35 protein-coding genes and 1 tRNA gene (1 of these 36 running past the window's edge) are annotated in these 44,298 nt (G+C 50.2%); 11 read left to right on the forward strand and 25 right to left on the reverse strand.

The window, feature by feature from the left end; translation table 11 throughout:
* The 4 genes from CJD38_RS17405 to CJD38_RS17420 form a co-directional block, all read right to left on the reverse strand.
* Positions 1 to 661 carry the 5' portion of an HvfC family RiPP maturation protein gene (locus CJD38_RS17405; protein WP_107941654.1) on the reverse strand. It extends 113 nt beyond the left edge of the window, so only the first 661 of its 774 coding nucleotides appear in the window; its start codon is at positions 659 to 661; its stop codon lies off the left edge, out of view.
* Positions 654 to 1,505: an HvfB family MNIO-type RiPP peptide maturase gene (locus tag CJD38_RS17410; protein WP_107941655.1), complete on the reverse strand. Its 852-nt coding sequence runs from the start codon at positions 1,503 to 1,505 to the stop codon at positions 654 to 656. The genes CJD38_RS17405 and CJD38_RS17410 overlap by 8 nt, the downstream gene beginning before the upstream one ends.
* 42 nt (positions 1,506 to 1,547) lie before the next feature.
* The gene (locus CJD38_RS17415; RefSeq protein ID WP_107941656.1) at positions 1,548 to 1,892 is read right to left on the reverse strand and encodes an HvfA family oxazolone/thioamide-modified RiPP metallophore; all 345 of its coding nucleotides are present in this window, start codon (positions 1,890 to 1,892) and stop codon (positions 1,548 to 1,550) included.
* 67 nt (positions 1,893 to 1,959) lie between these two features.
* Positions 1,960 to 2,556: an HvfX family Cu-binding RiPP maturation protein gene (locus tag CJD38_RS17420; RefSeq protein WP_107941702.1), complete on the reverse strand. Its 597-nt coding sequence runs from the start codon at positions 2,554 to 2,556 to the stop codon at positions 1,960 to 1,962.
* A 77-nt stretch (positions 2,557 to 2,633) separates the two neighbouring features.
* Between CJD38_RS17420 and CJD38_RS17425 the strand changes: the two genes are divergently transcribed.
* Complete coding sequence (locus tag CJD38_RS17425) at positions 2,634 to 3,476, forward strand: AraC family transcriptional regulator (RefSeq protein WP_107941657.1); 843 nt, start codon at positions 2,634 to 2,636, stop codon at positions 3,474 to 3,476.
* Between the two features lie 42 nt (positions 3,477 to 3,518).
* On the opposite strand, the gene CJD38_RS17430 is transcribed toward CJD38_RS17425, so the two are convergent.
* On the reverse strand, positions 3,519 to 3,833 hold the full coding sequence (locus CJD38_RS17430; RefSeq protein ID WP_107941658.1) for an HvfA family oxazolone/thioamide-modified RiPP metallophore: 315 nt from the start codon (positions 3,831 to 3,833) through the stop codon (positions 3,519 to 3,521).
* Between the two features lie 192 nt (positions 3,834 to 4,025).
* On the opposite strand from CJD38_RS17430, the gene CJD38_RS17435 reads away from it, so the two are divergent.
* Positions 4,026 to 4,102: transfer RNA gene (locus tag CJD38_RS17435), tRNA-Ile, on the forward strand.
* Between the two features lie 265 nt (positions 4,103 to 4,367).
* Here the strand turns inward: CJD38_RS17435 and CJD38_RS17440 are convergent.
* The 9 genes from CJD38_RS17440 to CJD38_RS17480 all read right to left on the reverse strand — a co-directional run bounded on the left by CJD38_RS17440 (position 4,368) and on the right by CJD38_RS17480 (position 12,338).
* Positions 4,368 to 5,477 carry a UvrD-helicase domain-containing protein gene (locus CJD38_RS17440; protein WP_107941659.1) on the reverse strand — a complete coding sequence of 370 codons (1,110 nt, stop codon included), beginning with the start codon at positions 5,475 to 5,477 and terminating at the stop codon, positions 4,368 to 4,370.
* A 1-nt stretch (position 5,478) separates the two neighbouring features.
* Positions 5,479 to 7,104, reverse strand: coding sequence for an ATP-dependent nuclease (locus tag CJD38_RS17445; protein ID WP_107941660.1), 1,626 nt, complete (start codon positions 7,102 to 7,104; stop codon positions 5,479 to 5,481).
* A gap of 158 nt (positions 7,105 to 7,262) precedes the next feature.
* On the reverse strand, positions 7,263 to 7,844 hold the full coding sequence (locus CJD38_RS17450) for a hypothetical protein (RefSeq protein ID WP_107941661.1): 582 nt from the start codon (positions 7,842 to 7,844) through the stop codon (positions 7,263 to 7,265).
* Positions 7,841 to 9,493, reverse strand: coding sequence for a recombinase family protein (locus CJD38_RS17455; protein ID WP_107941662.1), 1,653 nt, complete (start codon positions 9,491 to 9,493; stop codon positions 7,841 to 7,843). Before CJD38_RS17455 ends, CJD38_RS17450 begins: the two co-directional genes overlap by 4 nt.
* On the reverse strand, positions 9,490 to 9,930 hold the full coding sequence (locus CJD38_RS17460) for a DUF2924 domain-containing protein (RefSeq protein ID WP_107941663.1): 441 nt from the start codon (positions 9,928 to 9,930) through the stop codon (positions 9,490 to 9,492). The genes CJD38_RS17455 and CJD38_RS17460 overlap by 4 nt, the downstream gene beginning before the upstream one ends.
* Complete coding sequence (locus CJD38_RS17465; protein WP_107941664.1) at positions 9,920 to 10,351, reverse strand: DUF2924 domain-containing protein; 432 nt, start codon at positions 10,349 to 10,351, stop codon at positions 9,920 to 9,922. Before CJD38_RS17465 ends, CJD38_RS17460 begins: the two co-directional genes overlap by 11 nt.
* Positions 10,348 to 10,794: a DUF3489 domain-containing protein gene (locus tag CJD38_RS17470; RefSeq protein WP_107941665.1), complete on the reverse strand. Its 447-nt coding sequence runs from the start codon at positions 10,792 to 10,794 to the stop codon at positions 10,348 to 10,350. Before CJD38_RS17470 ends, CJD38_RS17465 begins: the two co-directional genes overlap by 4 nt.
* Positions 10,795 to 11,139: 345 nt before the next feature.
* Entirely contained in the window at positions 11,140 to 11,709 is a 570-nt protein-coding gene (locus tag CJD38_RS17475) for a Swt1 family HEPN domain-containing protein (protein ID WP_107941666.1), read from the reverse strand.
* Complete coding sequence (locus CJD38_RS17480) at positions 11,706 to 12,338, reverse strand: DUF5343 domain-containing protein (protein WP_146166014.1); 633 nt, start codon at positions 12,336 to 12,338, stop codon at positions 11,706 to 11,708. The genes CJD38_RS17475 and CJD38_RS17480 overlap by 4 nt, the downstream gene beginning before the upstream one ends.
* 291 nt (positions 12,339 to 12,629) lie before the next feature.
* Here CJD38_RS17480 and CJD38_RS17485 point away from each other — a divergent pair, with 291 nt between their 5' ends.
* Genes CJD38_RS17485 through CJD38_RS17500 form a run of 4 tightly spaced genes read left to right on the forward strand, consistent with a single transcriptional unit; the run spans position 12,630 to position 19,262 of the window.
* Positions 12,630 to 14,057, forward strand: a complete 1,428-nt coding sequence (locus CJD38_RS17485; RefSeq protein WP_146166015.1) for a Wadjet anti-phage system protein JetA family protein — start codon at positions 12,630 to 12,632, stop codon at positions 14,055 to 14,057.
* Complete coding sequence (locus CJD38_RS17490; RefSeq protein ID WP_107941669.1) at positions 14,057 to 14,707, forward strand: DUF4194 domain-containing protein; 651 nt, start codon at positions 14,057 to 14,059, stop codon at positions 14,705 to 14,707. Before CJD38_RS17485 ends, CJD38_RS17490 begins: the two co-directional genes overlap by 1 nt.
* Positions 14,707 to 18,078 (forward strand): SbcC/MukB-like Walker B domain-containing protein, encoded by a 3,372-nt coding sequence (locus CJD38_RS17495; protein ID WP_107941670.1) that lies wholly within the window; start codon positions 14,707 to 14,709, stop codon positions 18,076 to 18,078. Before CJD38_RS17490 ends, CJD38_RS17495 begins: the two co-directional genes overlap by 1 nt.
* Entirely contained in the window at positions 18,075 to 19,262 is a 1,188-nt protein-coding gene (locus CJD38_RS17500; RefSeq protein ID WP_107941671.1) for a Wadjet anti-phage system protein JetD domain-containing protein, read from the forward strand. The genes CJD38_RS17495 and CJD38_RS17500 overlap by 4 nt, the downstream gene beginning before the upstream one ends.
* 60 nt (positions 19,263 to 19,322) lie before the next feature.
* On the opposite strand, the gene CJD38_RS17505 is transcribed toward CJD38_RS17500, so the two are convergent.
* From CJD38_RS17505 to CJD38_RS17530, 3 genes are all read right to left on the reverse strand, one after another.
* Positions 19,323 to 19,907: a PIN domain-containing protein gene (locus tag CJD38_RS17505; RefSeq protein WP_107941672.1), complete on the reverse strand. Its 585-nt coding sequence runs from the start codon at positions 19,905 to 19,907 to the stop codon at positions 19,323 to 19,325.
* Between the two features lie 717 nt (positions 19,908 to 20,624).
* Complete coding sequence (locus CJD38_RS17520; RefSeq protein ID WP_107941675.1) at positions 20,625 to 22,574, reverse strand: alpha/beta hydrolase family protein; 1,950 nt, start codon at positions 22,572 to 22,574, stop codon at positions 20,625 to 20,627.
* Between the two features lie 731 nt (positions 22,575 to 23,305).
* Positions 23,306 to 25,006 carry a phospholipase D-like domain-containing protein gene (locus tag CJD38_RS17530; RefSeq protein WP_206363064.1) on the reverse strand — a complete coding sequence of 567 codons (1,701 nt, stop codon included), beginning with the start codon at positions 25,004 to 25,006 and terminating at the stop codon, positions 23,306 to 23,308.
* Between the two features lie 623 nt (positions 25,007 to 25,629).
* On the opposite strand from CJD38_RS17530, the gene CJD38_RS17535 reads away from it, so the two are divergent.
* Complete coding sequence (locus CJD38_RS17535) at positions 25,630 to 27,612, forward strand: serine hydrolase domain-containing protein (protein WP_146166016.1); 1,983 nt, start codon at positions 25,630 to 25,632, stop codon at positions 27,610 to 27,612.
* A 195-nt stretch (positions 27,613 to 27,807) separates the two neighbouring features.
* Here the strand turns inward: CJD38_RS17535 and CJD38_RS17540 are convergent, their stop codons facing one another.
* The 6 genes from CJD38_RS17540 to CJD38_RS17570 all read right to left on the reverse strand — a co-directional run bounded on the left by CJD38_RS17540 (position 27,808) and on the right by CJD38_RS17570 (position 39,691).
* On the reverse strand, positions 27,808 to 28,137 hold the full coding sequence (locus tag CJD38_RS17540) for a hypothetical protein (RefSeq protein ID WP_107941679.1): 330 nt from the start codon (positions 28,135 to 28,137) through the stop codon (positions 27,808 to 27,810).
* A 1-nt stretch (position 28,138) separates the two neighbouring features.
* Positions 28,139 to 31,981 carry an RHS repeat-associated core domain-containing protein gene (locus CJD38_RS17545; protein ID WP_161554281.1) on the reverse strand — a complete coding sequence of 1,281 codons (3,843 nt, stop codon included), beginning with the start codon at positions 31,979 to 31,981 and terminating at the stop codon, positions 28,139 to 28,141.
* Positions 31,982 to 33,323: 1,342 nt separating this feature from the next.
* A complete protein-coding gene (locus CJD38_RS17555) occupies positions 33,324 to 33,674 on the reverse strand; it encodes a DUF4288 domain-containing protein (RefSeq protein ID WP_107941682.1) in 351 nt (116 codons plus the stop codon).
* Positions 33,671 to 37,885, reverse strand: a complete 4,215-nt coding sequence (locus tag CJD38_RS17560; protein ID WP_107941683.1) for an RHS repeat-associated core domain-containing protein — start codon at positions 37,883 to 37,885, stop codon at positions 33,671 to 33,673. Before CJD38_RS17560 ends, CJD38_RS17555 begins: the two co-directional genes overlap by 4 nt.
* Before the next feature lie 299 nt (positions 37,886 to 38,184).
* Positions 38,185 to 38,952, reverse strand: coding sequence for a hypothetical protein (locus tag CJD38_RS17565; protein WP_107941684.1), 768 nt, complete (start codon positions 38,950 to 38,952; stop codon positions 38,185 to 38,187).
* 40 nt (positions 38,953 to 38,992) lie between these two features.
* Positions 38,993 to 39,691, reverse strand: a complete 699-nt coding sequence (locus CJD38_RS17570; protein WP_107941685.1) for a DUF6998 domain-containing protein — start codon at positions 39,689 to 39,691, stop codon at positions 38,993 to 38,995.
* A gap of 201 nt (positions 39,692 to 39,892) precedes the next feature.
* Here CJD38_RS17570 and CJD38_RS18965 point away from each other — a divergent pair, with 201 nt between their 5' ends.
* The 4 genes from CJD38_RS18965 (at position 39,893) to CJD38_RS17590 (ending at position 42,570) form a co-directional block, all read left to right on the forward strand.
* Entirely contained in the window at positions 39,893 to 40,147 is a 255-nt protein-coding gene (locus CJD38_RS18965; protein WP_206363065.1) for a helix-turn-helix domain-containing protein, read from the forward strand.
* A gap of 25 nt (positions 40,148 to 40,172) precedes the next feature.
* Complete coding sequence (locus CJD38_RS17580; RefSeq protein WP_107941686.1) at positions 40,173 to 40,802, forward strand: hypothetical protein; 630 nt, start codon at positions 40,173 to 40,175, stop codon at positions 40,800 to 40,802.
* A gap of 75 nt (positions 40,803 to 40,877) precedes the next feature.
* Positions 40,878 to 42,188: a site-specific DNA-methyltransferase gene (locus CJD38_RS17585; RefSeq protein WP_107941704.1), complete on the forward strand. Its 1,311-nt coding sequence runs from the start codon at positions 40,878 to 40,880 to the stop codon at positions 42,186 to 42,188.
* Complete coding sequence (locus tag CJD38_RS17590; protein ID WP_107941687.1) at positions 42,181 to 42,570, forward strand: DUF5681 domain-containing protein; 390 nt, start codon at positions 42,181 to 42,183, stop codon at positions 42,568 to 42,570. The genes CJD38_RS17585 and CJD38_RS17590 overlap by 8 nt, the downstream gene beginning before the upstream one ends.
* A 658-nt stretch (positions 42,571 to 43,228) precedes the next feature.
* Here CJD38_RS17590 and CJD38_RS17595 read toward each other — a convergent pair.
* Both CJD38_RS17595 and CJD38_RS17600 read right to left on the reverse strand, forming a co-directional pair.
* Positions 43,229 to 43,669, reverse strand: a complete 441-nt coding sequence (locus tag CJD38_RS17595; protein ID WP_146166017.1) for a hypothetical protein — start codon at positions 43,667 to 43,669, stop codon at positions 43,229 to 43,231.
* A 28-nt stretch (positions 43,670 to 43,697) separates the two neighbouring features.
* The coding region (locus CJD38_RS17600) for an RHS repeat-associated core domain-containing protein (protein ID WP_276307809.1) at positions 43,698 to 44,298 on the reverse strand (601 nt) is incomplete at its 5' end.

Raw genomic sequence — 44,298 nt, forward strand, 5'->3', positions numbered from 1 at the left:
TCAGCAGCTGCGTGCCGCTAGAGGTCACATCTTCTTCCAACAACTGCATCAATCGCGCCGTGACCGCGTTGATTTCCATAAACCGCACATCGTCCTGACGATTGCGATTGACGATGAGATAAGTCGGCTGCTCGCTGGGCGCTTCGGGAATTGAGTCGGGCCCGATGCGATGCACAGGCCATTCGTAAGACAGCGTCCATGCCAGCGGCGAGACCAAGGGCCTGCCTGCCATGACATCACCGTTTGGATTCGCCAGCTCAGGCGTCAGCGTTAACTCAGAAACTGACAACTCCAACTCCACCCATTCGTAATGGCACAACTCACGAAGAAACGGCGGATCATCTGCATGCTCGCCACGGCCATTTTCAAGAAAGCTCAAAAACTCTGCCGCGACGCGATGGAACAAAGGATCGTGACATTCATGTCGCGCATAAAAATCTCGCACGCGCGCATGCCAAACGTCATCCGCAGAAATTTTTCGCAGAACCGGGAAAGCATTGGCGAGAAAGTCTTCGACGTTGTTGTAGAACAGATCGCGATAAATTTGCGTGCGGCGATCTTCAACATCAGACGGCGCCGGGTTATGCGCCGGATTGCGTAGATGCGCGGCGAATTGGTATTGCGCCTGTTGAAAGCGAGGCAGCGTTGCGTGCTTATCCATGCGCAGCGAGCAAACGTTTTTGATGTCGCGCCTGCATAGCATTGATGTGGCGCACTTCCACCATCAACTCATCGAGCGGGGGAATATTGAAGTCGCGCTCCAACAGCGTCGGGATCACGCCAAACTTTTCATAAGCACGATCAAGCAAGGCCCACACCGGATCAATCACATCAGAACCGTGTGTATCAACGCGCAGATCCTCTGCTTCGTCGTAATGACCCGCCACATGGATATAGCGCACGCGCTCGCCGGGCAGGCCATCGAGAAACTTCACCGGGTCGTAGCGGTGATTAATGCTGTTGACGTAAATATTATTTACATCCAGCAACAAATCGCAGTCGGATCGCTCCAGCACTGCGCGAATAAATTCGAGTTCGCCCATCTCCTGCGCCGGGGCGGCGTAGTAGCTGGCGTTTTCTAAAGCGATGCGTCGTTCCAAAATATCTTGTACGCGTTGTACGCGCTTGGCGACGTAATCAACGGCTTCTTCCGTAAACGGAATCGGCATTAAATCGTACAGGTGTCCATCGTCCGAGCAGTAAGTGAGATGCTCGGTGTAGTCGCGGATGCCGTGAAGATCGAGAAACTTCTTCAGGCGCCGGACAAAATCTTCATCGAGTGGCGCAGGGCTGCCAATCGAAAGTGAGAGTCCGTGTGTGACAAACGGAAAGCGCTCAGTAAATGAGCGAAATGTTTTGGCGTAGCTGCCGCCAATATCCATCCAATTTTCTGGCGTGGCTTCAAGAAAGCCGATCTCGCCGCGCGTAGCATCTGCAAGCGGGCCCGTGAGGGCCCGCCGCAGACCTAAGCCTGCACCTTGCACCGCTGTTGTGACATTGCCCATGGGAGGATTATGCCGTTGTAGCGATGCAGCTGCAGTGATCAATTACTTCTTGTTGGCGCCGCACTTGCCTTCGCCACACTTGCCGTCAGCTTTCTTGCCGTCAGCGCCTTTCTTCTCGCCGCACTTGCCGTCAGCTTTCTTGGCTTCAGCGCCTTTCTTTTCGCCACACTTGTGTTCACCGGCTTTCTTTTCGCCGCACTTGGCTTCGCCAGCTTTCTTCTCGCCACACTTAGCTTCGCCAGCTTTGGCGTCGTCAGCGGCAGCAACCATGTAGCCGCTGCTCATTGCGCTGGTCTGAAAAACGGAAGCATTAGCGACTGCGCCGGTGAGCGCAAAAGCGGCGCCGAGAGCAATGATGAGTGGCTTGCGGTTGTGGATGGTCTGCATGTGTATTCTCCTAGATATAAGGCCCTGAATGGACCGTTGGGTTAAACCTTGCGTAGGGCAATACGCCCTAGGCCTGGGATTGGATGCGTCGTTGAATCCAATAATCGACGCTGACATAGCGGCCGGCACCCGTGAAAAACAGTGACAGCAGCATGATTAAATAAGTTGCAGCGAACTCGATACCGTTGTTGAGGATCACCAGAGAGCCATGATCCGTCAGACGATCATAGTCACCGTGCTCCATCAGAATTTCTTTGATCTCTTGCAGACGATCAATTGCGCTCATCGTGCGCTCTGTAGCAAATGGGCCCATACCTTCAGATATCGCCAGCCAGCCATTCGGTAAATGCACCGTCACAATCGCAACGAGCATCGTGAACATCAGCGGCAACGCGATCCAACGCACGCCCAAGCCCAGTACCAGAGCTGCAGCGCCCAATAATTCTGCGCTGGTTGCGAGCCCTGCCATTAATGTTGGAAACGGCAAGCCAAGTCCGTACATCGCATCGCCGAACCATTGAACCGTGTCCGGAAAATGCATCGCCTTGTTCATACCGGCAACAAAGAAGATTGGCGCGAGATACAAACGCAGCGCCAAGGGCGCCAGAAAATCCAACTGGCGCGTCGCGTCTAAGTAGCCTTGCATCTTGAGCAGGAGTTTCATGGCGTTTCCGTGTTTTTCCATGGGGTGAATGTTAGGCTTTGACGATCATCTCAACTGCGTGTCCGCGTCCGGTTTTTATGCTCGAGAGTACGGAAGACCGAATCCTAGACGCTGCGCTGACGGCCTACCAGCTGCATGCCAAGGTCACTGATAACGCTACCTATTGTGACCACTGGCAAGAAGCCGAAGCAGCCGTTAAAGCCTGCATTTTTCATTTGATCGGTGAAGGCCAGTGCGTACTCAAGATGCCCGGCCTTGATGGGCCACAAACCTTGATCGCCGGCGATTTGGTGGTGTTTCCACACGGCGCCGCGCACCATCTCAGCGGCGATGGCTACACCACGATGCTCTGCGGCCAGTTCGATTTCATCATCGGCCCCAAGAATCCGATTCTCGACGCCTTGCCTGACTGCGTCATTGTGCGCGCAAGCGAAGCGGGCACTGCATTTCAACGCATCGCACAAATCATGTGCGAAGAAGCACGCAGCAGCAGCTTTGGCAGCCGCGCAGTGCTCGATAAGTTGGCGGACTCTTTATTCGTGATGACCGTGCGTCATCATCTCAGCACCACCACTCACCGCCGCGGCCTGCTGGCGGCGTTGGCCGATCCAAAATTGCGTCGCGCCCTTTCTGTGATGCATTTGAATCCCGGACAAGATTGGACCGTAGCTGAACTCGCCACAGAAGCCTGCATGTCGCGCACAGCATTCTCAGAATTATTCAGCGCCGTATTAGGCACCAGCCCGATTAACTACCTCACGCAGTGGCGCATGATGGAAGCGCTGAAGCTTGTGCAAGATTCCAGCTTGTCGATGCTCGCGATTGCAGAGAAATTTGGTTATCAAACCGAAGCTGCATTCCGTCGGAGTTTTAAACGCATACACGGCCACGGCCCCGGACATTTCCGTCGCGCCAAATAAAAAAAGCCCCGGCAATGCCGAGGCTCTTTCAAAACATTCCGCTTACTTCTTCTTAAGCTGGCCGCACTTGCCTTCACCGCATTTGCCTTCGCCACACTTATGTTCTGCATTCTTGTCAGCAGCCTTACCCTTCGCAGGTTTCTGCTCACCACACTTCAGCTCGTGAGATTTCTTATCTGACTTCGGTGCTGGCGTCGCAGGCGCAGCAGCATCCGCAGGTGCGGCATCCGCCGCTGCCACCATATAACCCGTGCCGAGATCAGCAGTCTGAAACGTCGAGGCCTGCGCCGTTGCACCGCTCAAAGCAAAAGCCGCGCCGAGCACAACCGCTAAAGGCTTCTTCGAAATCGTGTTCATCGCCAACACTCCATATTGATAGAGACCGCAAGAAAATAACATTTTGTATATGAACATTGATTGAACAATGACATTGGCGGTGTTTTTATTTATCCAACATTAGTTAATTTCGTAGCCAAATTATGCCCGCGCACGTCAACGCTCTATATACTTCGCCACCCAAGAGCACCGCGCGTGCGGAAAACACTCACCGGGCCTGTAGCTCAGTTGGTTAGAGCAGGGGACTCATAATCCCTTGGTCCTCGGTTCAAGTCCGAGCGGGCCCACCAATCAGTCTTTATGCACTCCCAATGAGTGCATAAAGCGCACTTAAAGCCCGTAACTACGGGCTTTTTTGTTATCCGTTGGTCCCGAGAAAGGCAATTTCAGTAAGTTTTACAACTTCTAGCCTCAGCGCTCTCTATCTCTGCATCGCGAGGACCAACCAAAGGCCCAGAAGCGTCAATCGTGAGCGCTCGCAGATTTCGCCTTCGGAGAATATTAAAGGCCGAAATGTGGATTTAATTTTTATAGCCTAACTAGGGCACCGTAGGTCTAGCTTTTGGCGTGCCAATCACATGTCCATGACTGCAGCTCGGCGATGTTGAACTTGTTGTCAATCACAATAGCCGCACTCGCCCTTGCGCGAGTAAGAGCCACGTAGAATTTCGCACGGGTCTCCGACGTAAGTTCCACTTCCCGGTTTCCCAACCAGTCAACGAAGTCATTCGTTGGGTAGATCAGCACCCTTTCAAACGCAAGCCCTTTCGACTCGCCGAAATTCATCGCTGCGACTGCATCGGAAACTGCCGTTTTTTTTGAATGGCGCAACTGCATCGGCGCAAATACTCGAAGGTATGCTTCGACGTCTCGCTTCCTAACAAGGAAAATGCCGTCATGATCTGTAGTTTTTGTATTAGACGATTTGCCACTCGAAAATTTCGGAAAAAGCGCATCCGACAGCTCGCAAAGCGCCGGATTGCATCGATGATTAACAGATAGCGATATCTCGTCAATTGCAGTATCCAGTCGGGCCGCAGCCAATTCTCGAAAGTAGTCGACAATTCCGGATTTTTTGAATTTTTTGTACTTTGGGGAATCACTGGTCGAATACGTGCCTTGGCGAGGATCACCAACTAGCATCACTTTTAGTGCTGATTCCATAAAAAGCTCAATAAGCTCGAGATCGTACCCCGCCAAGTCCTGAACTTCGTCGATATAAATTTCATCGAAGATGGCGGCAATACGCTTTACCACTCTCCCGGACGAGAGAGCGTCACACTTCACAGCGAACTTTGAAATCTTGTCGCGGTATATTTGATTGTGTTGGTTAAGGTAGTGCCGAATATCCGTCTCTTTAACGTAATGAGCCGATATACCCTGATTAAAATGCAACCCCTCGATACGCGCATCAGTTATACAGCCCTGATACGGGCGAACAGAATGCTGGAGTAAAAAAGTTAGCCATCCGGATACCGTTACATTTGACGGTACAAATCCATTCTTTTCCAGAAATTTCTTTTCTATCTCCGCCTTGTTTGTCTCGGTATAGGTCAAAATAATGACCTTTGAATTCGGGTTTGATAGCGCTGCGTTGACTAGGAGCGTGGTTTTTCCAGATCCCGCAGCTGCAATAATAATTCTGTTCTTCTCTGCGTCGACCATTTTACTGATCGATTGCGGAAGTGATGTACGCAGGGAAATTGGCGGCCAAAAGAGAATTGAAAATCTTTAAAGCGCAATCCGTTTTGTTTGCGCGCATATACTTCAAGAGCTTCGCTTCCTCGTTGAATTTTGTTCCGAGAATTTCCCCCATCAAAACGCATCCATTTACGGAGAGCATTCTCGGCTCAAGCGTATTGAAATTAAAACCCTCACCATCAAGCTCTCGGCGATCATCCACTGTTTCTTCGAAGCAAATGCGGATATGTTTCTTTTCATTCGCACCCAGATAGTTCTCATACTTTTTCTTTAGTGCCGCGACATCGCCATCGTTGTCCGTAACTACGACAACGGTTTTCTTCAGCTTCTCAGCAATTGCCAAGAATCGAAGAAAGCTTGTTCCAACGGATATCACGTCAACACCAACCGCTATCGGCAATTTCCCGTGTTTATTTTGGTACGCTTTCTGAACAATGAGCTCATCGGAATCCCCCTCAACTAGTATTGCGCTCTTACATAGCAAAAGTCGCAGAGTGTCGTATCCAGCAAGTTTCTGAAAAAACGAGGCAGTATCGGGATCGAGCTCACTCAATCGAGCTGTCCTTCCATTGTGAAGCATTATTAGATTCGAAAGGTTCGCTTTATTCGCGACAAAGCTACTATGCGTCGTCATAATGATCTGCTTGTCGACGTTCGTGGAAGACATCATATCGATGAGCTGATTTAAACGTGAATGAGACAAGTGATTTTCTGGCTCCTCCACGAGTAGGACATTCGCGTTCTGCGCTTTCTTGTGCGATAGAGCAATAGCAATCTTAGCCAGCGACTGTTCGCCTTTCCCAATAAAATGAAATGGGATCTGATCAATACAAGTAATGAGATTTGATTCCCATGCACTACGCGCTGCCAGATCAATAGCCAGAGAAATTTCTCTTCCAGCAAGCAGATCGTTTGCTTTGTTTATTTTTTTATTGACTTCACCAACCTCATCGTTCCGTCGAAAGTCGTCAGCCATCTCGCGATGAACTTTAGCAAGGGCTACGCGCTCCTTATCATCTAGAAAGTCGCGAACAATGCGTGACACATAAGCGTCAGATCCATTCTGATTGCGCGCACCTGCGGAATCGATGAACGCCGCCGACAACGAAATTCCTCGTATCGTCAGCGGCTTTCGTGCAAATGACTCAACCACGATTTCGTAGTATTCAATCGGGAGGCCCGTCACGCCACTCTTAACAAACTCGCTGTATACACCACGATACTGCTCATCAAAGCGAGCCGAGAATTTGATACCGGCCGCGTCCTGATCTCGCAGAGAATTCCCGTTGCCTTTATATTCTGCGATGCCGTCCCCACCGAAATAAATTTCGATAAGAAGCTCTGGTGGGCCGCTCGTCGGATCAGCAATATATGTCTCTACAACATTACGGTTGAATACGTGCTCAGAAAGATCGTTTCGCAAGAAGCGTCCGTGAAAAACGCCTGAGAGAGCTAGGTTAATCGCCTCCAGGATAGTCGACTTTCCAGAATCGTTATCGCCGACTACGACGTTAACGCCTTTATTGAACTCCAACACAAAATTTCCGTGGAAACATTTGAAGTTTTTGATTATTAATTTTGCGATATGCATAAGGCGTATTTATGTGAAATTTATCACTTATGAAATGACTGAATCATCTCGACTTTGACGCAGGGCCAGCGCGATAGACTCAAAAAGAAAATTGCGTCGACATCCAGCATGGCAGCTATTAAACCCAAGCTTAACGCGCTGCCAGCTTGACACAGTGCCTATGTACTCGCTTGCTCATGGACTCGGGCGACGAGCATTTTCTCAAGCTCTTGCAATTCTTCGAACAAATGTTCCGCTTGAGCATTTGCCTCCTGCGATACTTGGTCAGGACCGACAGCGTCAAACTTACCTTCCGCAGCCCGGCCTATGGTGCGAGCTAAAAGATCCCTCGCCTTCTCAGATAGCGCTGCCCCATGCGTCGCCAAAAAATTCTCCAGCTTCTTTTCTATAGGCCCGAACTCGAGCGCTATATCGTCACATGCCTCATGCCAATCCATATCTGGATGTGAGTAGCGCGGCTGAATCGCTCTGATGAGCGCGACCAGGGCTGAAGCCGCCTCATATTCCTTTTGAAAAATAAATTCCGACTTCTTGAGTGCCGTTCTGAATCGTTCGGCGTCCAAAAGAAAATTATTGCGTAAGCCTTCGAGAGCGGAATCATGCTTTGCCTTCTCCTGATGCAGCAACCGATCAGCCCACACCTTGCCGAGCCAACTTGAGAAACCAAATAAAATTGCTACGGCTCCGCCGAGGGCTGTCAACATCACCCCGGCAATCTTCACAATGTCATCAAAATTCAAAGTAATATCTCCAAGTCCCTACGGCCGAAGTTCAGCGCCAATATCTCACGCTGATCTAGCCAACTCAAAGGCAGATTTTCAATCCTTAGAATCTTCTTCGCTGTTGTGTCGGCTGTCTGCTTGCCCGCCAAGAGATCGGCGACGATATCAGGCGCCAGGAATGCGAGTGGCATAGCTCGGCCGACATTGCTGTTATCCACATCTTCTGTCTTGGAAAACTCAGCCGCAGTCATCGGTTTCTCCGAAAACATCTGATCCCAGAACCTCATACTCAAGCTGAGTGCCTTAAAGATCTGTGGATCAGTTTGAGCCCGCGCTATCGTCGATCCTTCCATTACGATTCTTCTTTCGACGCCGCGCCGCTTCATCGCTATTTCCACTGCCTTCTCGATTTTCAGTGGCGCCTTAGTCGGAAGATTAATACTGACCTTAATGCGGTTTATATTGATCTGCACATGCTCGATCCATTCCAGTCGATCTCTCATTCCAGCAAGTTCGATTTGATTCCGTAGATCTCTAATTCCGTGCGCATCTAAACCTGATTTAATTGCTGCGGCGCCTATCGCGGCTTGATCACTGATTGCGGCCAAAACGATTTCATCGACTCGTCTTTCTATTTCCAAGGCCGGCAGCCTCCAGGGCTGCATCGATCGTTCATTGGATTGATCATTATCACGATCATCTTCATGCGTGACGTAGTAGCGATACCTGCGCCCTTTCTTGCTTGAGTGAATCGGCGTGAGCATGCGATTCGATTCATCAAAGATCTTTCCCATGAGTGGGCTGTCTTCAGTCTTCCTGCGCGGCTTACCTCTGCACTTCCGACTAATTTCTAGCTTCTCTTGAGCAGCCTTCCAAATCGCCTTGTCAATGATCGCATCGTGCTGTCCCTGGTATCGCTCTTTCTTGTGAGGAATAACTCCGATGTAGATCGGATTTCTGAGAATGGTATGCAGCGCTCCACGACTGACTGGATCGTTTGACGGCTTGCCGTGTGGCCTTGAGGTGATGCCTTTCTTCTGGAGGGCGATTGCCAACTCTCTGACACTGGAACACTGCAGGTAGTCATTGAAGATGGTTCTGACGACTTCAGCATCTTCAGGAACAACAATGAGCTTTCGATCTTCTACCTTGTATCCTCGCGGCAATCCTCCGCCCATCCACATGCCCTTCTTCTTGGAGGCTGCGACTTTGTCTCTGATGCGCTCTCCTGTGACCTCTCGCTCAAACTGAGCAAATGACAGAAGCACGTTCAGGGTTAGACGCCCCATGGATGAGGTAGTGTTGAACTGCTGCGTCACAGCTACAAATGACACGCCCTGTCTATCAAAGACTTCGACCATCTTTGAGAAGTCGTGGAGCGATCGGGTTAAGCGATCCACCTTATAGACCACAACGACATCGACAGCTTTGGATTCAATATCCGCCAGAAGTCTTTGCAGCGCTGGTCGCTGCATCGTTCCACCAGAGATGCCACCATCGTCATAAGCCGTGGGGATTAGCGTCCATCCTTCTCCGCGCTGGCTCTTAATAAAGGCCTCACAGGATTCTCTTTGGGCTTGCAGAGAATTGAAGTCCATATCGAGGCCTTCATCTGTGGATTTACGGGTATAGACGGCACAGCGTTTTACAGAACGCTCATCCGTCATTGCGCTTTACTCTTTAACCCAAAGAACAGAGGGCCTGAGCGCTTCTGACCTGTGATCTGGAATGTGACTTCCGTTAAAGAGCGATAGGCCTTGCCCTGATACTCGACACGATCTTCGTGAACCGTGACGTTATGCTGTTGCCCTCTCCACTCCCGGATAAGAAGCGTTCCGGGTGATGCCTTGCGAAGAGGAGCGACGGCCTTGCCATTGAGAAGCATCTTTCGGATATCAGGCTTGAGTCCTCCATAAACCTGTTCCTGCATGCGATAGGCCGTGGCCAGTGCCAGGATGAAGTTGGAGAGACGAAGCGGTGGGGATCGGCCATAGGCCCTGCTGAACTCATTCACCAGATCTGCACGACTCATATGGATCAGGCTATTGAGTTTTGCATTGAGCTTTTCAGGATCGCGCTTGAACTCCGCCACATTAATGCCCATGGCCGGACTCCTTGATTCCCTGATTGAAGAATTCCGATACAGAACTCTTCCCACCCGTAATAGCCTCTACCGCTTTCTGTAGTGAGCTATAGAATTCGCCGCGATATGCGGCGCCATCTTCTAAAACGGTCACCTCATGAATAGCGCCCTTCCACTGACCGAGAAGAATCGTGTTGCGACTACTTTCAATCACCAGTGATGTGATGGCTTCAGCAGCAGTGAGCGCCTGATACATCCGGGATCGCAAGCGAGCAGTAAGTTGCTGCTGCAATCGATAGCCAATCGATACTCGAAGAAATTCATCGCCACCATCTTTCGCTGCGTCCTTGCCGTGCAGGCGCTGATACTGATGCTCTAGCGCTAAGCGATCTAGCTTTGGCAGATTGATCAGCTGACGTTCGATACTAGCCGCGCCCTTCATGATGCAATCCGGTAAATCGCACAGCCATCCTTCATCGTGAGATCAACTTTCAGACCCTGTCGCTTACGTAGAGTCCCTGAGATCAAGCCTCGGATCGAATGGGATTGCCATCCGGTGGCTTCGACAAGTGCAGGAATATCGCAACCAGTCGGTTGACGCAGCAGACGGATAATCAGGGCTTGCTTGGATTCAGCCTTCGCCTCGCCCAGTGACAATTGCCCTAGTTGGGCCCAGACAGTTTTGATAGCGATCTTACGATCGGCAAATCGCTTGATTGGATTAACGCCCAGCAGAGCGTTATGGATCGCTAGTAAACGTACGACGGGAAATCGCTTAGGGTCGAGTTCACTCGATCGTCCAATCAGGACAGATTCAGGGGGAATCTCATTTGGGGCATCAGCACAAACAGTAACGCGATGGTCGGTGAAAAGGTAGCAGCGCATGTGAGCTCTCAGTGAAGGCGAGTATTTCGCCTGCACACATGGACGCTCTTGTTGCGATGGAAGGCCAGTCTCTCCAGGATCTTTCGATGTTGCACAGCGACAATCAGGCCACCACTAACTGTCTTCTTTGTACCAATAACGAACGTTCAGGGCTTTCGGCTAATGCAACTAGTACAGCGCTTACAGACGAAAGAACTCTCGATTTACCGAATTGAACCACATACGCAATTACTCAACTGAGTGATACGCTGGCATGTCGTCTCTCAAAAAAGTAAATCGCAGACCCTGACCGGTCGCTATGGACTAATAGCAGCCCGCCCCACCCACGATAACTGCAGGTTGTCGTTATGGTGCAACCATCCGAAACCAGTCGCGCATCACCTGCCTTATGCGGCCGAGCTCTTCGTCTGGAATCGGAGTCATATGCGCAACGGCATTCCGCAAGTGCGTTAATACTCTTGCCTGCTGAATCAGGCTTTTGTCACGAATGACATCAACAAAATGGGGCTTCCAGCAAACGTCAATTACGCGCAGTAATTGCGGGTAAGTCATTAGTGCCGATTTGTCACGTGTACCGAGCGCCATCCAGCTTTTTGTGTCTTCCGCAACTTCCAAGGATTCAACTTCCGTCCGTACATCGGACGGAAGCTTGTCCCACCATGGAACAGCAGGGTCTTGAGACAGTACATCAATAATAATGTCCTTCAGATATCTTTCGAAGACAAAGAAAAGCTTGAACGCCTCTGCCGCTTGGATTGCACCGTGAACCGTATCGGGAACAACCTCTGAAAGGTCGAAAGTGTCCGAGACAAGAAGTTGCTGCGCTGGCACAAGATCAGCGCGATGCGATAAATGCCTTTCGGCACCCTGACCAAGCAAAAGGAAAAGTGCCAACTTGGAATCGTCTAAACTCACGACAATGATTTACGAAGCGCATTAAAGATATTGAGATAAGTCTCTTCCGTCGCATTTGATGGGAGATGAACTTGGATGTTGTAGTGAAACTCTGGTCGAATTCCAGATCTCTTGTCGTTCTTCTGAGAGTCGATCTTTTCTCGCTCCCCGGACTTGTCGCCAACTATTTCCTCGTGATCTTTATGTTCTGGCTTCGCATCATCAAAACTGTTGACGCCAGCGACTTCAACCAACGTACGAAATGTTCCTGCGGTCCGACGAGTCACCTCCTCATCAGAACCCGCCACCTGCGCGATGAGCCCTTTCAGTTCATCACCTGTAGCTTTATGAGCACTCTCATTTGCCGCAAATAAAGGGGCAAATGCACGCCCGATCCCGAGAGCCAGAGTCTGTCCAGCGCGCTGCGAGTTCTTAAGCAACGCGTAGTCAGCAGTTGGTTTCCCGGATTGATCTACCAGACCAAGTGCTTTCAGAAGCGGTATGAGCGGTCGATCGCCGCCACTCTTCAGACCAAGTGTCTCTGCAAGATACGCCTGCGTAAATGAATCAGGAACCTTCGCCGATGCGATCTTCTCAAAGAGCACTTTGATTTTCCCGTAATTGGGAACATAAGGAAGGGCTGATGGCATATGCGTCTCTGTTAGTAGTGACAATTTAATCTGGGCGACGGCCAATCTGAGCTAACCAAACGCGAGGTCGCTAGGGCCTCCCTTTGGATTTGTTCTGCTGTGACTGAGCCTCATGCACTGTCCCTTAACTAGGGCGAAAACGCTATTAGCCAATTGGCTAATAGCTAGAATGCTTACCTATGCCAAGGTTAATCTGGCGCGCCTAGCGACTGCTCCGCAATGCGAGGTGCCCTTCTCCCTACCCTCGATAATTGCATGTTGCTACTATGAATAGACAGACAGCAGATAACATTGTCCAAGCCCTTCTTCGACCGCTTCCCGGGTGATCCCGATCTCCTCAGGCCCTTAGTGGGGCCGAATCGTCGTCGCGCGTGGGATCTGTTGCTAAAGCTACACGATGATTACTTCGGCCCTGACGCCCCACCCCCACCTGATGAAGGCTTCAAGCGACGCAACATCGTCGTCGCAATCGAAAACTTCCTTCTTAATAGCTCCGCATGGGTAGCGGACGATGATGATCATCCTGCAGAGAATACGTATCAGCAAGCAAGTGTCTTGCTTTCACGGCTGCTTCGCACGGGCTGGCTGATTGAGAAGCGCACCGGCGTTCGATACTTCATCGAAATGAATGAGCCGGTTTCAGCCTTCCTGGAACATCTTAAGCAGTTTGCGGAGGAAGGGCCGCAGTACATCGGCGCCGATGTACTCATGATTCACAACACCATGAATCAGGTCGAAGCAAATCCAGTCGCTCAGGCCAGCGCATTCAGCCGAGCCGCGCTGGATGCTCGTCGAGTGATTTCGAAGCTAAAAACCACCCGAGTCAAAGTTCGTGACCTGATGGCCAGTCTTGCCAACGAAGCCGAGACACATGCCTTCGTGAAAGGCTTCTTCCAGGACTATGTCACGGGCATCTTCATTGCAGACTACCGCGAGCTGCGCACGAAGAATCATCCTCTACGTGGTCGTGACGATATTCTGCGAATCGTCTCTGATCTTCGCGATGATCCGGAAAAGCGAGAATTGCTTCGTGAAGGCTATGCGTCCTTCATGCGCAATACCGACAAGCATTCCATTGAAGAAGCGATGGATCGTGATTTCGAGCGCTTCCGCCGCTTTGAGGAAGTCGAATCCCATCTGGATCGTCTGGATCATTCCATCACCCGCGCAGTGCGGCAAGGCACATCCTTCATCAGCTACAACCTGCGTACACGTGGCCGTCTCGAAAAGCTTCTGGAGCAGGCTGCGCAGGTGATTCCACAGGCGGTTGCTCCCGGAGAGAAGGTAACAACCGCATGGGCGCCTGGCTGGCTCTTCAATGAAGCTGACCTGCGTCAGCCGCGTGTACCCGCGCCCCCTCGCCCACGCGCTGTTATCTCGAAACGAGAGCCGACACCGACCGAAAGAGCACTGTGGGAACTACACCGCACCATGGTGCGAAATCGCGAAGTCAGCAAACGTCAAATTGAAGAATTCTTATCGAACCAGATGAAGGACCGATCTCAATTGAGTTCGGATGAATTCCACTTAACCTCCGTCAATGATCTGGTTGTATACGGCGCACTGGTTCGCAGCGCCGTCGCATCAACACATAACCGCAAAGGCCATCCCTTCACTGCCAGCATTCCGGGCCTGAAGATCACCCTGGTGAAAGGCGACTTTACAGACAACGAATATTTCAAATCGCCACGATTCACCGTGGAATGGGGTAAACACTAATGGCTATTCAATCCTGGGATGCGCTGGCTTCTAAGCCAGGCTCTCCGTATGCAGCCGCAGATTTTTCAGCTGCTGCCTATGCCCTCATCGCACAGCAGGTTCTTTATGCTTCTGATCGCATGCAGACAGTTCCGTATCGAATCGTGTCGGAACACCTGAGCGCTTATCAGGCGCTTTTCCTGATGTTCGGCTTGGACGTCCAGCATGTCGCCACGGAAGAGTTTGTCGCTGCAGTTCCTATCGTTGAACGCCGCACGGAGCTTTCTCTTGATGTAACGCTGCTGGTTCTAACCCTGCGAAGCCTTTTCCACATTCGCAGCTCAAGAGGCGAAACAGATGCAGGCCGCGCTGTCGTCACAATCGAAGAGATTCGAGAAGAACATCAGCGCCTCACTGGCCGTGAGCTTGAAGCAGAAGGCAGCACGCTTAAAAACCTGATTGAACAAACCAAGCGAATGGGCATGGCACGAACTGTTGCCGCCGATCCAAACAGTGATCAACCCTACGATGTGGCGATCATGCCAGGCATCGCACGCCTGGTGAACGAAGCCGTGGTCAGTCGACTGGCTGCTCACTATCAATCCAAAGGTGCATACGCTCCGAGTGTTGAAAGCGATGAGCCCAAAGAGCCTGAGGATGGAGACGAGTAATGCAGAATCTTAAACGCATCAATCTCGTCCAGTTCTTTCTCTACGAAGCAGAGTCCTTCGAGATTGATGGCGATACTTCATTCCTTGGCCCGAACGGCACCGGCAAGACGGTTCTGCTCGATGCTGTACAGATCGCAATGCTGGGCGGGCATGGACACTACGTTCACCTAAATGCGCAAAAGGAAGGCTCCAACTCAAAGCCTCGTCGCATCATGGATTACTGCCTTGGGATGACCGATTCGAATCTCAAGCGAGAAGTCGCCCAGAGCTACATCTGCCTGGTATTCGAAGACACTAAGAGTAAGGTTTGCACCTCTATCGGAATCAGCATGGTCGCGGCTCGAGGGGATTCGAAACACGAAACCAAGGGCATGTTTGTAGCGCGCGGCTGCGATCTCGAAATTGGTGACTTTCTGGAAGGCGTTGATGGCGGGCAATCTCCCCTGCGCTGGGAAGATTTTCGCGTCCAATTAAGAAAGCGCGGCGATGCGATTGGCGTCAAACCGCAATTCCACGACACCCCAGAATCCTTTGTCAGCGAAATGCTGGGAGCGCTCTGTTCAGTCCGGCGCATCGATGCCAAGGCTTACATGAGTGCCTTCAAGAAAAGTCTTGCGCTGCGCAGTCTTGATGATGGCGTGGACAAGTTCGTTCGTGAGTTCCTTATCGATGCGAAGCCAATCAATCGGCAAGCAGCGGCAGCTCAGATCCAGCGCTTTCAGGAACTGCGAAAACTTGTTGAAGATACAAAAGCCCAGATTGCCGAGCTCGAAAAGCTGGAATCCGATTTCCGCTCACTGAAGAATGTTTCAGAGCGCGCGACGGGTTATACCGCGCTGGCGGCAACCCTCCAGTACGAGCACTGGGCTGAGAAGCACGGCTTTCTGAAGGAAGAGGTCGAGGATCTCGAACGTCAGGATACAGAAGGCCAGCGTCAACTCACTCAACTTAAAGAACGCCTCCAACAATTAGAAGCCGATGAGAAAGCAGCTCTGGCCGCTGTACATGCTTCAGAGCCCCTCAAGGCAAAGCAGCAGGCTGAAGAGGCGCTTGAGCAGCTTCAGAGACAGCTGCAAGACTACACACGCCCTATCGAACGCATCATCAACAACATCGATCAGGCGCTCAGCGATCTGCTGGCCGACCAGGAGTTCAATAAGAATCCAGCGGGTGGCCGTGAAGTTACAAAGCTGATCAAGGAGTCTCGCGATCATTTGACTGCTAAGCGGCTCTCACCCGCCAAGGAAAAGCTGACGGCTGCACTACACGCCGCACGCCAGATGGCTCAGCCATTGGAGAGCCTTGTAGATCGAGCCAAAACCGCTCGCGATCGTGCCGACGAGGACCTCAAAAGTCTTGAAGCCAGCCGTCGTCAGTCTGACAAGTATGGGGTCGCACTTTCAAACGATACTGCACGTGCCATTGAGCGACTCGAGTTCATGGGCATCACCGCAACGCCCGTTTGCTCATTGGTCAAAGTCACCGATACGACATGGCAGCCTGCCATCGAAAGCTTTCTTTTAAGCAATCGCGAGGCACTTGTCGTCCCGGCAGATAAGCATATCAACGCACTAGACATGCTCCTGAAACTATCCGGCTCGGAGCGCCTGCCAGGTGCTGCGCTCGTTAACGAGGCACGGCTTGATAGTGCTGTCGGAAAGGACACGAACCCTGACTTTGTTGGCAGTTTGATCAGCGGAAGCGATCCTATCGCTGTTTCCTTCCTTCGCAATATTCTTAGCAGGATGCGCAAGGCGTATAGCAGCGCTGATTTGAGAAATAACAGCCGCGCCCTCACAGCGGACGGCGGACTGTCAGCCAATTTCACGACCAAAACCATCCGCATGCTGTCACCGGCACAGCTGATGTTTGGCAAAAAATATGAACCATCTGATCGTGGCTTTCTGGAACGACAGATTGATGAGGCACGGCGTATTGCTGAAGAGGCTCGTCGCATTTGCGAACGTCGCGTAAAACAACGCGACACCATGACGTCCATCCTGAATGTTGAATCGGTCGTAAGAGAACTGGAAGAAGACTTCAAACGGCTTGGCGATCATTTTGTCGCCGTAGAAACAAAAGAGAACCTGATCAACTCCATCGATGTCGGCTCAGACGAGGCGCTATTCAAAGCGCAATTACGAGCAACTAAATTGAGGCGCGATGCAGAACTTGAAAAAGATGGCCTGCTCACTGCCACTGGTGGAGCAACTGAATCACTGAAGATCAAACGCGAATCCCTGGATGAAGCTCGCCAGTCTTTTGATCGTGCCAAAGACCGCCTGTCTGACGCACAAAAGGATACCGATTACTCTGCTCAAGCCGTAGACGAGCTACGTACCAAGTTTGAAGAGAGCCAGTCCAACGTCGCTATCAATGATCTGATTCAAGAATGCGAACGTCGTGCTACAACCGCTCGGAGGCAAGCAGTTTCAAAATCCGATGATGTCATGGAACTGTTCCGGGCATTCGTGGATCGTTACGAACATCCTGTTATTGATGAGCGCAAGAGCTGGCGCCTGGCCATGAAGTTTGGTGCCGAAGCCCTTGATCGCCTCAAAGGAACTACCCTCGCTGAGCGAGAACAGGAAGCAGCTGAAGCCCAGTTGGCCGCTGAAGAGAATTTCCGCAGCGGCGTTGCCATCACCATTGCGGGCGCAATCGATGATATGCGCCGCGTGTTGAAAGAGATGAACGGCCTGCTGGCGACATCGCCAGAATTCGCTCACAACGAGCGTTATCAGTTCCAGTACGAGCCACGTCCTCAGTACGAAGCGCTCATACACTACATCACGACAGCCTCGAGACCTGGTGCCGCTGGCTTATTTGATAGCGAGGTCATGTCAAAAACCATCATGGATATGTTGCTGGCGCCGGAGACAGGCGTTCAGACACCGCTCGATGATTTCAGAATGCTGTTCTCATTCGATGTGCTGGTGATGGCCAACGGCGTGAAACGTGCGAAGCTTTCGGATCGCGTACATACGGGTTCGGGGGGCGAACATAAAGTGCCGTTTTACCTGATTGCGGGTTCCGCCCTCGCCCACGCTTATCAGCTCGATCGCAATGCTGGTGGCCCCGCGATCATTCTTATTGATGAAGCCTTCAATAAGGTTGATCCGGGTAACACGTTATCGGCTCACCGTTACCTCAAGAGCCTCGGCCTGCAGCTGATCATGACAGCGCCGGAAGACTCTTACGGCAAGCTGATGCCAGTGACCGACCGCATCTATGAGATGCAGCGATTCGGCGATCATATTTTCCTTGAAGCAACGCACATCAAACCCAAAGCCAAGGAGCTGATGCGATCTGACATGGTGCAGGAGCATCCAGATTTGCTAGACCAGAAACTGGCTGAGCGAACGACATGAGCACCGAGCTTGCGAAGAAAGCTCTACGCAAGCTTTTGAAGAGTGCTGAGAACGCGAAGACACGCGGATCAGTTGCACGCGGGCTGCCATTTTCTGAAGCCTCATTCCCCGAGTATCTAAAGCCCCGATCCCTGGCTGAACTAACGGATCTCCATAACGAACTGGTTGCTGCCGAGCGAATTGGCGCCATCAGCATCCAGTGGGATCATCGTAGCGGCGACCGCGGTCATGTCATCAGAATAGATCTTCAGAACGAAGAAGCATTAGCTCGCTTCCTTGACGTCATACCGCTGTGGACGCTCTTGTCTACCGCAAAAGAGAAGTTCCAGCCTCGGGCCGAGCGACCTCAAGTAGCCGCACTACTTGAGGCATGGGCCAACGGTAAAAGGCCCCGTGAACGCGGGCCAGAACACGTTGATGCGTTTGTACAGGCCATGCGCGTTATTGATGAAGTGGAAGGACAAACTGATGGCGCGCTAATAGCCGTACGACGCATGAGTGCACAGTTATTTCACGACTCGAAAAAGATCGAAGAGCTTTTCGTCGAATTAGATCTGCTTACAAGAGCCGATGACGGTCCCAATCGGTCGCCGGATGAAATTTACAGTGAGCTCGGCCTTCAGCGTTTCCCTCAACCATTCTTCATGGCTGCAGCACCTGGAAATTTTTACTACATTCCTACAGGCGCTCAACGAGAAATCGAATCGCCTTATAGCGCCCCAGATCCGGAAACTATTAAAGGGTTTCGATTCACTGGTCGGTACATATTGTCCGTTGAGAATCTAACTCTATTCCAGGAGCTTGCCAGAGGGCTGGGTGGACCTATCGATGGTCTGATTCTCTATTCCGCCGGTATGCCATCCCCTCGCTGGTTGCAAGCCTACAAGCGAGTCCTTGCTGAGGCCGCGCCTGCTCAAGTATTCCACTGGGGCGACCCTGACGTCGGTGGCATTAGGGCCATGCGAAAAATCGCGTTGGCCGCTCGCTCTATAAGCTACGAGCTACAACCGTTCGCCATGGATGAAGAGGTCGCTGGCCATCGGAAGGAATTTACCGATGCAGAAGTCAACTACATCTGTCGGGTCTGTAACGAATTTGGCTGGGCATCAATAGCGGATAGGGTCACCAAAAGCCGTGGCGCTGTCGAACAGGAATCACAAAAACCACGGCTGCCTCTCAAATAAGTAGATCTCTCAAGCTCTAGACACCGAATGCCCACAAAAATTGTGGCGATTCCACAGAGCTTAGAATTCGTACGTAATTGCACCATTCGTCTCTGAGATCATTTTGTTTGCAAACAGAATGTCGATGATGCGATCAACTTCAGCTTGCTGGAGTTTCTTCTGAAAAATAGATGAGATGTGCTGAGACAAGGTCTTCCGCTTACGCGGTCTAGACTTCTTGTCTGATTTACTGAGCACTTCAATCACTCGCTTGTAGTTTGGCTCTTCAGGCTGCGTAGTCGTCTTAGGGTCAAGCTCAAGCAAACTATTGAGCCGCCGACACTTAAGTCCGCTCTTAATGAGATGCCGAAGCAGCGGATCAAAGCCTTTATCTTTCGATAAAACGATGCACTGTAAATGAGGTGATTTTTCGAGAGCACGACCAAGTTGACAAGCGATGAAGAAATCCAAAGCATTACTGCCATGAGCATCTACGCGTTGCCATTCAATACGGCTGCCCAGCTTTTGTGCGGTAGTCACGAGTTCGATCGGGATGCTTTTCTGGGAAGCACCGACAAAAATGATGATCTCGAAGGTGTCGTCGAGTCGAGCTAAATCAACTTGCTGAACATTCTCGAAATCAACGAGGAGTAGTTTTGGGTTCATCTGCGTCAGGCCCCGAGGCAAAATTTATGCGTTTAGCTTGAGGGCCAGAGTGTTACAGAGACCTTTGACTCATCGCAAATATCTGCTTCGGGCTCTCTCGCTCTGCTCTACCCATGACAAGGGGGAAATTGTCGTCGTTTTCATCTACCTCTTTCAGCAGTCCGTTTTGTGCCAGAAGCGGACGTTCAATTTCAGAGTGCCCGTGCCACTCATAGATCTCTGTAAAGACTTTTCTCGTTCTCTATTTTCTTCAGTTCTGCATAGCGCGAAATGCTGTGTAAGCCCTTAGAAAACCCTATAACTGCCAATCCGATTGTCGTTGCGACTTGTCCATTGGTGGTCGATGCTCCCAAGTGGCTCAATCCAACGTATGCCAGAACGAAAGAGGCAACAATGTAGACAGCCGCGCCCCAAAGGTGCACGCGCGCTGGCATTGGATCACTTTTTTTCACTGACGTTAGCTTTGCTCACAAGAATAGTTGTGCCATTAAGAAAGCTGCAATGACAAACGAGATGTACCCGACAGCCGTGTAAAGGAAAATGCACCACCAAAATGCTGCTGGCTGCTGACTGCGCTCGAAGTTGTTTGGCCACTGAAGGATAAAGTTGCCCACACCGCTTTTTCGGGCACGACTAACGTCTTTGAGACAACGAAGGCCAAGTACTATTAGAACAAGCGATGCAGCTAATGCAGCGAGCAGGTTCATTGCTGTTACATCAATCCGGTGGATTGAAGCGTTTCACGAAATCCACAGCTGCTTTGAGCATGGTGATGCGAGTCTCCTCACGGGAAAGGTGATGATCCTCCCCCTTCATCACCACGAATTCGAACTGTTTGTTGGCACTCTTCAACGCAGACGCCATTGTTTGGCTTTGCGAGATGGGAACGACCGTGTCGTCCTTGCCGTGAATCAGAAGTATCGGCGCGTCCGCTTGTTTCGCGAAGGTTGCAGGCGAAATGACGCGCAACACATCATCGCCTTCTTTGTCGGCACCGGTGGCTGCACGCAGATATCGTATAGCGCTGCTACGCACCCCGCGATCAAGCGAGTCGTAGCGAAACATTGCTGGCATGTCGGAAACACCCGCCACCGATACGGCGCAGCGATAGATGCCTTTCTGTAGCGTGACACCCGCCAGTGCGGCGTAGCCTCCGTAACTGCCACCGACAATGCACACGCGTCGAGGGTCGATGATGCCCTGAAGGGCAAGCGGTGCGATACCAGCGGAGATGTCACTCAACATCTTTCCACCCCACTGGCCGAAGCCTGCCTGCCTGAATGCCCGGTCGTAACCTGATGATCCACGATAGTTGGGCTGCAACACAGCGTACCCGGCGGACGCGAAGGCTTGCGCTTGCCAATCAAAACCAACCCGATCACGGATACCGATTGGACCACCATGCGGCATAACCACCAGCGGCAACTTCTTCAGCACGCGTCCTGGCGGTAAGGTCAGGATGCCTTCAATCGGCGTGCCATCGGCTGCAGAGTAGTTCACAGTTCGGACTGGACCGACATCCTTGCGACGAATTTCTGGATACGGATGGCCGATCTCGCGCGCCTTACCTGTGGCGATATCGACCATCCAGTAAGTACCTGAATCGTCCGCACCCTCTGTCAGCACGATGAGCCGATCTAGGTTGCTGCTATAGGACTCTAGTCGTATTTGGTACGCCGGGAATGCCTTGCGCGCACCGTTGTAACGCGCCTGTAGCTTGGCGTCGAAGAAATGGGCGCCCGGCTCTTGCTCGGTGATCGCGCCAATCAGCAGGCCGGACATGGGATCAAACAAAAATCTGTTGGTGGAGAAAGAGTCGAAAAGCGGCTCCTGCTTGCCGTCGGCGATCGACACTTCCAACGCGACATCCTCGACCCCGGAGTTGTCCACGACCAGCACGGTTCCAACCGAGCGCCCCTGACCGACGAGGTCAATGTCATCAGTTGGAGAGATTCTGCTAAGTAGCAGTTTGTCGCGGTTCTTGCCAGCGTAAAGTCGCCACTCACCGCTTGTCTCGTAGTACTCGGAATGGGCGACTACGCTACCGTCAGCGGCCACGACCCATTGATGGTCGTGTTCTCCACCTTTGGCCAATATTCCGGGTTTGCCGGAGTCGAGATCTACGCGATAGAGATCCCGGTAGCCGCGTTCGAAGAAATAATCGCCGGTTAAGCTATTGCGGCTAAATGTGATTCCGCCGAAGTAACCGTAAACGCTCCCCTCCGACCGCGCTGCACCGAAGTAGCCGAATACGGCGCGCGCAACGCTGCGCGACTTATCAAAGATCGCGGAGGACGCATGATGATCAGGGCGAATGTTGATCACCGTAGCGAGCTCGTAGGCGCGGACAAAGTCCAGTGGCTGTTTATACGTTGAACTGGTGGTGGCTAGAACATGGTTTTCATCGGCCCATTGAATGTCACGCAGCTTAGTGTCGCCAACCTTCGTCACATAGATCGCTTTGTCATCGGTCCCGACGACCGCTAGCGTGCGGCTTTCGCCGAGCACCGCTACAAAGGTGTAGCGCTCGCCCGACGGCGATAGACGCATCAGATCGACTGACGGCAGATGCCCATAGGCTTCGATTGGCGGTGCGGCATAAGCGGAGCAGAACAACCCGCAACAAGAAAACAAGATGGCGATCGAAGTCACGGTTGATCTGTTCATTGCTGTCTCTCAACGTGAATGGATCAGAGTGCTCACTGAATGGCGAACCAACGGGTGAGCCGAATCTTACTGAGGCATCAAGATATTGTGTTCTTTGTTGATGATCAATCGATCTTGAATGCAGATGCCAGAGTGTGGTCAGTTCGGAGTGATCGCCTTTAGCAATTGCAAATGTCCGCTATGCAAAACATGTAGCAGAAGATCAATTGCACGACCCATGAACGTGATCATCTAGCGCTCTCCAGATTCTTTCTTAATTTTCCCAGCCCCAAAACTTGGTCAACGTTGCTTCGCTCTATGTGCGGGACTGAAAAAGCAATTAGGAAAAAATAGGCGATTCATTTGTCCCGCACATAATTTTCATGCAAAACCTTCTTATCGTTAATTTTTACGCATCCGTTTTTTTACTGAAGCATCAAGACGGGTACTCATCATCTGAATTACGCCGCGCCGCAGCGCGACTCACTTGAATCAAGGCCATTCACTCTAGCTAGTGTGACAAGCGTAGCAACAGTAGTAACAACCATTGATTCTGTGGCTCGGCCATTGTTGCTTGGCATTTGAAACTGCCTCATGACATGCGCTGTAAACTCCAAGATTTATTTGGCTTTCTGCTGACGGCATGAAGGAGCACCCCGTTGATACATTGTGAACTTCATGGTCACCGTTGGGCTGAGCGTTGCGGTTAATAATAAATCCAGGCATTACACTTTCCTCTATTGTTAGCTTTGTTAGGTTGAGAACAACAGCCGATCTCGTTTTGCCTGCGATTTGACGCCTTTCTTCGGATAGAAGCGGTCGAACCAGTTGTGATCAGAACCGCTAATTGCAGCTGGCTTTTGCAACGTCATTGCAGCAGGCTTCTTGGCGCCCTTGAGCTTCTCGCCTTTGGAACCAAACGCATCTCGCATCTTGTTGCGAAAATGCAGGTGATCAAAGACACGCACTGCCTCAATCGCATAAGCCGTGGCAATACGTTGGTCGCCAATCATGATCAGATGATCACCATTACCGGACTCTCCGCTTGGTGAGAAATTACTTGAGCCTGTGAATACCTTTGCCGAAGGCAGCGAAAAATCCGTAACAACAAACTTGTGATGGATGTTGCGCCCTTTCCCACCCGACCATTCGGATTTGAATGGCTCAGGGGACTTACTAGCTAGATACGCGAAGTCCACAACGCCGCGAGTTCCATCGGGCTTGAGAAGCTCAAGGTTTCGCTTTGCGTCTACAGTGCCGTAGCTAAAGACCGGCCGCTGAGCCAGTCGATCAAATGCTTCACGCGTTGCGCCCTTGGTTGTTTGACCAAGGAAAGCCACCGAATAAAAGACCGATGAAGTTGCCTGATCCACCGCAGCGGCGATTGGATTCAGCGATAGATCGGTATCTGTATGCGGTGAGAAGCAAATCTTGACCAAGGGATTCTTGGCATGGCCAACATGCCATTTCTTTGTGAAGTCGTCTTTGCGTAAGCTCGATGGATCTAGAAACGAGATATCGAACATATCGCCGAAGAGCTTGGCGACTGATGGGGCGTCAAACACCAACATGTTGTTGGCCTGGATGTAGAGGCCGCGATAGGTGAAATTTGTTGAGCCACACAAAACTCTCTGCGGTTCACCGGTTTTCTTATTGCGGCTGATGAACACCTTATTGTGTTGAAGACCGCTGAAGTGCGTACGCACAATCTCCGCGCCCTTAGCCTTGAGTCGTTTAGCCGACACCGATTCAGCGCTAGCCGGTGAATTGTGCGGCGTATCATCGCTGCTCGATGAATCGTCAATAATGATCCGCAGGCGACTGCCAAATTTCTCCAGCGCTTCAACAATGCTGCGCTCATTGAGATCGTAGGCCATCACATCGAGTACGAGCGTCTTGTCCCGATAGGTCTTGTCCAGAAAATCGAATAGTAGATCGCGTGCTTCAAACCCGAGCCATTCGTAGACACTTTGCCCGCGCTCGTTCTTCAATTTTGATTTATTGAACTTCAGTCCGTCCTTCGACAATGCCGGAATGATGTCTTCGCCATCGCCGAACTGCTCTCTAAATGCCTGCGACGATGCAAAGTTGCGAGTAAAGCCAACATCGACCAAACCTTTATAAGTAACAGCACTCTGCTCGATGCCTAGGATGAGCGATGTTCCGGCAATCACCTTGCCGTTGATTTTCATATGCCGCTTGCTAACGCGGTAGGTATACGTGCCATCTTTGGGATCAGGCGGGAAGTGCACCCACCGAAATTTTTGATAGGGGTTCAGTCGCGAGTCGAACAAGCGATCGCCTGTGACTTCACTACCTGCACCTTTGGGATATTCGAAGGCGAGTCGATTGAGCAGGGGCTCGAAATCTTTAGCGTCAGGCGCTTTTACCTCGATGGAAAAACCAACCAGATCGGGTTCAGGATCTTCAACATCAAACCCAATGAGGCTCATGCGTTCTCCACGCCATAACTTGCACGCGAATCCCTCTTTCTCCTTGCGGAACTGGAAGTCACTCATGACTCACCCCCATCTTGAGTTATGCATGCTTTTCTGTCCGCTAACAATTTCATTGTTATCGAACAGCTGATAGCTATAACAATTTCGCTAGAGGTCTCCAGCAAAACTTTACTCTCTAGACTGAATTCCCCAACGCTATTTTCTGTATAAAGCTAAATTTTCAGAGCTCAAGATTGATTACTCTCGCTGCACATCGGCAGCATCTCTAAATCTCTTTCAGCACTAGCCTTTTACGAAAATATTTTATTTCATCAATGACAGATACGAACAGATTATTAGTTAAATAGATATTAGACCAATGGCTATTCGACACTAGACCGATGGCCATAAGTCTTGCTTATAAAAATTAATAGATTAGTGTCTATTGGGGATCTATTGCGCTGCCTTATACCCATTGAATGCCTACTGAATCAGGGCAATTCCAGTTGGCCGGCCTCAAGTGCCGGCACTTACAAGAATGGGGATCAGTCATTCAGCACTTAGATCTAGGGATGACTTGATCGATTGTTAGGCAATTCGTTTCTGAGCGCAGACAAAAAGAAAGTTCACATTCTTATTTGATAGAAGCCTCACATTTTCCTTTTGTCCGATTTACTAATGTGCCGCATTGGTTAAATACAACAACTAGGGGGTGTATCGTGCATAAGTCTCGTAGCGCCGTTGGCGCCTTAGCAGTATTTTTTCTTGTCCAGTCCACGCAGATCCACGCCGCGGATTCCTGGACTCAAGTCGGAACAACCGCACGGCCTACTTGGGTCGATTTAGGCGCCGAGCGACGACTACGCATGCTTAGCGGTATCGTCGCTGCGCAGCAGAATCTAAAAACTTCTGCAGGCAATTATCTCGGCGCAAAAGGCCCCGCCATGACCGCAGGGCTAGTCCTCGAAGACGGACTTTTTTATAGCCAAGGATTTGGCTATGAAGATGCAGCAAAAGTCTGCGCGCCCGATGAGCGCACGATTTACCGGCCTGGATCGCTGAGCAAAGTGATCACCGGCACTGGCTTGCTGACGCTGATCGATGACCCTGCAATGAAGATGTCACTTGAGGACTACGCAGATGACGACCGCTATTTGCCGGAACTGAAATTCGTATGCAAGTGGGGAGATACCACGTGCAAACGTGGCAAGCAGTCCACCGGGATCAAACTCAAGCATCTCGGATCGCACACCGCTGGTCTAGCCGACATCATGGATACGTACCACGCGGACGTTGAAACTTGGCTTACTGATCTCAAAAAGAGTTACACGCTCTTCACTCCAGGGGACTACGCCTCCTACTCCGGAGTCGCGACCGAAGCAGAAGGATTGATTGCACAGCGTATCTCGGGCAAACCTTACGCAAAGTTCATCCAAGAAAATCTGTTTGCACCTCTTAAGATGACTGAGTCATCTATGGATACCGGAAAACTTCCCAAATACCGCGTCGCGCAACGTTGGCAGTTGAATGTAAAAGCAGCATCTTGGTCCTTCTCTAAGGCCGATGCGATGCCTGGCGGTGATGACCAGCCTATGCTTTGGCCCGCTGGCGGCTTTTCGACCAGCGTGCGCGACCTGTCCCGCTTCATGGCGATGTGGCTCTCAGCTAATCCGCCATATATAAATGGGCGCCAAATTCTCAAGCCCACGACGATTCAAGCAGCCATCAATCCTCAGGTTTCTTCGCCAGGCACAGGTGCGGGCAATTGCGGTCAGGGAGGCACTGGAACCGGTGGTTTTTTCGATGCGAATAACTACTACTACTCGAATTGCGGAGCCGCGGATGGCTTTGGGGTTAACTGGTACCGAGGCAACCTACCGCGCATACGGCATAACGGGAGCATTGGAACATCCGGATCAGACACCGTCCTTGATCAGCCAGCGAAGATTGGGGCAACCGCCTTGATCTCAACCAATCCCCTGCCGAATGTCGCGACAGCCACCTCGGCTCAGCCGCCGGGCCTTGATGGTGGATTCGTGGCGACAGTTACCGAGACGCTGCTCAATGATGGTAAGAATGCAGATAAAGCTCCCGATTGGATGGGCTCTCCGCTCGCGATTGCTGCCGCGCGTGTGCTCTATCTGTCAGGGAAGACTCCCAGCTCTCACGATACAAAATATTTCACGCCTTTCTTTCTCCGTTTCCGCAAGCTCACTACAAAAAACATCGCCGAGTTTGTGACGCAGTGGCAGAAGGAAAATGGGCTCTGTGAAACTTTTCGCGTATCCAATATTGCTAGCGCCACACAGATGACAGTCCGGTTCTCATGTAAAAAATCTGAGTTGGCGCTTGTCTTGAATGTCGAAAGCAAAGCGCCGTACAGAATCTCATGGTCAACTGCACCAGAGAGCAAGTGTGACGCACCTAAGCACAGGACTAATCCCGGCTCGATCTGTCCACCAGCAGGGGAACCAAACAAGACCTTCGCCTGCAATTGCCCGAAGTCCACGCAGCCAATTTGCACACTGCCCAAAATGTGCTTGTGGAGCTGCAGCCATTACCTGCCCGAGACAGACCATCACATCCCTACGCCGCAGCCCGGGGCAGTGCGGAATCGATAAATTTGGAGCCATCAATTTAACGGGATCGCACATTTCCAGATCACACATAAAAAGAAAGCCCGCAGCTGGGGAAGCTGCGGGCTTATCAAAGATCGAAAGTCGGGGAAACTTTCTGGAGATCAGGGAGAGGATCTCGTGAAACCTAATCTATAGATTCAACCTGACTGTTAACTGAACGCCATGCTCTCAATCACGCTATCCCACCGAATGCCTTTCGATACAGCGTCGCACGAGTGAATCCAGTCCGCATTCAGAATCCTGCGCTGATATCTCACCAAGCGCGATCAAGTGATTTCGTAAAAGCTTCTCCAGATCGCTCGCATGCGAAGAATCAGGTTTCAGCGTAACGCTCGCGTTTTCGGCTCCTATTTCTGCCGAAAGTTGAACACCCAAGGCATCAAATATGACGCCTCTTTTTTCAATAACCCACCATGGTTCTAAAAAGCGCTGAGCCTCTTCAACGCACTTAAAAAGCAAGACGTCCAAGTCTTCAATAACAAATATCGGCGGTTGCGGAGTAAGCATTTTACCAACCCTCGTATGGGCGATGTCTTCCGATGCCACCGCCTGGAATCGTATTGCCATTAGCGTCAAGGACACGCCGGTGGTAATGGGGAAGCTCACCGTATTTATGTCCTGTGCGATTACCCCATGGAGCCAAGCGGAAATTACGACCTATACGCAATTCAGCTCCAACAACATACCCTTTTCCCGTCAATGCCAAGCCAGAAAGCACTCCTCCAAGATAAGCTCCAGAGCAATGATCAACAGAACCATCAATCCCTGCTGCAGAACGTATCAACTCAGTTGCTCCCAGTGAAATGCCATCTCCAAAACCTGCTGAGTAATCTACAACTCCTTGAGGGAGCGCATCACCGAAAGCCCAAAGGCCATAGGGGTCATCGAATGAAATGGGATTCCCTTCCACATATGCATACGTGTTAATCCCTCCCTGCAATCCAATCGGGTCCGATTCTAGATATCTTCCTAGACTCGGCTCGTAGTCTCTAAAGCCGTTCTGATGAAACCCAGTTTCTGCATCTAAATACTGGCCAGGAAATCGCAGATTGTTAGTGATGGAGGCAGTTGTCACTACTACCGCACCGAAGGGCTGATAGTCTGCTGACCAACTGACAGCACCTGAGGCATTGGTCAATGCCTGCGGCGTGGCAAGATGGTCGTTCGCATAAAAATAGGTTCCGGCTGTAGCGGCTGCTGTTGTCGACGGATAGTAAAGTGCTAATGGCTCTCCATTGAGATAAAAATACTCAGCCCCGGCGACGCCTGACAGATTATTTTCAACGGTAATATTGCGATCTTTATCCCTTAAATATACTGTCGTTGCCGACGCTGTTACCTTAACAGTGCGTTGTCCAAAAGCATCATAAAAATAGAATGGGCTCGCCGATCCCGATACGGTCAATAGGCGATTGGCGTTGCTAAAGGTATATGTGGTCGCACCGTCAGCGACAACGTTCCCGGTCGCGTCATATGTATATGCATGTGCATTGGGAGCGCTGACCGTATTTAACCGATGACTAGTTGTGGCATACGTATATGTAGCGGGATTCGATGTTAGCCCGCCAGTTTTGCGATCACCTGTCGAATCAACATAGGTATAAGAAAGATTGCCGTATGTACCTGTCGCTGTTGTTAGCCTATTCAGTTCGTCGTAAGTGAGCGTCTGTGATTTTGAAGGGGCAATCGCATCGCTAATCGACGTCGCATTATTTCTTGCGTCATATCCGTAGCTTCGACCAAGAACACCGGCGGCTGTTAGCGAGGAAAGTCGGTAGTCCTGATCATAGGAACGAGATGTTGTTACGCCACTCCCCATGGTCATTTGTTTCCAAGGGCCAAATGGCATGTACTGGATATTGCTTGCTAGCGTTTGGGCATGACCGCTGAGCGTCGCATTCACTTGAGTAACCTGCCCAATTGCGTTTCGCGTATAAGTTAAAAGGTCCCCTGTCGAATACGCCATCTGAGTGAGATTATCCGCACTGTCATAAGCATAAAAAGTCGCGTAGTTATGGCTTGCGACGACATTTGATTCTGCGAATAGCGTTCCACGTGCCGCGTAGGCATATGTACTTTGACCACTTGGGTCGCTAATACCCGTCAGTCGCCCAATGCCATATGGATAAGCTGGCGAATAATTACTGCCGTCATAGAAGTAGAAGACGTTTTCGGCTGACGTGGGATAGGCCTTCTTCTTGATGCGATTTAATGCGTCATAGGTATATTGCGTCGTAATCCCGCGAGCATCCGTGCTGGATGAAATATTCCCCGCAGCGTCATATGTATTGGTCGTTAAGCCCGAGTCCGGGCTATTTACTGAGAGCGTGCTATTTAAAGCATCAACCGCATAGATCGTCGTCAGATTGGAGGGATCTTTGACAGACAGTGTGTGATCTAGCGCGTCATAACCATAGGTCGTATACCCACTCTTAGCATCGGTTACGGCGCTCAATCGATTCAGCGCATCATAGTTGTACTGAGTCAGATACAAGCCCGCTTCTTTGAGCGACTTTATGTTTCCATATCCGTCATATGTGTAGGCGGTCGTTTGTCCATTCGCCCCATGGATTTCCTTGATACGTCCATCAATTCCGACGACGCGGCTGAGTGACTTCCTCAAAACATCGCCACCGTCATAGATGGACTCGCTCAGTCTATTCCCAAGTCCATCCAGCGTGTAATGAATGTGATTGCCCAGATTATCGGTAATGTCTGTTAGCTTGTAGGCGTCGTCATAGCCGTAGGTAAGCTGACTTCCATTAGGCAATATGGCCTTAGCAATATCACCATTAATGTTGTAACTATAAGAAGTTGTCGCGCCAGCAGTAGAAACTGTTTTTACTCTTTGGCGTGCGTCATAGGTGATGTCCGTTTGAACATTGTTGCCATCAAACATCCTGGTGGGATTCCCCTGTAAGTCATACAGCGCAATCCTTATTTGATGTCCTAGTACATTCGTGATTGTGCTTAGGTTTCCACTGGAATCATACGCATAGGTCGTGACGTCAGTTACGTCCGTGCGTGGCCCATCAACTGTGCTGAGAAGATTCTGCCCATTGTAGGTATACGAAGTTGATCGCGTAGCACTGGTATTTGTATCTGTTACCGATTCGTTCGTCTTATTGCCGGATAAATCATAGGTATAAACAGTCCTGCGCCCTGGTTCGTCGATCTGCTTAGGAAGATGGAATACAGAATCCCATTGCGTCGTTATTGTTCTGGCAACTGCCGATCCATATCCTTCGGTGCGGCTCAGCTCCAGCCCGCGTAGATCGAATGAATAGCGAGTGACATTGCCGTTAAAATCCGTTCTCTGACTAATAAAGCCATTACTGTCGTAGAGCACTGACTGTGACGATGCACAATGCGCACACGCCGCATCACTTCCACCTGAAGAAACACTAGAAATCTTATAAGCCGAGTTAGCAACGCCAAAGTTGTAAGTACGCACAGTACCTATTGGATCGGTTACTTGTGGCGAAGTCGAAGACCCGCTGTACTGAATTGTGAAGAGATCAGTACTCGTTCCGAGTTGAATTGATATCGCTTTCCCTTGAGCATTGTAGCCAACCGTCATATATCTCTGGCTAGAACCGTCAACGATTCCGGTCAGCGCATTCGGCAGATTCGCGCCAGAGGTCAGAGCCGCTTCGTTGTACAAATACGTGCGATTCGTGCCATCAGCATACTGAACACCCGTGAGGTTTCCATTGGCATCATGCTGATAAACATATGCCCCGCCAGCGGGATCTGTTACTGATAAAAGATAGCCGGCCGAATCGTAGAAGAACGTCAGCGCCCGAGCATAAGGTTCCGTGACCGTCACCAATCTGGAAAGCGCATCGTAGGCAAGCGTTGTAATTCTTCCAGCGTGATCAGTAATCTGTATCAAGCGCCCGCTAGCGTCATATGTCTCTAGCTCATCTTTACGCGTCTTATAGATCCAGCCTGTTGGAGTTCCACTCCCGTTATAAGTTCTCTGGAGGGTATCGATTGTGTTACCAACAGCAGTCCAAGTTATTCCATCAGTGGAATCGTAGGAATAGCTATGCCCGTCAGGACGGTATGCGATAGCCACTACTTCACTGCCATAAGCTGTGGCGAGTATCGAGCGATCATAAGAATGTCGCCAATGAGCACCCATTGAGGTGCTGACGACACGATTATCACTGTTGTAATAGCGGATGAAGCGCAGAGGCATCACCGTATTCCCAACGTAATCCTTTTCGACCTGATATTTGTTGCCTGTTGCAGGATTAATGGGATCACCAACACATCCCGCAGTACAACCGCCTTGCAATGCTCTATCTGTTTCTCCCAAATTGCTGCCCGTTACAGCGCCACCCACATAAATACATCTTGGCGGCACCGTACTTCCAGAAAGTAAAAATCCAGGTTCACACACCGCCGGCGCACCAGCACTCCACTGGAAATCCGCACTAGATAGAGTACTCCCACAACTATTAACTCCATGGACGTTGCACTGAGCTAGATATGTTGTCGTCCCTGCACTGATTGCCGAAGTGCCGCTGATGGTTGAAACGTTGCAGGATGTACTAACCAACGCTGCACATTGATTACAGGCCGATGGCAGATCAGCCGCACTGACTGATCCACAAGTACCCCCATTATTTACAAACCATGATCCCGGCTTTGCGGGAAGACTAAATGTTTGAGCAAACGCCAAATTGGTGGAGAGCCCTGTCAACACGACTCCCAACATCCAAAAGCTAACCACACGTCCAACGATCAACCAGTGCTTTATCACTATCGGGTTTCTATCTCCTTGGATTCTCTTTCCCCGACATTTCGTGAATAGGCGCATGTACTGTCTTCCCGTTAGTTGTTGATCAGCCAGATGGTTTGCCAACGTTTTTACTTGCTTTGGATGTGCAAGTTACGGACAAACGGCCAAGCGGTCTCATGCCTTCGCCTAACGGTATCTAGAATCTACCTTTGTTAGTTCTGCGCGGGAAGAAACAAGCGCGTTGCAGTAACCTCTTGATCTGATATCTGCCTCTATGCCCGCTGAATCAACAATCCTGATTTAAGTGCAGCCAGCGCCCCAAGTTCAGAGCCAAACTCAATGGAAAAAAGTCTGCCCCGATGGAGGTATATGTCGAATCGGACAGCCTCCGTGATATTGCCGATGCTTCCTTTCAATGTCGCTGAAAAGATCTTGAAATTTTCTCCGTGGTTAGGAAATAAATCCGCGCTTGACCAAGTGGCATAGATCGGATCCTTCACACAATAAAAAACAGTTTTCGTTCCTCGTGCTTGCCGCTGTACAAGATCAAATTTCTCAAGCTGGGAATTCAAAACTAGCTTTAATGACTCCGGTAGAGTTGATCGCCATTCATCAATGCAGACACTTTCGTATGGCCGTAGCCGGCTGCTACCAAATGCGCGATGAAACAGCGTGGATATAGAATTTAATAACATTATTGACACCCGCAAGAATTCCTACCTGCACCAGTAGCGCCGTAACCAGCGCCAGCAATGCCTCCTTTATAGGCATTGGGAATCCGGTCGAATTGCTGAACCGGGGCCTGCCACTTCGGTCCTAAGTCCCTCGGCGGCTCTATTAGCCCACTCCATGGAAGAAGCGGATCGGAGTAATTATTCTAATAATTACTCCGATCCTTTATCTCTTCTTATCTGCTTATTTAAAGAATACGAGCCCGGATTATTTATTTTCTGAACGCAGATAATTCGTGCTTCGCCGGTACAAGTTTCTTACGCCGCTCCATAGGATTTACTGCTCGCCGGATGTCATACCAAACTTCTTCCTTTGTCGTCTCGTTCCCGAGATGCAAGAGGTCAATCACCCCAATAAATTCGAAAAATACTTTTCCTCCAGAATCATTTTTATAGTGGTATTCAGATTCTATTCCGTAACTTTTAGAATATTTATAAGCCAACTCGGCATTCTCTTGAGCACAAATAATTATCCGTTCTTCTATATCTCGAACTTTATTCGTGCGCCCAGACGTAACAATTCTGAATTGGAACAATAATTTTGCTGCGTATCGGTTTTTCATAAGTTTGGACAAAATCTTCCAGTGCAGTCGCCAGGATTTAGGGAGCAGTACGTATCACATGAGAGTTGATCGCCAGCGTTACAAGCTGCTTTTAATAAATCGTCGGCGCTAATTAATAGACCCATAGTTCCTCCACGCTTAATAACTTTTAGCAAACCACGGAGTTTTTTGATTCGCTCAGCTTGTTTGTTCTTAATAGCATCCTTAAGCGCCTCTTCCACATCTCCCCGATCAGATTGCTTTGTCAGCCCTTCTGTTCCTATATTGTTTTTACCACCTTTGGCCAATCCTTCTGGATCTGTGAACGACAAGGGATTCCCGTCCACATAGGCATACGTGTTAATCCCTCCCAGCAATCCAATCGGGTCCGACTCGATATATCTACCAAGACTTGGCTCGTAATCTCTAAAGCCGTTCTGATGAAATCCAGTTTCAGCATCCAGATACTGTCCAGGAAATCTTAGATTGTTACTAACGCTGGCAGTTGTCACCGACGCGGCACCGAAAGGCTGGTAGTTTGCCGACCAACTAACTGCGCCCGTCGCATTCGTCAGCACCTGCGGTGTAGCCAGATGATCATTTGTATAGTAGTAGATGTCAGCAGTAACGCCTGCTGCAGGCGAGTACATAGCGAGGGGCTCGTCTTCCAGATAAAAATATTCCTTCGTTACGTTTCCGGCTCCGTCGGTTTCTTCCATGAGTTTTCCATCGGGCATGCGCGTATACACACTAGCGCCCGGACCTGTCACGTATTTGGCAGCACGCCGACCAAAGCCGTCATAGAAGTAAATGGGCATTCCAGTACTCGAGGCCGCAAATAACCGACCTTCGCTGGTGTAGCTATAGCTCAGCGCCCCATCAGCGATCACATTGCCAGAACCGTCATAGGTATAGCTATGCGCATTCGGGCCACTGACCGTGGCCAGACGATGCGAGCCTGACTGATACGTGTATGTCGAAGGTGTCATCGACAAGCCTCCAGTAAGTCGATCGCCACTGGCGTTGTACGTGTATGCCAATGAACCGTATGCCCCAAATGCCGATGTGAGATGGCCCAATGTGTCATAGCTAAACGTCTGGCTGTTCTGCGAATTAATGCCGTCGGTAATGCTTAGGATATTGTCGCGGTTATCAAAGCTGTAGCTGCGGCTCAAAACGCCTGTCGATCCAATAGACGTTATCCGATAGTCCTGATCAAAACTGCGCGTGGTTGTGATTCCGTTCGGCAGAGTCATTTGTGACCAGCGGCCAAACGGAATGTATTGAATCGAACTTGCAAGCGGTTTTGTGACGCCACCAATCTTCACGTTGACGGAAGTTACTTGTCCCATGCTATTGCGCACATAGGTTAGATAACTGCCACGGTATAAAACATCGTTCACGTTGCCTGACAAATCGTAGGCATAGCACGACAGATAACTGATACCAAACGCGGTCTTTAACTCACATTGCTGCTGGCCGCCTGGGTAATAGCCATAAGCCGCTGTGCCACTTTGATCTTTAACTCCAGACAAACGCCCAATACTATTTGGCGGCACTGGCGATGTGTTTGTCCCATCGTAGTAGTAGTAAATGTTATCCGACGAATTCGGATAGGTTATCGATATCAAACGTCCAAGAACATCGTAAGTTCTGCTAGACATGATCCCAGTAGATTTAGTCTGAGTTACAAGCAGACCACGATTGTCGTATGTATTAATGGTGGTGCCAGCATCGGGACTCACTGTCCCGATGAGATCACCAAAGCCATTGTAGTAATAGCGCGTGATATGACCTTGTGGATCTGTAACTGTTGTCACTTGATCTTGTGCGTCATAGCCATAGCTCACCGCATACAGCATCGGCCCTGTTTCTGAGACCAGACGATTCAGTGCATCGTATCCAGAATAGAAATTATTACTGGCCGCATCGGTGCGTACGTTTACATTATCGGTACGGTCATAGCCGTACATAGTGACTTGTGTATTCGCTCCAATCTCCGAAAGAACACGGTTGAGCTCATCAAAAGTCTTTGAAGCAACTTTTACAATTGATCCGCTACTGTTGCGGATATTCGTATTCGTAATACCGCCCAAAGAATTCCGGGTGTACTCGATACGTTCTCCCGAGTTATTTTGGATGGCAGAAAGTCGTTTTGCGCCATCGTATTCAAATGAAAGGTTTGCGCCATTGGGTTCCGTCGCACTAATCACTTGTTCGGCAGCGTCGTACGTAAAACTCGTAACGGCCTGCAGTGCTCCTGGTTCAACCACGATTTGAGTCAAATGGCCACGCGCGTCATAGCTAAAATTAGTCGTGACGTTGTTGGGATCAATCATCGTTAATGGCTGCCCGAGACTATTGACTAACGTAACCTGCGTGGTCTGATTGAGTGCATTCGTGACACTCGCCAAGAATCCGCTGGCGTTGTAACCATAGGTTGTCGTATCGCTAGTTCCAGCTAAGGGACCATCCACCGTCGTTAATAGCCCAGCGACGTTATAGCCAAAGGTCCAGATTCGCGTTTGTCCATTGGTGCTATAAGGCGTGGACTGCGTTGTCGTGTCTGTCTCCTTGCGTTGCGTCAAGCGCCCTGCACTGTCATACGTTAGATCGATTGTTAATCCAGGCCGGACAATTTGAGTGGGCGATCGATATGAAGAAAGCCACGTCATCGCCGTTGTACGAGCCAAAGCCGTACCACTAGCCTCCGTTTTAGTCAGTGGATTTCCTGCGCTGTCATTGGTCCAAGTTGTGGTGCGATTCTCAGCATCAATCTGTTGATTAACGAAGCCCTTGCTGTCGTAGCCATACTGCGTGTTGCCCGCAATGCAATTTGTACTGGCTTGCCCTTGAATAGATGCAACGCGCTTTAAAACTCCTTGCTTGGACGCCAAGGTATAGAGCGTCTGCTTGCCTGCTGCGTTAGTAACAGTACGAGTATTCCCTGTGAAATCGTACTGAATGTTGGTGTACTCAACACCGCCCGCATGCTGACTCGACGTGGCATGACCTTGGGCATCATAGGTCCACGTTGCAAAACGGATTCCACGCTCATCTGTGATTCCGGTCAGTGCGGTGAGATTGGTTGTATCTTCGTACTGGTATGTAATGTAAGGCGCAGTAGATCCATTATTTACCGGATATGTAACCTTACTGAGCGTCGTCGTTTCTGATGGTACTGATATGGATGCCGCAACCCCGCCAGAAGATTTTGGGCTCTGATCCAGATATTCATATTGATAGACCTTTCCGTCTGGCGCTGTCACGGAGGCCAGCAATCCATAATTAGAGTATGTGAATAGAATCTGTCGATTGAAGTTATCGGTCACAGAGATGTTGTTGCCTTTACTGTCATACGCCAGTGTCTGCGTATAACCACCTCTATAGGCTATTGAGATCAATTGCCGAGCGGTGTTGTAGGTCTCTACTGTTCCGTCATTATCTGTAAATATCCATCCCGCAGAATTCTTAACGAGGGTCCAACGGACATCCGTCCTGGTATTGATTAAATTTCCTGCTGTATCAATGTAAGCAGGAACCCAAGTCGATGCCGGGCCGGCAGAAAATATCGCTTCCCGGCCGTCACCTAGAACAATCCGGACGTAGAAGAGCTCTCCATAGAGAAACCGGCGGTCAAAGTTTGTTCTCCATCCAGCACCTAATCGCGAAACAGCTGACCACTGACTGTCGTAATGCCTTTCTAGCTTCAGAAGAAAGGTTCCACGCGTAGTGAATTCACTTACTGTTTCAGACTTATTTCCAGAGATGACATTAATGGGATTTCCAGCTTTGACATTGCACGCAGGCGGGCCGCTATCATCTTGACGAAGTGGCGCGCACCCACCCGGACCCGAAGGCGAAGCTTTCATACCACTTGAACACGTTAAATTCGCATATCCAGGCAACGTAGCCTGGCCTTGATTGATCCACTTAAAAGAGCAACTTGCAGATATGACGCGACCATTAGTATTACTGTGTTGAAAATTAAAACTGCTCATCTCTGAGCCTGATCCCCCATAAAACTGGTCATGGGAGTATTTACAGGCTTCCACCGCACTGCCAAACGTAGGCGATGTTTGACCATTTGGAACGACCGCAGTCCAATCTGCTATAGCTGCATTCGGCAAAGTAAGAAGCATTGCCACGAACAGAAGGGCAACAAGCCCCATCCCACTAAACCGAATTGCTCCTGCTTTATGCTGAACCGCATTAGTTTGATCAAAGTGCATGCAGAGGCATCCCGTTTAGTTATTGATAGGCCGGATCTTTCGCCTGTTTTTACTCGCTTGTGCTCTCGAAGTTGCAGGTGACCAGCCAAGCGGTCATATGTCTTGGCTTAACGGCAACTAGGCTCGGCCTTTGATATTTCCATTAAGCAAGAAATATGCTCTCAAAGGCGAATCAGGAGAAAAAGTCGAGGAACCTTCTGGAGATCAGGGAGGGAATCTCGTGAAATCTAATCTACAGATTCAACCTGACTGCTACGCACCATTCTTCCCGAGGGCGCGTGATCCCATTGGCTTCAAGCTCACGTAAATCTTGCACCCTTCAATCTTCCATAAAGTTCTTGATATGGGGAAATTTCCACAGCCCGGATTAGGTCATAAGATTCTTGAGCCGTGCGGAAAAGTGGTGGAAGATTTAAATGCACTCTATCCCTGCGACAAGCTTTCAAGATGTACTCAAACAACGGCAGCCGTGAGACCTGAATAATTTCACGTAGATCCTCAATCGGATCCTGCTGAACATTACCCGCGGTATTGGACAGAACCTTGTAGAGCATGTGCGCGTAGCCCGGATCATTGGATCCCGTGCACAACGCAATTAATGCATCGAACTGTTCTCTGAATATGAGGACACCATAGGTGCAAGACAAAATTTCGCCGGCATCTGGATCGGGCAACTGCCACGGCGCTCCGTTACGCCGCCGTATCAATTCGGTTGCAATGGATTGACCACCCCACCCGTCAGATATGGCGATAAAGAATGCCATCTCAAACATTGTTCTGGGCCGCCACTGCTGAATACGCGCTTGGCATTTACCGTGGCAGTCATACTCTCGATGCGATGCTTCGAATGTTGATTCGAAATGCTCACAGTCACGATCGTGCCAGCCCTTCTGAATGCAGGCTTCTATAAGTTGAGGAGAAGGCTCTCGAAAAATAATCCTCCATCCCCAGACTTCGCTAATGGCATCAATTCTCTCTGGAACAGCAGGCGAGAGCGCACCAAGCCGCGGCATCTCATCCACAATCTTTGCAGACGTTATATTGAGCAATGTATTACAAGTATCCATTCGCTTCTCTTTCTATTGGCCTTCAACTTGCTTCGCGCAATCACTGAATAGATGGCACTGCGAGTGCTTCACTCAACGCTTCGATGCTGTTTATGATCTGACTGCCTAGCTGACGCGTGTTAAACGCATTGCCGTTGCCGTTTAAGAGGCCCACATTGAGTCGCACCGCTAACTCTCGGAGCGCAGACTTCGCGGGTGTTACCAGAACCTCGTTCTGTTCGATTTCGATGCTGCCGTTTTCCAGCTCGCGCACTCGATACTCTTGGAACATTGCTTCCCTCACCGTCGCGATATCACTTCTCAACGCAGTTTTCTTCTCGATGCGCCCTAACGACAGCGTGCGTTTGCCCTCTACTTCGGGTGACATCAGAACTATCGCTTCACTGATAGATGCATCAAGTAATTTTTCGATTTGCATTTCTTCGGTATTGACCCGAAAAACCATGATGCGATCGACCCATTCCAGTGTCTTTGCGTTGAACGCGATATGACCGCCCGATCCACTCATTGCTGTGGTCTTGACGGATATCCGTTCATTAGCGGCGCTCACAACGTCATAGCCCCGCTGATTGACCTCCGTGGCCATGCGTCCATTGGTGATGAGTGCGGCGTACAACTCTCCAATACGTCCGCAGAGGTGGCGTAGCTCCGTCGGAGGCACGCCCCACGCCAGCTCTCGCTCGAACCAATTCATGGCCTCACCCAAGGACTGGATCAGCTGCATTTGCGTTAGGGCCATACCGAGCTCAGCACAGGTACGGCCACTGAAGCGGTAAACGCGCACATCCTTGTCGCCTGTCGCTCATTCGACCCCCTACGCTCTTTCGTTTACGTGCCGCCTGCCCTCGCGGTTTCATTTGGATACTAGCTCTTGACCAATATATTGTGAAGACGTTTTAAGCCCTCGGCTCTACCGTTCCAGCTCTTATTGGGGATTCGGTTGGAAGTAGAGCGCGCTTTTGGGCAAGTCTTGCGAGAAATACGGCTGAAACAGGCCTTTTCTCAGGAGGCGCTTGCCCTTGAGGCAGGCGTGCAGCGCAATTACGTCTCTCTGCTAGAACGCGGACTGAACTCCGCATCACTGAAAATCATCTTCAAGTTATGCCACGTGTTAGACATCAAGCCATCAGAAGTTTTGGTTATGGTTGAACAGCGGGCCAGCAAACTGACGCGGCCCGTAAGACGCAAGCGTTAATGTTGAACTGCCGCAGCTTGCGACCATGCGCGGGACAAAAATAGAAAAAGCATTTGTTGCCGAGCATCCAATTACTTCCAGGTTGAAGAAGTTTGGATTCACTGAAGATCAACTTCAGCAACTTACCTTCAGCAGTAACACCTCAGATACACCATTCGAGCATTGGTCCTTTCGGATTCCCAACGGCGTCGCCGCAGAAGCATATCGGCTGCTGAAAGCGTATTGCACGCTTAAGTGGCTCATTCTGGATAATCCACCCGACTCTGATCATAAACGCAACGCCAATGATTACTTGGCGATGACACTGGCAGAAGCTGATGTTGTCATTGGGCAAAGAACTCGAGAATTACAAAGCCGCCGTGCCAAGAAGCTTCGGGGCAATGTTGGCGATAACAACATGTCCATTAGCATGATTGTTGAAACCCTATGCTCCAAGCCAGAGCATCAAACGGAAACTGCAAAGCAACTTTGGAACCATTTCATTTCCGAACTTGATGTGCATAGCCTCTCGCCGAAGGAGCATGCAAATGAGACGACCAAGAAATTTTGGTGCAATTACGATTTCAAGGGCCGAGAAAAATCTATCAGCTTCGGACAGTTCGCGAATCTTACCTCCAAGGCGCGCAGACGCTTGAAATCAGGTTTGCCGGGCTAACCTTATTCCTCCAATTAGCTTCGTGTCCGAAATGCTCCGCCGGGGCATATGGGACAGGAGTTCATTGTGATTGATATGACCGCTTCAATTGAGCAAGTCTTAGTTGTTAATTTAACCCCTTATGCGAGAAATTCGCGTACTCACTCCAAACGGCAGATCAAACAGATCGCCAATAGCATCAAAGAATTTGGCTTTAATAATCCTGTCCTGATCGACCGCAACAACACCATCATTGCCGGGCATGGCCGCGCTGAAGCCGCCAAACTACTCCAGCTCACGACTGTACCCACACTGCGCCTTGATCACCTCACCCCCGATCAAGTCCGCGCATACATCATTGCGGACAATCGCCTCGCGGAGAACGCTGGATGGGATCGCGAGATCTTGAAGATTGAACTGCAGCACTTAAGCACGATTGATCTTGGCTTTGATGTCACGCTCACGGGCTTTGAAGTTCCTGAGATTGATCTGATCATTCAGGGCACAGAAAAAGACGCTAAACCAGAAATCGTTGAGCTCGAAACTGATGGCCCTGCTGTCACTGCTACAGGTGATCTTTGGCAGTTGGGGCGCCATCGCTTGATTTGCGGTGACTCACTCAATGAAAACGTCTATCAACAGCTCATGCAAGGTGATCTGGCAGATGTTGTTATTTCAGATTTGCCCTACAACGTAAAAATAGACGGGCATGCCTCAGGCCTCGGGGAAGTGCATCATCGTGAGTTTGCAATGGCGGCTGGCGAAATGGATGAATCTGAATTTATCGACTTTCTTCAAAAAGCCTGCGCTCAATTAGCAATGCATAGCCAGCAAGGATCCTTGCATTATTTATTCATGGACTGGCGTCATTTATTCGAACTGCTAACAGCCGGACGAGCTGCTTACGCCGAGTTCAAGAACATGGCAGTCTGGACCAAAGACACTGCAGGCATGGGCTCGTTGTATCGTAGCCAACATGAACTCGTTTTGATCTTCAAAAACGGCAAGTCCCCTCACCGCAACAATGTTCAGCTCGGCAAGTTTGGACGCAACCGCACCAATGTCTGGCAGTACCCGGGCGTAAATGCGTTTGCTCGTCAAACCGAAGAAGGCCCCCTCGGGAAGCTTCACCCTACGGTAAAGCCCGTAGCCATGATTGTAGACGCCCTGCTTGACTGCACGGCACGTGGCAACATTGTGCTGGATGCTTTCTTAGGAAGTGGTACCACGCTCATAGCCGCAGAACGTATTGGGCGCGTTTGCCGCGCCATTGAGATTGATCCCCTATACGTCGACGTTGCGATTCGGCGGTGGCAGCGTGTGACCGGCGATGCAGCCGTGCATGTCGCTACAGGCCGTCGCTTCGATGACATCGCCGCAACCTCAGAGGTATCTTCTGATGAGTAAGAAGAACGGCACCAAGCCTTATGCAGTGGGTTACGCCAAGCCCCCAAAGTCAGGTCAATTTAAGTCAGGCACCTCTGGGAACAAGCGTGGGCGTCCTAAAAACCGCCCTTCAGCTGCCATGCAGGTATATTCGCAACTTGCCCAAAAGATCACAGTCACAGTTGACGGAAAGCGCAAGAAGATAACCGTGAGAGAAGCCATCGTCACAAAAGCAGTTCATTCAGCATTAGCCGGTGACTACAAGGCCATAAATTTCCTTCTTAACTTTGCCACACCTTCAGAGCGCGAGATGCATAGTCACGAGCCGAAACCTGACTACAGCAAAATGACAGCAGAAGAACTATCAGACTTGTACCGAAAAACGGTTGCCGAGCGCCATTAGGTAGACAGTGCAATCTAAACGGCATGTGAAATTTATAATAAAGCACTCAAGCCAAGGATTGGCAATGGCACGCAAGTCGCGGAAAACTAACTTATAGGTTTTGCTCGATCTTGCGGTGCTATTGCCATGGGGGCTGGCGCTGATCTTTGCTTTGATTTCCTATCTCGTTCTCCATTATTTTGCGACAAGTACTGAAGCTTCCCCAACCGATACACACAGGCGCACTCTCTTCCAAACGTTCGCAAAGATCGGCCAATTTCTCTTGCCGTTTATTTTCGTCGTTGGCGCTTGAATCTCTATTTACGCGATCAACTCAAAAAAGCACTTCAACGACACGCAAGCTCTTGGCAAGAAGAGTGCGCTGCTGAATATGTCGTGGAAGGACTTTGAATGGAATTTCCCCGTTTTCGTATTCACCCAGATGACTATAAAATCGGTGGCAACATTCAGCGGGCGCGGTTGCAATAGTTGGCCCCATCTTCCCAGCTGATCAAATCAAGCTAATCCGGCGAGCAATAACAACCTGATGTGTCGGCGCTTCATTGCCACTTCCTATATTCGGGAATTTTATTTCCGAAATGCATCAGTAACAGGAACTTCCAATAGATGAAGAATGGATAAGAGCGCCACTGAATGGCTGCTTGCTTTACGCGGTTATTCAGTCTTGCCCAACCTTATTTATTCCTTTACTCGCAAATTGACAAACATTTTTCCAGCGAGCATTCAACGCTTCTTCAGTGCCATCAGTACCAAATAATTTTTTGCATTCGCCTGGCTCTTGACCTACTGAACTGGCTATCAGCCAGCCACTGGGTGCAGGGGAATCAACAATTACGATTGCTGACGCATCGTAGAGAAAACTTCTACCGTGATAGACCTCTCCGCTACCCACATCAATAGAGAAGTCATGCACGTGAATTCTCGAAGAAGCAACCAAATCTTGGTTGTCGCCTGAGCCATTAATTTTTTCTTTACGATAAGCTATCGCATAATCAATTTCGTTGTGCAGTACGACATATATGGCTTGGCTCGAGCGTTGTAGCCTGAATGTATTCTCGTAGACGACTGCGCCAAGAATAAGAAATATCAGCGCGAACACGGCCCACTTCCACCTGGGTAATTGCATATTAATGTGCTCCTACGACCGATTGCGCATCGTTTTCAGCTTGCCCTGAAATATCCGAATGATGGGTGCCCTCATCAAATTCGCTGCCTATAACCGGGCCAATCCGGAGGTACCAAGGATCATTCGCATGTAACGCCTCGTGCGCGATTGTGTTAGCTAAATCCGCATCGGTGAGACTTGGATACTTACCAGAACAATACTCACTGCTAATAAATATCTTGTCGCCTCTAGTGATATAGGTGACTCCGCCGATTGGAATGTTCCTTACGCCTACAGAAATATTTTTCTTGTATCTGGACGGATATTTTTGTTGGAGTGCTCGCAAAATTTTATTTGCCGCATCTAACTTGTTCTTACAACCGCAATTGTCAGGATCCGACTTATTTGCCTGATACGCATCATATAGTGCATATCCAGATGCAAAGGCAAAAAATCCGAACATCGCGGCTCCCACGGGACTTTCGCCCGTCGGATCAACATAACTAATAGGATTACCTTCTACATACCCATAGGTAGACCAGCTTCCTCCATTCAGCCCGATCGGATCTGATTCTACATAGCGTCCGATAAACGGACTGTAATCACGGAAGCCGTTCTGGAAG

Origin of the sequence: Stenotrophobium rhamnosiphilum (genome assembly GCF_003052265.1) — a bacterium.
GTDB classification, from domain to species: Bacteria; Pseudomonadota; Gammaproteobacteria; order Nevskiales; family Nevskiaceae; genus Stenotrophobium; species Stenotrophobium rhamnosiphilum.

What these genes read in the sequence shown, in the direction of transcription:
- CJD38_RS17470 (WP_107941665.1), bottom strand. Translation starts at nt 10,794, where the DNA reads ATGCGCTGCTACCTTTTCACCGACCATCGCGTTACTGTTTGTGCTGAT.
- CJD38_RS17540 (WP_107941679.1), bottom strand. Translation starts at nt 28,137, where the DNA reads ATGCTTACTCCGCAACCGCCGATATTTGTTATTGAAGACTTGGACGTC.
- CJD38_RS17410 (WP_107941655.1), bottom strand. Translation starts at nt 1,505, where the DNA reads ATGGGCAATGTCACAACAGCGGTGCAAGGTGCAGGCTTAGGTCTGCGG.
- CJD38_RS17480 (WP_146166014.1), bottom strand. Translation starts at nt 12,338, where the DNA reads ATGCCATCAGCCCTTCCTTATGTTCCCAATTACGGGAAAATCAAAGTG.
- CJD38_RS17445 (WP_107941660.1), bottom strand. Translation starts at nt 7,104, where the DNA reads ATGCATATCGCAAAATTAATAATCAAAAACTTCAAATGTTTCCACGGA.
- CJD38_RS17590 (WP_107941687.1), top strand. Translation starts at nt 42,181, where the DNA reads ATGAGTAAGAAGAACGGCACCAAGCCTTATGCAGTGGGTTACGCCAAG.
- CJD38_RS17420 (WP_107941702.1), bottom strand. Translation starts at nt 2,556, where the DNA reads ATGAAACTCCTGCTCAAGATGCAAGGCTACTTAGACGCGACGCGCCAG.
- CJD38_RS17465 (WP_107941664.1), bottom strand. Translation starts at nt 10,351, where the DNA reads ATGAAGGGCGCGGCTAGTATCGAACGTCAGCTGATCAATCTGCCAAAG.
- CJD38_RS17500 (WP_107941671.1), top strand. Translation starts at nt 18,075, where the DNA reads ATGAGCACCGAGCTTGCGAAGAAAGCTCTACGCAAGCTTTTGAAGAGT.
- CJD38_RS17565 (WP_107941684.1), bottom strand. Translation starts at nt 38,952, where the DNA reads ATGGATACTTGTAATACATTGCTCAATATAACGTCTGCAAAGATTGTG.
- CJD38_RS17585 (WP_107941704.1), top strand. Translation starts at nt 40,878, where the DNA reads ATGACCGCTTCAATTGAGCAAGTCTTAGTTGTTAATTTAACCCCTTAT.
- CJD38_RS17570 (WP_107941685.1), bottom strand. Translation starts at nt 39,691, where the DNA reads ATGGCCCTAACGCAAATGCAGCTGATCCAGTCCTTGGGTGAGGCCATG.
- CJD38_RS17430 (WP_107941658.1), bottom strand. Translation starts at nt 3,833, where the DNA reads ATGAACACGATTTCGAAGAAGCCTTTAGCGGTTGTGCTCGGCGCGGCT.
- CJD38_RS17580 (WP_107941686.1), top strand. Translation starts at nt 40,173, where the DNA reads ATGCGCGGGACAAAAATAGAAAAAGCATTTGTTGCCGAGCATCCAATT.
- CJD38_RS17440 (WP_107941659.1), bottom strand. Translation starts at nt 5,477, where the DNA reads ATGGTCGACGCAGAGAAGAACAGAATTATTATTGCAGCTGCGGGATCT.
- CJD38_RS17425 (WP_107941657.1), top strand. Translation starts at nt 2,634, where the DNA reads ATGCTCGAGAGTACGGAAGACCGAATCCTAGACGCTGCGCTGACGGCC.
- CJD38_RS17455 (WP_107941662.1), bottom strand. Translation starts at nt 9,493, where the DNA reads ATGACGGATGAGCGTTCTGTAAAACGCTGTGCCGTCTATACCCGTAAA.
- CJD38_RS17520 (WP_107941675.1), bottom strand. Translation starts at nt 22,574, where the DNA reads ATGAACAGATCAACCGTGACTTCGATCGCCATCTTGTTTTCTTGTTGC.
- CJD38_RS17505 (WP_107941672.1), bottom strand. Translation starts at nt 19,907, where the DNA reads ATGAACCCAAAACTACTCCTCGTTGATTTCGAGAATGTTCAGCAAGTT.
- CJD38_RS17530 (WP_206363064.1), bottom strand. Translation starts at nt 25,006, where the DNA reads ATGAGCCTCATTGGGTTTGATGTTGAAGATCCTGAACCCGATCTGGTT.
- CJD38_RS17560 (WP_107941683.1), bottom strand. Translation starts at nt 37,885, where the DNA reads ATGCACTTTGATCAAACTAATGCGGTTCAGCATAAAGCAGGAGCAATT.
- CJD38_RS17555 (WP_107941682.1), bottom strand. Translation starts at nt 33,674, where the DNA reads ATGAAAAACCGATACGCAGCAAAATTATTGTTCCAATTCAGAATTGTT.
- CJD38_RS17415 (WP_107941656.1), bottom strand. Translation starts at nt 1,892, where the DNA reads ATGCAGACCATCCACAACCGCAAGCCACTCATCATTGCTCTCGGCGCC.
- CJD38_RS17495 (WP_107941670.1), top strand. Translation starts at nt 14,707, where the DNA reads ATGCAGAATCTTAAACGCATCAATCTCGTCCAGTTCTTTCTCTACGAA.
- CJD38_RS17460 (WP_107941663.1), bottom strand. Translation starts at nt 9,930, where the DNA reads ATGGGCATTAATGTGGCGGAGTTCAAGCGCGATCCTGAAAAGCTCAAT.
- CJD38_RS17490 (WP_107941669.1), top strand. Translation starts at nt 14,057, where the DNA reads ATGGCTATTCAATCCTGGGATGCGCTGGCTTCTAAGCCAGGCTCTCCG.